Source organism: Aliiroseovarius crassostreae, from assembly GCF_049803815.1.
GTDB classification, from domain to species: domain Bacteria; phylum Pseudomonadota; class Alphaproteobacteria; order Rhodobacterales; family Rhodobacteraceae; genus Aliiroseovarius; species Aliiroseovarius crassostreae_A.
In genome coordinates, this window is the sequence record NZ_JBNAGI010000001.1 from 627,170 (window position 1) to 684,840 (window position 57,671).

The following is a 57,671-nucleotide window of genomic DNA, read 5'->3' on the forward strand; positions in this document are numbered from 1 at the left end:
GCCACCCATGTGCCGGTGGGCGAGGATCAGAAGCAGCATGTGGAACTGACCCGCGACATTGCGCAAAAGTTCAACCATGACTTCAAGGCGGGCGAGTTTTTCCCCTCGCCCGAACCGATCATCGACGGGCCGGCGACGCGGGTGATGAACCTGCGCGACGGGTCGAGGAAGATGTCGAAATCGGGTGAAAGCGACATGGAACGCATCAATATGACCGATGATGCGGACACGATCGCGAAGAAATTCAAGAAGGCCAAGACCGATCCCGAGCCGCTTCCGGAAACGCTGGACGGGTTGAAGGACCGCCCCGAGGCGAAGAACCTTGTGGATATCTACGCCGGTCTGTCGGGCCTGTCGGCAGAGGCCGTCATCACCGAATATGCCGGTGCGGGTTGGGGCAGGTTCAAACCTGCGCTGGCGGATCTGGCGGTCGAGAAGCTTGCGCCGATCTCGGCGGAAATGGCGCGGCTGATGAATGACAAGGCCGAGATTGACCGGATCCTGGGTGAAGGGGCCGACAAGGCCGATGCGATTGCCCAGCCGATCCTCGAGAAGGCTTATGACATCACCGGGTTCCTGCGCTCGCGCAAGCGGTGACAGCTGGGGGCGCTGCCCCCAGACCCCCGAGGTATTTCTGGCAAGAGGAAGAGGGCGCGGGGTTTTCCGTGCCCCTTTTTTTCTTTTTTTGTTTCGCTTTGGGCGCGGAGGATGGGTCGCCCGCCCTGGCTAAAAAGTGGTCTGCGGCCGATGGCACACACGCGGCCTGACGGTTTAGCCGCCAATCCCCAGCATTGTGGTGAGCGTTTTCAGAGCGGGACGTTCCGCCTCGCCCCAACGGGCTTTGCGTGACTTGAACAGCGTCGCCTGGCTTTTGTGTACCGGGCCGCCTGACAGGATTTTCAGGTGGTTCGCGCGGAGCGTTTCGCCGGTTGAGGTGATATCAGCAATCGCCTCGGCCGTTTCGTTTTTCACCGTGCCTTCGGTCGCGCCCTGGCTGTCGACCAGTTGGTAATCGGCCACGCCATGATCGCGCAGGTGATCGCGGATCAGGCGGTGATACTTGGTGGCGATGCGCAGGCGGAAACCGTGATTGGCGCGAAACTGTGCGCTCGCGGCATCAAGATCATCCAGCGTATTCACATCGACCCAGCATTTCGGCACCGCGATGATCAGATCGGCATGGCCAAACCCCATCGGCGCCAGTTCGGTGACCTTGTCCGCCCAACTGGGCAATTTCTCCCGCACCAGATCGGTGCCGGTCACCCCCAGATGAATGCGCCCAGCAGCCAGTTCGCGGGGGATTTCGCCCGCAGACAGCAGCACCAGTTCGACCCCGTCAATGCCGCGCACGGCGGCGGCATATTCGCGGTCCGACCCGGTCCGCGCCAGTTCCACGCCGCGCGCGCCAAACCAGTCAAAGGTCTTTTCCATCAACCGCCCCTTGGACGGCACACCCAGTTTGATCGTCATGACGCGGTCTCCAGCAACAGGGTAAGCTCGGGGCGGATCACGCCGCCAACGGCCGGAATGTCCCGCCGCTCGCCGTTTTGATGGCCCAGCACACGGGTCAGCGCATCATAGCGCCCCCCCGTGGCGACCGGTTGCAGATCGGGGCGGGTTTCAGCGTAAAAGCCAAACACGAACCCGTCGTAATATTCCATCGAGGTGCGGCCATAGCTGCCTTCGAAATCCAGGTGGTCCACATCGATCCCACGTTTCGCGAGCGCCTCTGTGCGCCGTTCCATCCGGTCCACCGCCTCGGCAATCGCGGGCATATCCACGGACAGGTCCCGCAGATGTTCCAGCACGTTGGTGGAGGTTTCACGCAGCGCGAGAAGATCGTCGAGCAATTCCACTTCGCTGGCGGATATTGGCGCGGCGTTTGCGTCTTCGCGCAGGGCCTCGACACGGGCGGCAATTTCGGACGCGGACCGCAACCCGATTTGCGGGGCATTCCCCTCCATCGGGTCGTCCTTGGCCAACAGCGCCGCGCGGCCCTCGGGCAACGGGGTGCGGCCCGCGAACCGATCCAGAAGCGCGCGGAAACGGCGCGGACGCCAGATGTGACGCTCCAGCGCAGCCTTGCGCCGGTCGGTGGTTTTCAACCCCCGAACGGCGGCGAGCAGCAGGCCAAGGTCGCCTGTGGCCGCGCGCAGGTTCAGGGGCGCAAGCACCTGTTGCAACAGGGCAAACACTTCGGCATCCGCCTCGACCGGGGCGTCGCGATCAAACACCTCGTACCCCACTTGGAATTGCTCGGGTGCACGGTTGGTGATGTCGTCCTGGGCGCGAAACACCTCGCCCATATAGGCATAGCGCGCGGGTTCCGCCCCCTCGGCCATATGCATCTGCACCACCGGGACGGTGAAGTCGGGGCGCATCATCACCTCGCCCATCACCGGGTCTTGCGTCACATAGGCGCGCGCGCGGATGTCTTCGCCGTAAAGATCCAGCAAGATCTCGGCAGGTTGCAAAATGTCTGCCTCGATGACCTGCGCGCCCTGGGCCTCGAAAAACCCTAGGATTCGGGACGCCTCGGCGCGAATAAGGGCCTTATCCATTGTCGGCCCCATCATCCGCCTCAAGGATCTCGCGCACCTTGGTGACCATATCGGCGCGGGCGCATTCAAACTGGCTCGGGCGTTCCTTCCATTCCTCAAGCGTGGCGCTTTCGGCAATCTTCGCGCCCAGCACCAGATCCTTGATCTGGATCTTGCCCGCCTCAAACTCGTCCGACCCGGCAATGATTGCGACCGGCGAATTGCGCTTGTCGGCATACTTCAACTGGTTGCCAAAGTTCTTCGGGTTGCCCAGGTAAACCTCGGCCCGGATCCCCGCCTGACGCAGCTCTCCCACCATGGCCTGATAATCTGCGAGCCGGGTTTTATCCATCACCGTGACCACCACCGGCCCCTGCCCGTCATTGGTCAGACGGCCCTTGGCTTCGAGCGCGGCAAGCAGGCGGTCCACGCCGATTGACACGCCCACGGCAGGCACTTTCTGCCCGGTGAAACGCGCAACAAGGTCATCGTAACGCCCGCCCCCGGCCACAGACCCAAACTGGCGCTTGCGGCCTTTCTCATCAAGGATTTCAAAGGTCAGTTCAGCTTCAAATACCGGCCCGGTGTAATAGCCAAGGCCGCGCACAACCGAGGGGTCGATCTCGATCCGGTCTGGGCCATAGCCTTGGGCGGCCAACAACTCGGCGATCTGTTCCAGTTCGGCAATGCCCTCGGCCCCAATGGCACTGTCGCCCACGGCGTTGCGCAGATTTGCGAGCGTCTCGGCGGCATCCGCGCCTTTGGAGGTGAGGAAGGCAATCACCGGTTCAATCTGTGCATCAGTTAATCCAACACCATCAATATAGGCTCCCGAGGCATCAAGCCGGCCTTTGCCGAGTAGCTCACGCACACCGGCCTCACCCACCTTGTCGAACTTGTCGATGGTGCGAAGGACTTGATCTTGAAGCGACTGATCAACGAAATGCTCAACTGCTTTCCGCGTTGTGTCGGATTCATCCAAAGGCCGAACAGGAGCAACATTTTCCAGCACGCCATTCATGACCTTGCGGTTGTTCACCCGCACCAGATAGTCGCCACGCGGAATGCCGACGGTTTCCAAAGTGTCCGCGAGCATCGCGCAGATCTCGGCATCTGCCGCCATGGACGAGGTGCCAACCGTATCCGCATCACATTGATAGAATTGACGGAACCGCCCCGGCCCCGGCTTTTCATTGCGCCACACCGGCCCCATCGCATAGCGGCGATACGGGGTGGGCAGGTCATTGCGATGCTGGGCATAGACCCGGGCCAAGGGCGCGGTCAGGTCATAGCGCAGCGCCATCCAATCCCCGTTGTCTTTCTCGTCAAACTCCTGCCAGGCAAAGACGCCTTCATTCGGGCGGTCCACGTCGGGCAGGAACTTGCCCAGCGCCTCAACCGTTTCCACGGCCGAACTTTCCAGCGCATCAAACCCATAGCGATGATAGACCGCCGCAATCTGATCCAGCATATGTTTGCGCCGCGTTACCTCGGTGCCGAAGTAATCACGAAACCCCTTGGGCGTCTCTGCCTTGGGGCGGGGCTGTTTCTTTTGCTTGGCCATCGCTCTGGTCCCATCATTTGCTTACGCGGGCGGTCTAGCCGATGGGGGGCGGTGGGGCAAGGTGGCGCAGGGCGAAAGCCTTTGGCAAGCGCGCCTTTTCGTCAGGCGCGCGCCCAATACGTCACGGTGCGTCACGTTGTGTCAGGGATAGTCGATCCGGCAGATATATTTCCCGTACACCCACCCCGACGGCCCGTCATAAGACCAATCCTGAATGCTGCGTTGCACGATCACTTCGCGCCAGCCCTTGGTGGCCGAAGGTTCCATCGTGATCAAAAACGTCCCTGGTCCCAATTTGTCCAACATCGCGCAATCAGACGAGCCGCAGGCGCGCAGGGCCAGGAAATTGTCGCCATCAGGGTTCAGGTTGCACACCACAAATTGCTCGCCATCATAGGCCGCCGCCGCCCCTGCCATCGACAGGCACACGCCCGCCGCGATCAAAGTTGCCGAAATCAGTTTTCTCATAACACCCCTCCTTTCCCCCACATCGAATGCTCGGCGGTGGTTTAGGTCTTTGATATGGGTCAGAAAGGGGCTATCAGGACATCATGTCACACGATCGCCTTACCCAGTTGGAAGAAACCGTCGCACACCTCACCAAACAGGTTGAGGAACTGTCGGATGTGATTGCCCGTCAGGACGTGGAACTGGCAAAAATGACCCATCGGGTGCAGATGCTCATGGAACGTGAAGCCCAACGCGAAGCGGGCGGCACCGGCGGCGTGATCTTAGGGGACGAACGCCCGCCGCATTATTAACGCCCGCGCAGACCTTCTCTCATTTTCTGGTCATAAATATCCCGGGGTGAGCACGTAGTGCGAGGGGCAGAGCCCCATCAGGCTCACGAAGTGAGCCACCAAAAGCGCCGAGCGACGCGAGGCCACCGCCAAGCCGGGGCGCCCCCTTGGGGCAATCCGGCGCGGCAGCTATACCTCTTCCACGTCAATCACGCCGTCTTGTGATTTCAACGCGCCCTTGATCTGCGGGTTCAACGGATAAGTCCGGCCAAGCGTCATTTCAACCTCGCCGGGCAGGGTCGGATCCATCAGGCACAGGCTCACCTCACCGGGTTTGACCCCCTTGGCCTTTTCAGCCGCGTCATTGAGCAGATTGGCCACACGCGACACCGCCTCTGCCTCCTCAAGATATATCTTCAACGCCATACCCCCGGCATCCGCGACCACCCCCTCAATCGGGGCCACGGATCGCGCAACCGGGTCAAACTGCCCTTCGTTGAACCGCCCTTCCAGTGTCATCACCACCTGCAGTGTTTCATCAAACACCTTGCGGCAGGCCTCAAAATCCTTCGGGAACAGAGCAATGCCCGACACCTGTCCGGTGGGGTCCGAAATGTTCATGCGGAAAAACTGCGTGCCGCGCCCGGATTTGCGCTGCTGCAAGCCCCCAACGATCACCGCGACCTTATCCACCACCGCCCCGTTGCGCTCGGCCTTTTCCTGCAATTCCTGCAGGGTAATCACCTTTTTGCGTTTCAGCGCGGGCAGGTAGTCATCCAGCGGATGACCCGACAGGTAAAACCCGATGGCCTTGTGTTCTTCGGCCAACCGCTCATTGGGCAGCCAGTCGTTCACCGGGGGCATTTTCGGTTCCGGCAGATCCTCGCCCGCCTCGCCAAACAGCGACACCTGGTTGGAATTGCGCTGCTCATGCACCGCGCCCGAATAGGCCACCAACCCGTCCAGCGCGTCAAACACGCGGCGGCGGTTCGGGTCGAGCTGATCAAAGGCGCCTGCCCGCGCCAGCATCTCCATCGGGCGTTTGCCGACCTTTTTCAGATCGACCCGGCGGGCGAAATCGTAGAGCGTGGCAAAGGGCTTATCGACCCCGTCCACCTTGCGCCCCTCGACCACCAGCTGCATCGCCTCGAGACCCACGTTTTTCAGCGCGCCCAGCGCGTAAACCACCGCGCCGTCCTTCACGCTGAACGTGGCAATCGAGCGGTTCACGCAGGGTGGAATGATCTCGATATCCAGCCCCCGGCGCACCTCTTCGGCGTAGATCGACAGCTTGTCGGTCAGGTGGATATCGCAGTTCATGACACCGGCCATGAATTCAACCGGGTGGTTCGCCTTGAGCCAGCCGGTCTGGTAACTCACCACCGCATAGGCGGCGGCGTGGGATTTGTTGAAGCCGTAGTTGGCAAACTTTTCGAGAAGGTCAAAAACCTCGGAGGCCTTCTTGGCATCCACCCCGTTTTCGGCGGCCCCCTTTTCGAACTTGGGCCGCTCGGCGTCCATCGCTTCTTTGATCTTCTTACCCATCGCGCGGCGCAACAAATCCGCGCCGCCAAGCGAGTAGCCCGCCATGACCTGGGCGATCTGCATCACCTGTTCCTGATAGACGATAATGCCTTGGGTTTCCTCAAGAATATGGTCAATCAGCGGGTGGACAGACGTGATTTCCTTCAGGCCGTTCTTGACCTCGCAATAGGTGGGGATGTTTTCCATCGGTCCGGGACGATAGAGCGCCACCAGCGCCACGATGTCTTCGATACAGGTGGGTTTCATGCGCCGCAGCGCATCCATCATGCCCGAGCTTTCCACCTGGAACACCGCAACCGTTTTGGCCGAGGCGTAGAGCTTATAGGTGACCTCGTCATCCAGCGGAATAGCGTTGATCTCATTCACCGCACCTTCGGGCGGATCGTAAAGCTGCGTGCCATCCGGGCCGATGTGAATGTCGCGCCCCTGCCCTTTAATGAGGTCCACGGCGTTTTGAATGACGGTCAGGGTTTTCAGACCCAGAAAGTCGAACTTCACCAGCCCGGCCTGCTCGACCCATTTCATGTTGAACTGGGTGGCCGGCATGTCAGAGCGCGGGTCTTGGTAAAGCGGCACCAGTTCGTCCAACGGCCGGTCGCCAATCACCACACCCGCTGCGTGGGTCGAGGCGTTTCGCAAGAGGCCCTCAACCTGCTGGCCGTAATCCAACAGGCGCTGCACCACCTCTTCTGATCGCGCCTCTTCGCGCAGGCGCGGCTCCTGCTCAATCGCTTCCTTGATCGACACGGGCTTTACGCCCTCAACCGGGATCAGTTTCGACAGGCGGTCCACCTGCCCATAGGGCATCTGCAGCACACGCCCCACGTCGCGCACGGCGGCCTTACTGAGAAGCGCACCGAAGGTGATGATCTGGCCCACCTTGTCGCGGCCATACTTCTCTTGCACATATTTGATCACCTCCTCCCGGCGATCCATGCAGAAGTCGATATCGAAGTCGGGCATCGACACCCGTTCGGGGTTCAAAAACCGCTCAAACAGCAGCGAATAGCGCAACGGATCAAGGTCGGTGATGGTCAGCGCATAGGCCACGAGGCTACCTGCACCGGACCCCCGCCCGGGCCCCACCGGGATGCCGTGATCCTTGCCCCATTGGATAAAGTCCGCCACGATCAGGAAGTAACCGGGAAAGCCCATGCCCTCGATGATGCCCAGCTCAAAATCCAGCCGTTTCTGATATTCTTCCACGCTGACCGCGTGCGGGATCACCGCAAGCCGTTTTTGCAGCCCCTCATTGGCGATGCGGCGCAGTTCGGCCACCTCGTCATCGGCAAATTTCGGCAGGATCGGCGCGCGTTTATAGGCCTTGAACGCGCAACGGCGTGCGATTTCCACGGTGTTTTCAACCGCTTCCGGAAGGTCCGCAAACAGGGTAACCATTTCCTGCGGGCTTTTGAAATAATGCTGCGGGGTCAGGCGGCGACGGCCATCGGCCTGATCCACATAGGCGCCTTCCTTAATGCAGATCAGCGCATCATGGGCTTCGTACAGCTCGGATTTCGGGAAATACACGTCATTGGTTGCCACCAGTGGGATGCCCATCGCATAAGCCATGTCCACAAAGCCGCGTTCGGTGGCCCGTTCGCCCACCGTGGGCTGGCCGCCTTCCCCGGGGTGGCGTTGCAGCTCGACATAAAGACGATCCTCGAAGGCGCGGTGCAGCCGGGCCATCAGCGCCTCGGCCTTGTCGCGATTGCCCGCTTGCAGCAACTGCCCCACCGGACCCTCCGCGCCGCCGGTCAGGCAAATCAACCCATCGGCATGCGCCTCCAGCTCGTCCAGTTGCACCTGTGGCAGCTCGCCATGCTTGTCCAGATACAGGCAGGAGTTCAGCTTCATCAGGTTTTCATACCCGCCCTCGTTTTGGGCCAGCAGCACAAGGGCCGCCGGGTCGCGGGGTTTTTCCCCCGGCACTGGGGGCGCGTAACACACATCCACCTGACAGCCGATGATCGGCTGAATGCCCGCACCCGCGGCGGTTTCGGAAAACTCCAGCGCGGCAAACAGGTTGTTGGTGTCGGTCACGGCAACAGCGGGCATGCCCATATCGGCGCACAGCCCGGGCAGTTTCTTGACCGGAACCGCGCCTTCGAGAAGCGAATATTGCGTATGGGTGCGAAGGTGGATGAATCGGGGTTGGCTGCTCATTTGGGCAGACTAACCTGCGGTCTGAGATTGCGAAAGACGATCGTTGCAGCATTTCCCCCGGTGCCCAGACTTATCCCCAGAAAACCACCTATCAGAAGAAATCCTTGCCAGATCAATTTTTCTGCGCTTACCTTGTTAACAATATCTCCCGCGCGCAATCTACGCCGCATCGAGGGCGCGCAGATCGGGATCACAACAGGGTAAGGCGGCAGGATTATTCCATGGATATCACCTTTCTTCTGAACGGAGAGAGTGTGCATGTGTCGGGTGTGGATCCGACGCAAACCGCGTTGGACTGGCTGCGCGACACCCGAAAGCTCACCGGTACCAAGGAAGGCTGCAACGAAGGCGATTGCGGGGCCTGCACCGTGATGCTGGCCGATGAAGAAGGCGCGCGGGCGGTCAATGCCTGCATCCTTTTCATGGGGCAGCTTGACGGCAAATCCCTGACCACGGTGGAAGGGCTGGCACGTGATGGCAGGCTGCATCCGGTGCAGCAGGCGATGGTGAATGAGCATGGCTCGCAATGCGGTTTCTGCACGCCGGGCATTGTCATGTCGCTTGTCACCGCGCACCTGACCGGGGATCGCAGTCATGACGATGTGCTGGCTGGCAACCTGTGCCGCTGCACAGGCTACGCGCCGATCATTCGCGCCGCAGAGAAAGCGTGGCAGGAGCCAATCCCCGAAGGGTTCGGCGTGCCGAACACCTGTTTGCCGGATCCGGGACATTCGGCCACCCGCCCCGCGGATATTGATGAACTGGCCGCGGCTTATGCCGCCCAGCCCGACGCCACCCTGATCGCCGGGGCGACCGATGTGGGGCTTTGGGCCACAAAACAACTGAAGGATCTGGACCCGGTGATCTTCCTGGGCGGCGTGAAAGAACTGCACAACCTTCACGTTGGCGACGAGGACATCACCATCGGCGCAGGCGTCACCATCGAACGCACCCGCGCCTTGATGGCCGATCACCACCCGCATTTTGCCGAAATGTTGCGCCGGTTTGCCTCGACCCAGGTCCGAAACACCGCGACCCTGGGCGGCAATATCGCCAATGGATCCCCCATTGGCGACGCCCCCCCGCCGCTGATCGCGCTGGGGGCGACGCTCACCCTGAACAAGGGCGGCACCCGGCGCACGCTACCGCTCGAAGATTTCTTTATCGCCTATGGCAAACAGGACCGCGCCCCGGGCGAGTTTGTTGAGGCGATCACCCTGCCCCGCAGCGCAGAGGGGCTTCGGGTCTACAAGCTTTCGAAACGGTTTGATCAGGATATTTCCGCCGTGTTGGGCGCGTTTAACCTGAGCGTAGAAGGCGGACAGATCACCGCCGCCCGCATCGCCTTTGGCGGCATGGCCGCCACCCCGAAACGCGCCGTGGCCGTGGAACAGGCGCTGATCAACCGGCCCTTCACCCGTGCCACAATCACCGCCGCGCTTCCCGCCTTCGGGCAGGATTTCACCCCGATGAGCGATATGCGGGCCAGCGCCGGCTATCGCCTGAAAACCGCGCAAAACATGCTGGTCCGCTACTACGAAGAGGCCACCGGCACCGCCACCAATGTGCTGGAGGTGACACCATGAGCATCGGCAAACCCCTTCCCCATGACGCGGCCCACCTGCATGTCACCGGGGCGGCACGCTACGTGGATGATATCCCGACGCCCAGCGGCACGTTGCACCTTTGCTTTGGGCTGTCGGATGTGGCGCGCGGCAAGATCACCGCAATGGATCTGTCTGCCGTGCGCGCCGCGCCGGGTGTGGTCGCCGTACTGACCGCCGACGATCTGCCCTTTGACAATGACGTCTCGCCGTCCATTCATGACGAGCCCCTGCTGGCCGTGGATGAGGTGTTTTACCTCGGCCAGCCGATCTTTCTGGTCATCGCCGACAGCCATCTGAGCGCCCGCAAAGCAGCCCGCCTTGGGCAGATCGACATAGATCCCCTGCCCGCGATCCTGAGTATTGATCAGGCGCTGGAGGCCAACAGCAGGTTCGAGGATGGCCCGGTGATCTGGTCGCGCGGCGACGCTGCAAAAGCAGTAACCAGCGCGCCCCATATCATCGAAGGCCAGTTCGAAATGGGCGGGCAAGAGCATTTCTATCTGGAAGGGCAAGCCGCCATGGCGCTGCCGGGTGAAGATGGCGATATGCTGGTGCATAGCTCGACCCAGCATCCAACCGAAATCCAGCACAAGGTGGCGCACGCGATTGGCGTTCCCATGCATGCCGTTCGGGTGGAAACCCGGCGCATGGGCGGGGGGTTTGGCGGCAAGGAAAGCCAGGGCAATGCACTGGCCGTGGCCTGCGCGATTGCCGCGCGTCACACGGGCCGCGCCTGCAAGATGCGCTATGACCGCGATGATGACATGATGATCACCGGCAAACGGCATGACTTCCGCATCGCCTATCGCGTCGGCGTGGATGAGGCAGGAAAAATGCTGGGGCTGGAGGTTACGCAGATGGCGCGCTGTGGCTGGGCGCAGGATCTGTCTTTGCCCGTGGCCGACCGGGCCATGCTGCACGCCGACAACGCCTATCACCTTGAAAACGTGGAGATCACCAGTCACCGCCTGAAAACCCACACCCAATCCGCCACCGCCTATCGCGGATTTGGCGGGCCGCAGGGCGTATTGGGGGTCGAGCGCATTCTGGACCATATTGCCCGCGCCCGGGGGCTTGACCCAATCGCGGTGCGGCAGGTGAATTTCTATGCCGAGGGGCAGACCACCCATTATGGGCAAGAGATCGAAGGCTTTCACGTGCCCGCCATGCTGGACGCGTTGCTGGAGCGGGCCGATTACGCCAAACGTCGCGCCGAGGTGGACGCGTTCAACGCGGAAAACACAGTGCTGAAAAAGGGGCTGGCGTTCTCGCCGGTCAAGTTTGGAATCAGCTTCACGCTGACGCACCTCAACCAGGCGGGCGCGCTGGTGCATGTCTATCAGGACGGGTCGATCCATCTCAATCATGGCGGCACGGAAATGGGGCAAGGCCTGTTTCAAAAAGTGGCCCAGGTGGCTGCGAGCGTGTTCGCCGTGGACATGTCAGCGATCAAGATCACCGCCACCGACACCGCCAAAGTGCCCAACACATCGGCCACGGCGGCCTCAAGCGGATCGGATCTGAACGGGATGGCCGTGCGCGCCGCCTGCCTGACCATCCGCGCCCGGATCAGCGCCCACCTGGCCGAATACTGGTCGGTCGCGCCCGGTGACGTGATTTTCACCGGCGGCAACGTACGGGCCGCCGGGCGCGCGCCGATCCCCTTCGCCGAGGCCGCACAAATGGCCTATCTCGCGCGGATCAGCCTGTCGGCCACCGGCTTTTACAAGACGCCCAAAATCACCTGGGATCGGGTGGAGGGACGCGGTCGGCCGTTCCTGTATTTTGCGCATGGGGCCGCGCTGAGCGAGGTGGTGATCGACACGCTGACCGGCGAAAACCGGCTGCTCCGCACGGACATCCTTCATGACGCCGGATCGAGCCTGAACCCGGCGATTGACATCGGCCAGATTGAAGGGGGCTTTGTGCAGGGGGTGGGGTGGCTGACCACCGAAGAACTGGTCTGGGACGACACAGGCCGCCTGCGCACCCACGCGCCGTCAACCTACAAGATCCCCGCCAGTTCCGACCGCCCGCGCGTCTTTAACGTGGACCTGTGGCACGCCCCCAACCCCGAGGACACGGTGGGCCGATCCAAAGCGGTGGGCGAGCCGCCCTTCATGCTGGGCATCTCGGCCTGGCTGGCCTTGGCGGACGCCATTTCGGCCTGCGGCCCCGCGACGGGGCACGCGTTTCACGACCTGAACGCCCCGGCAACCGCCGAAGAGGTTTTGGCCGCCATCGACCGGGTGCGCGGATGAGTTTTGATCTGTGCACCCTGCGCCAAGCCATTTGTGATCACGGCCCGGTGGTGCGCGTGGTGGTGGCCGAGGTCAAGGGCTCTGCCCCGCGCGACGTAGGGGCCTCGATGCTGGTTTGGGCAGATGGGCAATCCGGCACGATCGGCGGGGGTGAGTTGGAGTGGCGCGCCGCGAGAGAGGCCCGCGAGATGCTGTCGGGTGGACCACGGCTGGACCGTTACCCGCTTGGCCCTGCGCTGGGGCAATGCTGTGGGGGCGCGGTGACCTTGCTGACCGAAGCCTTTGACAAAGAGCGACTGACCTTATTGGAAAATCAACAGGTTTTCGCACGCAGCCTTGATCACAACGAACCTCCTCTCTCCGTGCGCCGGGCGTTGCAACACGCCCGGGACCGAGGAGAGCTGCCCACGCCCCAACTGGTGCAGGGCTGGATGATCGAGCCGATTTCCCCGACCCGCAAACCATTGTGGATCCACGGCGCGGGCCATGTCGGGCGCGCCTTGGTCGCGGTGCTTGCCCCCCTGCCGGACTTTGTGATCACATGGGTGGACACCGCGCCGGACCGCTTTCCTGATCAGATCCCGACGGGCGTCACGGCCCTGCCGGTCACCCATCCCGCAGAGGCGATCAAATACGCACCCAAGGATGCACAGCATCTGGTGCTGACCTATTCGCATACGCTGGATCTGGATCTGTGCCATGCGATTCTCTCGCATCGGCATACGGGGCTTGGGGTGATCGGATCCGCGACAAAATGGGCACGGTTTCAGGCGCGATTGGGGGCGCTGGGGCACACCCCAGAGAAAATCAACGAAATAACCTGCCCAATCGGCGACCCAGCCCTGGGCAAACACCCGCAAGCCATTGCGATTGGGGTGGCGACCGCGCTAGTTAAAGATGCGGCGAAAAAAACGAACCACGACAGGGGGATACCTACCGATGGAGGAGATACGCGCGCAGGACGCGCTGTTGACGCTTGACGGTCTGACCAAGGCCTATCCGGGTGTCATCGCCAATAACAATGTGTCCTTTTCCATTCTGCCGGGCGAAGTCCATGCCCTGCTGGGGGAAAACGGCGCGGGGAAGTCGACCCTGGTCAAGATGATCTATGGGCTTGTCAAACCCGACCAAGGCGAGATGCGCCTGAAGGGTGAGCTGTTTGAGCCATACAACCCCGCCGCAGCGCGCGCCGCCGGTGTGGCGATGGTGTTTCAGCATTTCTCGCTGTTTGATGCGCTGAGCGTGGCCGAAAACATCGCCCTTGGCATGGATAATCCGCCCAAGCCGCGCGCGCTGACCTCGCAGATCCGGCAGGTGAGCGAGGCTTACGGGCTGCCGCTGGACCCGAATCGTGTGGTCGGTGAATTGTCGGCGGGCGAGCGGCAGAGGGTTGAGATCATTCGCTGTCTTTTACAAAATCCCAAGCTCTTGATCATGGACGAACCCACCTCGGTTTTGACCCCGCAAGAGGTGGAGGTCCTGTTTGAAACCCTGCGCAAGCTGACCGCCGAGGGGACGGCGATCCTCTATATCTCGCACAAGCTCGAAGAAATCCGCGCGCTCTGTGAACATGCCACAATCCTGCGCCATGGCGAGGTGGTGGACACCTGCGATCCGCGTGAAAAATCCGCCCGCGAGTTGGCCGAAATGATGGTGGGCACCAGCCTGCATGTGCCTGAACGTGAACCTGCAGAGCCCGGCGATGTTGTGTTGGAAATGGATCATGTCAGCCTGCACACCCACACCGCCTTTGGCATTGACCTGAAGGACGTTTCGCTGACCGTGCGCGCGGGCGAGGTTGTGGGGATTGGTGGCGTGGCCGGCAATGGGCAGGATGAGTTTCTGTCGGCCCTGTCTGGGGAAGCGTGGCTGAGCCACGGCGAGGTCCGCCTGAACGGCACCTGCATTGCGAAACTGCGCCCAAATGAGCGCCGCGCTTTGGCGGTTCTGTCCGCCCCCGAAGAACGGCTGGGCCACTCCGCCGCGCCCGACATGAGCCTGACGGAAAACGCGCTTCTGACCGCCGCCGTGCGCCAGCGCCTGACCAAACGGGGGTTCCTGCGCTGGGGCAAAACCGAAAGCTTCGCCAAGGACGTGATCAAGGAATTTGACGTGCGCACCCCCGGCCCGGACAACGCGGCGCGCTCGCTGTCCGGTGGCAACCTACAGAAATTCGTGATTGGCCGCGAGGTTTTGCAAAAACCCGAAGTGTTGGTGGTGAACCAGCCCACTTGGGGGGTGGATGCCTCGGCCGCCGCTGCGATCCGGCAATCTCTGTTGGATCTGGCGGCGGAAGGCGCGGCTGTGATCGTAATCAGCCAGGATCTGGACGAGCTTTTGGAAATCTCGGACCGGTTCACCGCGCTTTACGATGGCACATTGGCGACCCCGGTGCCGACCAAGGGCCTGACCGTTGACACCATCGGGCTGATGATGGGCGGTGGGGATGACAGTGGCGAGAAGGAGACTGCCGCATGATCCGTTTGGAAAAACGCCCCTCGCCTTCGCGGGTCTGGGCGGCGATGACGCCTGTTCTGGCGGTTGTGGCAACGATGATCGCGGGCGGGGTGCTCTTCTGGATGTTGGGCAAGGACCCGTTGGAGAGCATACGCACCATTTTTTGGGACCCGTTGTTTCACGAGACTTTTGGCCCCTATTCGCGACCACAGCTGCTGGTGAAGGCCGCGCCGCTGATCCTGATCGCCATTGGCCTGTCGCTGGGCTTTCGCGCGGGCGTCTGGAACATTGGCGCTGAAGGGCAATACATCATGGGGGCGATTTGCGGTGCGGGCGTGGGGCTTGCCTTTTTCCCCACGACCAACCCGCTGATTTTCCCGACCATGATCATCGCAGGCGCGCTTGGCGGCTGGGCCTGGGCGATGATCCCCGGGCTTTTGAAGGTGCGATTTGGCACCAATGAAATCCTCGTCTCGCTAATGCTGGTTTACGTGGCCGAGGCGCTTTTGGCGTCGGTCAGTCAGGGGCTTTTGCAAAACCCGGACGGCATGGGCTTTCCCGGCTCGCGCAATTTCCGGGATTTCCCCGCCGCCCATAATGCCGAGCTGATCGCGGGCACCGGAATGCACTGGGGCGTGGTCTTTGCCTTCATCGCGGTGATCTTTGCCTATGTGCTGCTGACCCGCCACATGCTGGGCTTTCAGGTGCGCCTGACCGGCGAAGCCCCCCGCGCGGCGCGCTTTGCGGGCGTGAACCCAACCCGGCTGATCCTGTTTTGTCTTGGCACATCCGGCGCGCTGGCGGGCATGGCGGGTATGTTCGAAGTGTCAGGTCCGGCGGGGCAGATCTCGATCGACTTCAACTCGGGCTACGGGTTCACAGCGATCATCGTGGCATTTTTGGGCCGGTTGCACCCGGTTGGTATCCTGCTGGCGGGTCTTCTGATGGCATTGACTTATATCGGCGGAGAGCTCGCGCAGTTGATGCTGGGTCTGCCCGCCGCGGCGATCCAGATGTTTCAGGGGATGCTGATGTTTTTCCTGCTGGCGATGGACATGCTGACCAATTACCGCATCCGCTTTTCCACGAAAATGGCGTAAGGAGGACAGATCATGGACCTTTCACAGATCAACCCGATCCTGCTTTTGGCCTCGCTCATGGTGGCGGCGACACCGATCATGTTGGCGGCCATTGGCGAAGCGGTGGTGGAAAAGGCCGGGGTACTGAACCTTGGCGTCGAAGGCATGATGATCACCGGGGCCGTTGTGGGCTTTGCGGTGACAATCAACAGCGAAACCCCGGCGCTGGGGTTTGTGGCCGCGGCGCTCGCCGGGGCGGCGCTGTCGATGTTGTTTGGCTTTCTCACGCAATATTTGCTGTCAAACCAGGTGGCAACGGGGCTTGGGCTGACACTTTTCGGACTTGGCCTGTCATCCCTGATTGGCAAACCATACGAGGGGATGAAGGTCGAGACGCTGGCGAAATTCGAAATTCCGCTGCTCAGTGACATCCCGGTGCTTGGTCCGATCCTCTTCAAACATGACCCGATGGTTTACGTGAGCATCCTGATCATCGCGGCCACCTGGTATGTGCTGACCCATACACGCGCGGGGTTGATCCTGCGCGGCGTGGGCGAGAACCATGATGCGGCCCATGCGCTGGGATATAAGGTCATTCGCGTGCGCCTGATGGCGATTGCCTTTGGCGGGGCCTGCGCCGGGATGGGCGGGGCCTACATTTCGCTGGTGCGGGTGCCGCAATGGGTGGACGGGATGACCGCCGGGGCCGGCTGGATTGCCTTGGCGATTGTGGTCTTTGCGTCCTGGCGGCCCTGGCGGGTGCTGCTCGGGGCTTACCTCTTTGGTGGCATCACCGTGTTGCAGCTGAACCTTCAGGCGGCGGGTGTTCCGGTGCCGGTCGAGGTGCTGGCAAGTTCGCCATACATCATCACCATCCTCGTGCTGGTGGCCATTTCGATGAAGGGCAACCACGGGGCGCCCGGGGCCCTTGGCAAGATCTTCCATGCCACACATTAAAGGGACATCCACCGCGTGACACGACACGAGATCATCGACATCCTGGATGGCAGCCACCCGGTTTTTGGCGGGATCGTGGCGCGCGGCATGGATGCGTTGATCCTGTTGTCCGCGCTGGCGATTGCGCTGGAAACGGAACCCGGCCTGCCGCAGGGGCTGCGCCGCGTTCTGTTCGGGTTCGAGGTTCTGGTACTGGGCATTTTCACGCTGGAATACCTGCTGCGCCTGATCTGTTCCCCGCGCCCGCTGCGCTATGTCTTCAGCTTCTGGGGGCTGGTCGATCTTCTGACCATCCTGCCCGCCATTGCGCTGTTGACCCCGCAATTGCAGGCGGTGCGCATCTTCCGCCTGTTGCGGCTGGTGCGAATTGTGAAACTGTTTCGCGGCAGCCATGCGATGGAACGTCTGGTCACCGCCTTTCAACAGGTCCGGGGCGAGCTTGCGATCTTTGGCATTATCGCAGCCCTCATGCTTTATGTCGCCTCCGTGGGCATCTACATCTTTGAACATGACGCCCAACCCGAGGTGTTCACCTCGATCCCGCAAAGCCTGTGGTGGGCGGTCGCCAGCTTTACCACCGTGGGCTATGGCGACATGGTGCCGATCACCAATGGCGGGCGGATCTTCACCACCTTCGTGCTGTTTTTAGGCCTTGGCGTGATCGCCGTGCCCAGCGCGATCATCACCACTGCGCTTCTGGAAGCGGACACCAACATTCAGAAAAAACTTGCGAATTCTGCCCCTGAGGCGGAAAAAGAAACCCAAACAAAAACTGCTCAATCCACCAAGGGAGACTAATATGCGTGCATTGAAATCACTTCTGACCGGCGTGGCGCTGGTTGCTGGCCTGACCGGCGCCGCCCAGGCCGAAGACAAGACCAAGGTCGGTTTTGTCTATGTTGGCCCGATCACCGATGGCGGCTGGAGCCAGGCCCACCACCATTCCGCAACCGAGATGGCAGAACATTTCGGCGACAAGGTGGAACTGATCTATCAAGAAACCGTGCCGGAAGGGGCCGACGCGGAACGTGTGATGTCGCAGATGGCGCTGTCCGGTGCCGACATCATCTTCGCCACCTCGTTTGGCTATATGGAACCGGTGCTGAACGTTGCCCAGAAATTCCCGGACGTGAAGTTTGAACATGCAACCGGGTACAAGACCGCGCCGAATGCTGCCAATTATTCGGCCCGCTTCTATGAAGGTCGCGCCATTGAAGGCCACATCGCGGGCAAGATGACCAAGTCGAACATCATCGGTTACATCGCGTCATTCCCGATCCCGGAAGTGATCCGGGGCATCAACTCGGCCTATATCCACGCCAAGAAGGTGAACCCGGACGTGCAGTTCAAAATCATCTGGGCCTACACCTGGATGGACCCGGCAAAAGAGGCCGACAGTGCCAAGGCGCTGATTGAACAGGGCGCTGACGTGATCCTGCAGCACACCGACAGCACCGCACCTCATGCCGCCGCAAAAGAGGCTGGCAACGTTGTGACCTTTGGTCAGGCATCAGACATGATTGAATATGCCCCCTTCCCGCGCGTGACCTCGATCATCGATGATTGGGCGCCGTACTATATCGCCCGCGTTCAGGCCGTGATGGATGGCACCTGGGAAACCGGTTCCACCTGGGACGGCATTGGGCCGGGCATGGTGGGCATTGGCGAGATCACCGACGCTGTTCCCGCTGATGTGAAAGCCGAAGCCGAAGCCATGCGCGATGCGATTGCCGCGGGCGAATACCACCCGTTCACCGGCCCGCTGAACAAGCAGGACGGCTCGGTTTGGCTTGCGGAAGGCGAGGTCGCAGATGACGGCACGCTGGCCGGCATGAACTTCTACGTGGAAGGCATCGACAGCGAGATCCCGTCGAACTGATCCCCTTCACATGTGACACGAAAAGGCCCTGCCCCGCGCAGGGCCTTTTTCTTTGCCGCAGACCTGCCCCAAATCGCACTTTTCGAGCTCGACGCAAAAAAACAGCGGTATGCGCGACGGAAATCCGAACCCATTCCGTTTCATGAATAAGAGGACATGAAACGGAGTACACATCATGCGCGCCCCCATCATCACAACCGCCACCATCGCCCTTGTTGCCGCCCTGTCGGCCCCGGCCCTGGCGCAAAACCAACCCGGTGAACATTTCATGGAAATGTGGGATCTGAACGAAGACGGGCAGGTCACTCTGGACGAAGCCACCGAACGACGCAGTGACATCTTCTATATGTTCGACAGCGACGAAGACGGTGTTCTGACCGCCGAGGAATATGTGAATTTCGACGAGACCCGCGCCATCGACATGCAAGAACACGGCATTGGTCAGGGTATGGGGCAAGGCCAGGGTCAGGGCAAACGAAACGGTCAAGGCAATGGTCAAGGAAAAGGAATGGGCCAGGGGAATGGTCAGGGCAAAGGCATGGGCCAAGGTCAGGGCCAGGGTCAGGGCAAAATGCGCGGCAATGGGGCAGCCCCCGGAGAACATAGCGCAGCCCGTTCCATGGAACGGCAAAACGCCGATCTGAATGGTGACGGCAACGTATCGCGGGAAGAGTTCCTTGAGGGTGTCGCCCCCTGGTTCACCCGCCAGGACCGCGATGGTGACGGCGTCATCACCTCGGCCGATTTTGGCCGCGGCTGATCTAAAGCGTTTCCGCATCGTGTCGAAACAACGTGATGTGGAAACGCCATACCGCACGTCCAAAGCCCGGGTGCTTCCCTCACTGACCCCGATATTCCAGATTGGGGTCAGTTTTTTGTGACGGAAATTCGATCCTGATGCGTATCACCTTCAATGACCACGCAACACGGAGGATCGGATCATGAAAAAAGCATTGCAGCTTGTTGCCCTCATGCTCATTGCTGTCCCGTTCAAAGCCATGACGGAAACACCCCGTTCTGACACCTACGGATGCAGCCGGACCCAGGCTGCAGAATCTGAGGCCGCAGAAGGTGTGATGATCCAACCCTCATCCCCGGCATCCGCGCCCTTACAACGCCCCTATCGCTACGGCCCGGATCACAGAACCGACTTCCTGATCTGACCCCGGACCAAAGGTGGCGGCGCGTCATGTCCGTCTTGTTCCCTGCTCCGCCGCCTTCGCCTCCCCCGTGCTTTGCGCACAGGGGAGGATTTTTGCCTTTTCCTTCCCACCCCTCCTATGCAATCTCGCGCCATGACGGACTTGATTTCACAAAACGGAACCCCGGCCAGCCGCTTTGCCTTTGGCACGATGCAATTTGGCGGCACCGCCGATGAGGCCGCATCAGCAGCGATGTTCGAGGCTTGCCTGGACAGCGGGATCACCCATTTCGACACGGCGCATCTTTACACCGGTGGCGCGTCGGAACAGATCCTCGGGCGGCTGATCAAACCCCATCGCGACCGTTTGGTGATCGCCACCAAGATCGGCTATCGCGCGCCCGACACCCTGTCCGCCCTGCGTGACGAATTTGACCTGTCGCGCGAACGGCTGGATGAAGAGATGGTCGATATCCTCTACCTGCACCGCTTCAATCCGAACCTGTCGCTGGAGGCGCAAATCACCGCGCTGGCCGCGATGCAGGACGAGGGCGCGGTGCGCTATCTGGCGCTGTCCAATTGCGCGGCATGGCAGGTGATGAAGGCACAGGCCATCGCGCAGGGGATGGGCACAAAGATCGACGCGGTGCAGCCCATGTATTCGCTGGTGAAACGTCAGGCCGAGGTGGAAATCCTGCCGATGTGTCTGGCCGAGGGCATTCACCCCGTGCCGTATTCTCCGCTGGGCGGCGGGCTGTTGACCGGGAAATATACCGCTGGCGGCACCGGGCGCCTGACCGAGGATCCCCGCTACGGCGCGCGCTATGGTCAGGATTGGATGCACGCGGCGGCCATTGGCTTGGGTGACATTGCCGCCGAGCTTGGCACCCACCCGGCCACGCTGGCCGTGGCCTGGGCCGCACACCATCCGTCGCGCCCCTCGCCCATTCTGTCAGCGCGATCCGTTGACCAATTGCGCCCCTCATTGGACGGCATGAATTTCGCACTGGATGGTGCGCTTTATGACCGGATCACCGCCCTGACCCCAACACCCCCACCTGCTACGGATCGGATAGAAGAACATGTTTGATTTCATCGTCATCGGCGGCGGCATCGCCGGAATTTCCGCCGGCGCGCGGCTGTCGCACCTAGGCCGTGTGCTGGTCTTGGAAGCAGAAAACGCGCTGGCTTATCACGCCTCGGGCCGGTCAGCGGCGATGTTCGAACAGAACTACGGCGCGCCGCGGGTGATCGAACTGAACCGCGCCTCCTATGATTACCATGCCACGGAAAATGGCGGTGTGCTCAGCCCACGCGGCCTGATGTTGATCGGCGGAATAGGTCAGGAAGAGGTGTTGGCCCAAGATCTTGAGGCCATGAACCTGCCCCGGATCACCACCGAAGAAGCGCTGGATCTGGTGCCGATCCTGAACCCGGGCAGCATGGTCGGTGTGGGTTATCACCCGGATGCCTGGGACATCGACACCGACCGCCTGTTGATGAACTTCGCCCGCGAGATCCGCGCCAATGGTGAGATCCGCACCGGCGCATCCGTCACCGCCATCACCCGCACCCCGTCAGGGTGGCAGGTGCAGGTGGGCGAGGACAGCTTTGAAGCCAAATCCCTGGTCAATGCCGCAGGTCCCTGGGCGGATGAGATCGCCAAACTCGCTGGCGTGCCGCTGATTGGCCTGCAACCTTATCGCCGGTCGATGGCACGCATTCCGGCCCCCGGCGACCACGATGTTTCCAGCTGGCCCATGTTCATGGGCGCCGCCGAAAGCTGGTACGCCAAACCCGATGCAGGTGCCTTGATTGTCTCGCCAGAAGAAGAAGACCCGGTGCCGCCGCAGGATGCCTGGGCCGAGGATATGGTGCTGGCCGAGGGGTTGGCACGCTATGAAGACCACGTCACCGAACCGGTGACACGGATGCTGGCCAATTGGGCCGGGCTGCGCACCTTTGCGCCGGATCGCAATCTGGTGCTGGGCCGCGCACCGCAGGACGAGGACTTCATCTGGTGCGCGGGCCAAGGTGGCTATGGGTTCCAGACCTCACCGGCGGCCTCTCAGCTTCTGGCGGATGTGGTGGCCGGGCGCCCAAGCGTGCTGGGCGCGGCGGCCGAGGCAGATGTCTCACCCGCGCGGTTTTTCTGATCCCTCGTCAGGCCCGCCCAAGGCGACGCTTTCCCATAGGAACCGACCCGGCGCCTGCAGGGCCAGCCCGACGCACAGCTCAAACCGGCCGGTTTTGGGGTCGGGTTCCGTGGTGGTCACCCGATAAGCCTGCGAAGGGCTGCGCCCGCGCAGCGCACCATCCCGCCACAGCTGCACCATCAGCGCCTCGGCAATCAACCGTGCCTCGGACCGGCGCCCTTCGGGGGTGTCCTCATCCATAAGGCGGGCAAGCTCTGCGCGCAAAGTCAGCCGGGTTTTGCGCAGCACGCGCAGGAACCGCAGGCGCGGCGCATCCGGGCCCGCAAAGCTGAAAATCCCTTCGTCGCCGAACCGCGCACCACGGTCATGGTCAGTCAGGCAATTAAGATAGGTCGGGCATTCTGCATTTTCCTGATCGCAGGAGGAGGACGTCTGCAAACCAAATAAACACGCCTGACCGCCGGTGGGCGGGGTCCAGATCCCGCCGCTACAGGCCACACGGTCCAGCAACCCGGCCACCGGACCGGAAGGGGCGATGTCCTGCCCTTCCCCGTCCGCCGCAGTCAGGATCGGGGCCAGCGCCACCGCGTTCGGGCTGCTCTCAAGCCCCAGTGCGTCGAACCAACGCGGGATCCAGTCTTGCGGCGGCAAACCCTGCGGCGGATCGATCAGCAGAAACATGTCTTTGTCGACGGCGAGCCTGTGCAGCTTGCGATAAACGTCGCGCGCCTTTGGCATATCCAGCTGTGAAAGGATCGGGGCGACCAGCATTTCCACCCGGCCTTTGGACATATCGCGCAGCGGGGCCAGACCATCTTGCGGCCCAAACGCCGCGACAACCGCTTTGGCCCAGCCCGCATCCTTCGACGTGATCGGATCCGGACCGGGGTCAAATTCGCGCCCGGCCCCGGTTACCTCACATAGGGCTTCGGCATGCAGAAGGAGCGGGCGATTTTGCGACAACGGCGCATCCCGGCCAATCGCGATGCGAAGCACCATGGCGGTTTGCCCGCCCTGTTCAAAGAACTGCTGCAATGCCTCCGCCGTGACACATCCGGGAGCATCCGCCCCGAACACGTCGCGCGCCTGATCGCGTGATTTGACCAGCACCGGCACCCCGGCCGGACCTTGTTCAAACGCTCCGACAAACAGCATCACCCCTTTGGCCTGCCATTCCGGCGGGCGGCGGTGATCTTGCAAAAACACACCGGGAGAGATTGGAAAGGCCATATCTGTTGTCCTTCTGTTCAAGGCCCGTGAAGGCCGGTCAAATGCGCTTTACCCCAACAGCACATTCAAATGTTTGATCACGGATCGCGCCAGCACGTCGGGTTCATACCCCCCTTCGAGCATCGACAGGATCCGCCCCTCCGCATGGGTGTCCGCGACGTGTTTGAGCTTATGCGTGACCCATTCGTAATCGGCATCCACCAGGTTCACCGATGACATGTCATCTGCGGTATGGGCGTCGAACCCCGCCGAAATCAGCACCATTTGCGGCTTGAAGTCATTAAGGTGCGGCAACCAGTGATCGCTCACGGCCTCGCGAAACTCTTCGCTGCCCGCGCCTGCGGACAGGGGAATATCGACGAGGTTGTCGGTTTCCTTCTCATGGCCCGTAAAGGGATAAAACGGGTGCTGGAAGCTGGAGCAAAACAGAACGCGCGGCTCGTCCTTGAAGATCTCTTCGGTGCCATTGCCGTGGTGCACGTCGAAATCAATGATCGCGACACGCTCCAACCCATGCGCCTCGAGCGCGTGGGCGGCGGCGACCGCGATATTGTTAAAGAGGCAAAATCCCATCGCCTCGGCCCGTTCGGCATGATGCCCCGGCGGGCGCACGGCGCAGAAGATCGGGTTGGCTTCGCCCGACATGATCAGGTCGACCCCCATCACACCCGACCCGGCGGCGCGTTCCGCGGCCTTGAGCGTCCCCGGGCTCATCACCGTATCGCCATCCACCTCGATCGACTGCATCCCCTCCCCCGGTGCAATCGCATAGACGCGATCAAGATATTCAGCCGCATGGACCCGTTCCAATTGTTCCCGCGTCACCAGCGGCGCGTCGCGATGGCGGATCACGTAATCCAGCCCTGACATGATCAGCTGGTTCATGATCGCATCCAGCCGCTCTTTTGTTTCCGGGTGCAACGCCCCCGCGTCATGATCCCGGCATTCCGGGTGTGAAATCATTGACAGCATATGTCCTCCCTACCTCTCTATCCCTCTTGTCCCTACCGTTTGCCGTGCCTTCACAGCCACCGCTCCACGATCACCAATTCGCGGTCATCGGGGTCGGGGCGCTGGGTAAAGCCCAGCTCTTTCATCAGGCGCAGCATTGGCGCGTTCTTTTTCAGAACCGAACCTTCGATCACCTCCAGACCATGCTGTTCCTGGGCCGCGTGAAACAGGCCTTTCATCAGCTTGGTGCCCAGCCCCTGGTGCTGGATCCGGTCCGACACCACGATGGCAAATTCGCAGGATTTTTCGTCCGGGTTGATCACGTAGCGCGCCACGCCAACCTGCACCTCTTGCCCGTCCAATTCGGCCATCGCCACCAGCGCCATTTCGCGGCGATAATCGAGCTGGGTAAACTGCATCAGCATCTCGGGCGACAGTTCATTGACCTGCCCCATGAACCGCATCAGCCGCGCCTCTTCCGATAGGTTGCGGGTGAATTCCTGCACATGATCCGCGTCATCGGTACGGATCGGGCGGATGGTCAGCGGCGTGCCGTCCGACAGGTAGGTGGTGCGCATCAGGTGGCGAGGATAGGGATGGATCGCCATGTGGTCATAGAGGCCATCATCGGCCGGCGGGCGGGCCACTTCGATCCGCGCATCCACGGCAATCACCCCCTCGGGGCCGGCCATCAACGGGTTGATATCAAGCGACATAACCTCGGGCAGTTCGCTGACAATCTTCGAGACACGTTTCAGCACATCGACCACGGCGGCGCGATCTGCGGGCGCATAATCGCGAAACTTTTCCAACGCCTTTGACACCTTGGTGCGGTTGATCAGGCGGTTCGCCACGACCGAGTTGATCGGTGGCAGCGCCACGGCGCTGTCGCGCATCACCTCAACCATCGTGCCGCCTGCGCCAAAGAGGATGGTGGGTCCAAAGACCGGATCCCGGCTGGCGCCAATCACCAGCTCGCGGGTCTGTTTCAGCCGCGCCATGGGTTCGACCGTGACGCCGTGAATGGTTGCCTCGGGCAGCGCGCGTTTGGCATTGGCGACGATTTCATGAAAGGCGCGCTTCACGCTGGTGGCGTGGGCGATGTTGATCTTTACCCCGCCGACATCGGATTTGTGGCTCACGTCGGGCGAGTTGATTTTCATCGCGACCGGAAAGCCCACGGTTTCGGCAGCCACAAGGGCCGCGCGCGGGTCGGCGGCCTCGATCGTCATGTTCACCGGCACGTGGAACGCGCGCAGCAGCGCCTTGCTTTCGGTGTCCGACAACATGGTGCGTTTCTCGGCCAGGGCGCCTTCGATAATCATCCGCGCGCCGTCGTAATCAGGCTGTGCTTCGGGCGGCAGGGCGCGGGGCATTTCCAACGCCAGCTTGCGATTGCGGTGATGTTTCGCGAGATAACTGAACCCTTCGACCGCGCGTTCCGGGGTCTGGAAGTCCGGCACGGCGTTTTCGCTGAGCAGGCGGCGGGCCTCCATGACCGAGCTTTCGCCCATCCAGCACGCGAGAACCGGTTTCTTGCGACGTTTCGGCAGCGCATCAATCACCGCGCGTGCCACGGCGGTCGCGTCGGTCATCGCCTGCGGGGTGAGCAGCACCAGAACACCGTCATTGTCCGGGTCATTCACCGCCGCCTTCACCGCCATCGCGTAGGCATCCGGCGTGGCGTCGCCCAGAATATCAACCGGGTTGGCGTGGCTCCAGAAGGGCGGCAATTCCTTGTCGAGCGCGGCTTTGGTCTTGTCTGACAAGGGGGGCAGCTCCAGCCCCAGATCCGCTGCGCGGTCAGCCGCCAACACCCCGGCCCCGCCGCCATTGGTGACGATGCACAACCGCTTGCCGCTCGCCTTCTTGGTGGTGGCGAGGATCTCGGCCGCGGCAAAAAGCTGTCCCAGCGTATCAGCCCGCACCGCGCCCACCCGTTCAATCGCCGCATCAAACACGGCGTCCGATCCGATCAGCGCGCCGGTGTGGGTGTGCGCGGCTTCGGCGCTGGCCACGTGGCGGCCAGATTTCACCACGATCACCGGTTTCATCCGTGCCGCATGACGCAGGGCTGACAGAAAGCCGGGCGCATCGCGCACCCCTTCCACATACAGCAGGATCGCATCGGTTTTGGGGTCTGTGGCCAGAAACTCCACCACATCCCCGAAATCCACATTGATCGAATTGCCCAGCGAGACCATGGCGGAAAAGCCGGAATGATGCGGCCCGGCCCAGTCGGCGATGGCCGAGAGGAGCGCGCCCGATTGTGACACCAGGGCCAGACGCCCTTTCGGGGCCTGCGTGCGCAGGAAAGACGCGTTCAGCCCCAGCCACGGGCGGGTCAGCCCCACACAATTTGGCCCCATGAACCGGATGCCATATTTGCGCGCGGCGGCAAGGGCCTCAGCCTCCAGCCGTTTGCCGCGGGTCTCATCCGCCGCCCCTTCGCCAAAGCCCGCCGACAGGACAATCGCCTGTTTGATCCCGGCCTCGCCCAGGTCGCGCAGGATGCCGGGCACCACGCGGGCCGGTGTGGCGATCACGGCAAGGTCCACCCCGTCGGGCAGGTCGCTTGCGTGTTTGAAACAGGGGGTTGTGCCCAGCGTGTCATGCTTGGGGTTCACCGGATAGATCGCGCCTTCAAATCCCCCGTCCACAAGGTTCGCATAGGTCAGCGCACCGACAGAGCTTGAGGTCACGCTGGCGCCAAAAAGCGCAACGGAGCGCGGGTTGAACAGGCCGAAAAGCGGGTGGGCGTCCATGAGGGTCTCCTTGATCGACGCAGCTGAAAACTGCGCCGATAGTTGCCAACATGAACGTGATACCGCGGTGACAGGTTTCTGCTTTGATGTCTATCAACCGAAAAGCGTTTCCCCGGTTTTTTGGATCAAATCAGCGGCTTCACAAACCGCAGCCGCAGCGCGTTTGTCAGTACCATGACCGAACTGGCCGCCATCGCAAAAGCCCCCAGCATCGGCGACAGAAGCACACCCCAGAGCGGGTAGAGCAGCCCGGCCGCCACCGGGATCAGGATCACGTTATATCCAAACGCCCAGATCAGGTTCTGGCGGATGTTGGCCATGGTGCGGCGGCTGAGTTCAAACGCGTTGGCCACGCCCGACAGGCTGTCTGACGCCAACACCACATCCGCCGCCTCGATCGCCACATCGGTGCCGGTTCCGATGGCCAGCCCCACATCGGCTTCGGCCAGCGCGGGGGCGTCATTGATGCCGTCGCCCACAAAGGCCACCGCGCCATGGGTCGCGCGCAGGTCTTTGAGGGCGTCCACTTTGCCGCCAGGCAGGACACCCGCCACCACAATGTCAATATCAAGCTGGTCCGCAATCGCCGCCGCCGTGGCCGGATCATCCCCGGTAATCATCGCCAATTGCTTACCCTGAGCATGCAGGGCTTTCAGCGCGGATTTGGTATCCGGTTTGATCGGGTCCGAGACGCCCAGAAGCGCCACCATCTGCCCTTCGATCGCGGCGAAAAACACCCCATGGCCTTTCGCGCGCAGGGGATCTGCCTGATCGACCAGATCGGTCAGCTCCACGCCTTCGCGGGCCATGAACGTCTGCGATCCCACCAGCACGGTCTGACCGTCGACCTCGCCGCGCGCGCCCATGCCAATCACGGCCTCGAACCCGGTGACCTTGGCGGGCGTGATCCCCCGCGTATCCACCCCGCGCAGGATGGATTGCGCCAGCGGGTGTTCGCTTTCGGCCTCGACGGCGGCCACCTTGGCCAACACGTCGGCCTCGTTCTGGCCGTCGGTCAACAGCACCTCGGTCAGCTCCGGCCGGCCAGCGGTCAGTGTGCCGGTCTTGTCAAAGGCCACCACTTTGGCGTCCTGCAGGGTTTGCAGGGCATCGCCCCGGCGAAACAGCGCCCCCAATTGCGCGGCGCGTCCCGTGCCCACCATGATCGAGGTCGGCGTGGCCAGCCCCATCGCGCAGGGACAAGCGATGATCAGCACCGAGACGCCCGCCACCAGCGCAAGGCCAAGCGCCGGGCTGGGACCGATCAACAGCCATGTCAGCACGGTCAGCGCGGCGATGCCCATCACCACGGGCACAAACACGGCAGTTACCTTATCGACCAGCGCTTGAATGGGCAGCTTCGCGCCCTGCGCGTCTTCGACCATGCGGATGATCTGGGCCAGCATGGTGTCGGGCCCGGTATGGGTCACGCGGACGCGCAACACGCCCGCCCCATTGACAGTTCCGCCGACAACCGCGTCCCCGGGCGCTTTTGCCACCGGGTCCGGTTCGCCGGTGATCATCGCCTCGTCCACATGCGATGTGCCGTCGACCACCTCGCCATCCAGCGGGATCCGGCCACCGGGTTTGACCAGAAGAACTTCGCCCGTGACCACCTGCGCAATTGGGCGGGTGACGGGTTTGCCATTGGTTTCCACCACGGCCTCATTGGGTTGCAGGGCCACCAGAGCCCGGATCGCTTCGCCCGTGCGGCCCTTGGCGCGGGCTTCCAGGACGCGGCCCAGAAGGATCAGCACGACAATCACCGCCGCCGCTTCGAAATAGACATTTGCCGTGCCTGCGGGCAGCAAGCCGGGGGTCAGCGTGGCAATGACCGAATAGAGATAGGCCGCCAAGGTGCCCAATGCCACGAGCGCGTTCATGTCAGGCGCACCGCGCAAAAGTGCCGGGATGCCCTTGGTGAAGAACAGCCTGCCGGGGCCAAACAGCACCAGCGTGGTCAGCACCAGCTGGATCATCTGGCTGACACGGACGCCGATATTGGCCGCCACCCAATGGTGAAAGGCTGGGAAAAGATGCCCCCCCATTTCCAGAACAAAGACCGGAAGGGTGAGCAGCGCGGCCAGAAGGGCGGCGCGGGCCAATCGGCGGGCGTCATCCTCTTTCGTGTCCTTGCGCGGCGCATCTTCGCTGCGCGGGCGGGTGGGGAAGCCTGCCTTGGTGGGTTTTGCTGCCATTTCATCGGGCGTCACGGCACCGGGCAGATAGGTGACAAAGGCGCGTTCGGCTGCCAGGTTCACACGTGCCTCCAGCACGCCTGGGAGTGCGGCCAGCATCCGTTCGACCCGCCCAACACAAGCGGCACAGGACATGGCCTCGACGTCCAGAACCGCCGTGGCCCGGCGCGCCGGGTAGCCGGCCTGATCCAGTGCTTTGGCAAGCGCATTGGTGTTGGCGGGGGATGAGAACGCGACACGCGCGGTTTCCGTGGCAAGGTTGACCGTAGCGTCAGATACACCCTCGACTCCTGCCAGCGCCTTTTCCGCCCGTCCCACGCAAGAGGCGCAGGACAGGTTTTCAATCTCAAGCGACAGGTGTTTCAGCGCGGCCATTTTGGGGGTTCCTTTCGGCGCAAAGCGATGCTTCACATAAGGGCGCGATGTGACAAAAGGTCAAGGGGAAGCGGGGTCTGCTCCTTGCCATCCAACGCATAAGATTGTCACGCTTGCCGCAGCGCCTGAAGGAGAAAAACATGACCACATTCAACGTCCCTGACATGAGCTGCGGCCATTGCAAGGCGTCTATCACCGAAGCCCTCGACGCGGCGGGCGACGGGGTTGAGCTGAGCTTTGATATGGAGGCGCGGAAAGTGTCTGTGTCCGGGCTTGAGGCAGATCAGGTGATTGAGCTTCTAGATGAGATCGGGTTCCCCGCGTCTGTAGCGTGAGGGATCTCCGGGGGGCCTCAGCTGACGCTTCGGCCCGCTTATGGTGGCTCACGTTGTGAGCCTGTCAGGGGCGTTGCCCCTCGCGCGCAAGCTCGCTCACCCCAGGATATTTTCGACCAGAAAATGAAGAGCTGGCGTCGAATGAAAAAGGCCCCGACCGAATTGGTGGGGCCTTTCGAGTTAATGTTTCTTGCTCAAATCACGTGGCAGGCCACTTGCTGTCCGTTTCCGCGATCTGTGAGACGCGGTTTTTCCTGGCCGCAGATCTCTTTGGCGAGCGGGCAACGGGTGCGGAACACGCAGCCCGAGGGCGGGTTCAGCGGTGAGGGCAGATCGGCATCGAGGATGGTGACTTCCTTTGACGCCTCGGCCTTCGGGTCCGGGATTGGCACGGCCGAAATCAGCGCCTTGGTATAGGGGTGGCCGGGCGCGCGATAGAGCTGATTGGCCTCACTGATTTCCATCACATTGCCGAGATAGAGCACCATCACGCGGGTCGAGATGTGTTTCACCACGCTGAGGTCATGCGCGATGAAGATCAGCGACAGGCCCATCTCTTTTTGCAGATCCATCAGGAGGTTAATCACCTGCGCCTGGATCGACACATCGAGCGCGGAAACCGGTTCGTCACAGATGATCATCCGCGGTTTTACCACCAGCGCGCGGGCGATACCGATGCGCTGACATTGCCCGCCCGAGAACTCGTGCGGGTAGCGGTTGATCATGTTGGGCAGGATGCCGACGCGATCAAGCACTTCGCGCACACGCTGTTTGACCTCGGATCCGGACAGGTCCGGGAAGTGGGTTTTCAGCGGTTCCGCCACGATCTGACCGATGGTCATGCGTGGGTTCAGGGAGGCCAGCGGATCCTGGAAGATCATCTGCATCTCTTTGCGGCGTTTGTTCATGTCCCGCCGCGACATGGTCAGCAGGTCATCGCCCAGCCACAGAACGGTCCCGGCCTCGGCGGGCACCATGCGCATGATGGCCCGCGCCAGCGTGGATTTGCCACAGCCGCTTTCGCCCACAATGCCCAGGGTTTCGCCCGGCATCAGGTCAAAATCCACCCCATCCACGGCCTTGAGCGTATCAGACGGCGTCCAGGGCATGGCCCCGTCGCGCTTGATCGAGAACCAGACTTTCAGGTCACGCACGGTCAGGAGCGGGTCTTTGGCGTTCATATCCTTCATGCCAGTTCCTCCAGCGTTTTCAGGCAGGCGCGGCGGCGCACCTTGCGGCCCGCCACACCATCCAGGGTCGGGCGGGTGGTCGAACAGCGGTCATCGGCAAAATCGCAACGTGGCGAGAAGGGGCACCCTTTAGGCATGTTCATCATGTTGGGCGGGCTGCCCGGAATGGTGGCCAGTTGCGCGCTTTCCACATCCAGGCGTGGCACCGCCTTCAAAAGGCCCATCGTGTAGGGGTGGGTTGGCATCTCAAACAGGCCCTCGGTGGTGCCATATTCCATCTGCTGCCCGCCATACATGACCAGCGTTTCCTTACAGGATCCGGCGACAACCCCGAGGTCGTGGGTGATCAGGATGATCGCCATGTTAAAGTCGCGCTGCAGATCTGACAGCAGATCCATGATCTGTGCCTGCACCGTCACATCCAGCGCGGTGGTGGGTTCATCCGCCACCAACACGTCGGGTTTGCACAGAAGCGACATGGCGATCATCACCCGCTGGCGCATCCCGCCCGAAAACTCGTGCGGATACATGGTGATGCGCTTTTTCGCCTCGGGGATGCGCACAGCATCCAGCATTTCGACCGCGCGTTTGATCGCGTCTGATTTCGACAGGCCATGGTGATGGGTCAGCACTTCGGCCATTTGGTCAGAGACCCGTAGGAACGGGTTTAGACAGGTCATCGGATCCTGGAAGATCATGGCGATCTTTTCTGCCCGGATCTTGTTGAGTTTTGGAATGGGCAGGTTCAGGATTTCCTGTCCATCCAGTTTGACCGAGCCAGTTGCCCGGCCATTTTGTGCAAGCAATCCCATGATCGCGAAAACGGTCTGGGACTTGCCCGAGCCACTTTCGCCCACCACGCCAAGGGTTTCCCCCTTATTGAGGTCAAAGCTGATCCCGTCCACCGCGGTGACGGTGCCATCGGGGGTGTCGAACTGGACCCGCAGGTCACGTACTTCTAGTAGTGTCATATCGCGGCCCCCTTAGCGATCTTTCGGGTCCAGCGCATCGCGCAGACCGTCACCGATGAAGAAGAAACAGAAGATGGTGATCACGAAGAAGGACAGCGGGAAACCGAGTTGCCACAACGTGCCGTAGTTCATGCTTTTCACCCCTTCCGAGATCAGCGCACCCCAGCTTGTCAGCGGTTCTTGCACGCCAAGGCCAAGGAACGAAATGAAGCTTTCGGTCAGGATCATCTGCGGCACCAGCAGCGTGGCATAGACCACCACCACGCCCAGAAGGTTGGGCACGATATGGCGGAAAATGATCTGCCAGGTGGGCACGCCGATGGCCACGGCAGCCTCGACAAATTCCCGGTTCTTGATCGAGAGGGTCTGGCCGCGCACGATCCGGCTCATGTCGAGCCAGGCGGTCAGGCCGATGCCGACAAAGATCATGGTGATCGAGCGACCGGCAACAACCAAGAGCAGGATTAGCACGAACATGTAGGGGATCGACATGAAGATATCGACGAGGCGCATCATGATGCTGTCGGTGCGTCCGCCAATGAACCCGGCGGTGGCGCCGTAAATTGTGCCGACAATCACCGCCACAAGGGCGCCAACGACCCCCACGGCCAGCGAGATGCGCGAACCTTGCACCACGCGGTTATAGAGGTCACGACCGTTTTCATCAAAGCCGAAGAAGTGGCCGTTTTCGATCGAAGGCCGTCCGGCCTCTTTCACATTCCCCAGCACGTCCCAATCGATGGTTTCAATATCGAACTGGCTGAAGGAATGGCCGAAGACCGAAAACAGGAACACCAAAAGCAGCACAAGGACCGAGGTCATCGCGGCCTTGTTGGCCATGAAGCGGCGGCGCGCATCGGTCCAGGGCGAGCGGCCCTGCACGTCTTCTTGCGCCATGCGGTCGGCCATTTCTGCGGTTTTGGCTTGCGTAAAGGGTTGAACGAGCTTGTCTGTCATGTCTCGATCCTCACAACCGGATTTTCGGGTCGATCCAGGCGTACAGGATGTCGACCACCATATTGAACAGGATCGTCATAGACCCCAGAAGGATCGTCAGCCCCATCATCACCGCATAGTCGCGGTTGAAGGCCGAATTGACGTAGAAATAACCAATGCCGCCGGTCCCGAAGATCGCATCAATGATGAAGGACCCGGTGACCATGCCCACAAAGGCCGGCCCGAGATAGGAAATCACCGGCAGAAGCGCGGGTTTCAGCGCGTGACGGAAAATGATCGTACGATCCGGCAGGCCCTTGGCGCGGGCGGTACGGATGAAGTTCGATCGCAGCACCTCGAGCATGGACGAACGAGTCAGACGGGCAATCGACGCCATGTAAGAGGTCGACAGCGCAATCACCGGCATGATGATGTTTTCCCATTGGCCGCCATTCCAGCCACCCCCGGGCAACCAGCCCAGCCACAGCGTGAAGATCAGAATGAGGATCGGCGCCATCACGAAGTTCGGCAGCACCTGCGCGCCGATGGTCACGCCCACGGCGAAATAATCCAGCCAGCTGTTTTGCCGAATGGCCGCCGCCATGCCCAGAATGCCGCCCACAATGATCGCCAGCACAAACGAGATCACCCCATAGGTCAGCGTGACCGGGAAGCCCTGCGCGATGATGTCATTGACCGACCGGTCCTTGTATTTATAGCTCGGGCCAAAGTCGAACTGGGTCACGATGCCCACGACATAATCCCAAAGCTGTTTGTATATCGGTTGATCGAGCCCGTATTTGGCCTCGATATTGGCGAGCACCTGCGCGGGCAAGGGTCGTTCAGACGTGAACGGGCCACCCGGCGCGGTCTGCATCAGCCAGAAACTTGCGATCAAGAGAATGATCAGTGTTGGGATCGCGACGGCGACCCTGCGTAAGATGAAGTTGAACATCTTGTCCCCATGTAACAGTGGCGCACGACGTGCCTTGATGAAGGTCAAGCGCGGCCCAAACTGTCCCCAATTGTGAACGAAACGGCGCTGCCACACCGATACACCCACCAGAAATTTGCGGAAATTCCGCCATCTGACCCTATGATACCCCATGAATTGCTGGGATGTCGCGCGTCAGATCGCGGGCATTTGTCAGATTCTCAAGGATTGTTCAAGCTCTGATCCGCAAAGGGAGGGGGCACCGCAACCGCGATGCCCCCGTTTCGGTCAGAGGGTTACTCGGCCACCTTGTAAAGGTCTTTCGAGTACCAGTTCTGTTCCACGTTCTTCACCGGCCAGCTGCCAATGAGGTCCGGTTTGATCATGAAGCTGCCGGCATAGTGGTAGATCGGAATGATCGGCATGTCGGCGGCAATGATCTCCTCAACCTTGGTGTAGTTCGGTTGCGGGTTGTCCATGGTCTTGGCGTCTTTCAACAGGCCATCAACCATGTCGTTTGCGTATTTGGCGTCGTTGTAACCCGAGCCCGACTGAACCAGATCCAGGAAGGTCGAGGCTTCGTTATAGTCACCACACCAACCGGCACGCGCGATCTCATAGTTCTGCTCACCACGGGTGTTCAGGAAGGTCTTCCATTCCTGGTTTTCCAGGGTCACGTTCACGCCCAGCGCCTGTTTCCACATCTGCGACACGGCGATGGCCACTTTCTTGTGGGCCTCGGAGGTGTTGTAGATCAGGGTGATGTCCAGCGGGTTCGACTTGTCATACCCGGCTTCGGCCATCAGGGCGGCGGCCTTTTCGTTACGCTCGGCCTGGGTCCAGCCCGAGTAATCCACCGACGGCACTTCGAAGTTCGCAGTGGCAGCCGGAGTGAAGGTATAGGCCGGGGTCTGGCCGCCCTGCAGCACCTTGTCGACGATGATGTCGCGGTTGATCGCGTAAGACAGGGCCTGACGCACACGCACATCTTTCAGGAATTCCGGCGCGTTATCCGACACGTTCACAGTGTAGTAATACGAGCACAGACGCGGGAAGGCGGTGGCCTCGTCCGGGTTCGACTGCGACAGGGCCGGATATTGACCTGCCGGGATCTCGGTCCGGTCAAGTTCGCCCGCCTGATACCGGGTCAGGGCCACGTTTTCATCGTTGATCACCAGGGCAACGGTCTTGTCGATGATGGTGTTTTCATTGTCCCAATACATCTCGTTGCGCTCGCGCACCGACCGTTCGTTGGGCACGTGTTCGGTCAGCTTATAAGCGCCGTTCACCACGATGTTTTCCGGCTTGATCCAGTCGGCCCCATGTTCGTCAATCGCCCATTTCGGGGTCGGGAAGGTCGAGGTGTGGGTGGTGGTCAGCGCGAAATACGGCAGCGAGCTTTCCAGGGTCACTTCCAGCGTGTGGTCGTCGATGGCTTTCACACCCAGATCGGTCACCGGTGCGTCGCCTGCCATAACAGCCGAGGCGTTCTTGATGTTCATCACTTCCATGTACCACTGGTACTCGGACGCGGTTGCCGGATCGGCCAGACGCTGCCAGGCGTAGACGAAATCGCCCGCGGTCACAGGTTTGCCGTCAGACCACTTTGCGTTGTCGCGCAGCTTGAAGGTGTAGACAGTTTTGTCGTCATTGGTGGTGTGGCTTTCCGCAACACCCGGCACCAGGTTGCCATCCTTGTCCTGATTGTACAGACCTTCGAACAGGTCGCGCACAATTTCGGAACCCGTCACGTCTTCCACGATCTGCGGGTCGACCGAAGTGTGTTCATCCAGCACGCGATAGGTGAAGGTCTGCTCGTCGGCCAGTTTTTCGCCGGTCACCGGGTGGGTGCCAGCAGCAAGGGCCGGGCTGGCAAGCGCAAAGGCCGAGCCCAGTAGGGCAGCTTTGATCGTGAAGGTCATTTAGGGTCTCCCATTATCAGTTTCACTTGCGCACCCATCGGAAGATGTATCCGGGCTCCGGTCCTGCGGAACAACTCCCCAAACATCTCAACCGATCCGAGACTCAGTCTCAGGATGGTACGCAGATGGGGCATCCTAAGCGGACAATGTTATCGGAAACAACTCTTTCCCGCAGGGCAGGCACTCCGTCGCTCTGTTCGATCACAACGCGCGCATTGCACCATGATCCAGGTCAAATTCACGGAGCATTTCGCGAAAATGACTGCAGCAACCGGATGATTATTTTACCATCTGGTAAATCTTGCCATTTCTAATCGCCCATGCCACCCTTGCACGGCAAAAAAATCGACACGGTTTTTCTGCCCTGATTGACCAGACCAACCACAGGACAAATCACAGACAGATCACGCAAAGGGATCAACCGTGCTTAGTGAACAACGACACGACCAAAAACAGGGACACAGCGTGTCTCAGGGTCAGGCGCCAGCTCAGCTGCCCCAAATCGCCGACATTCGAAATCCCGGGATCCCCCTGGACATGGACTGGGTGCGTGCCGCCCAGGCCAACACATCGGCCATTGAACGACGCTGCGCCACCTTGCCCGGTCGACGTTCGGTGAAGAAAACCCATCAGGCCGCGTGGCTTTTGAAGGCGATCAGCATGATCGACCTGACCACGCTGTCGGGCGATGACACCCCCGGTCGCGTGCGCCGGTTGGTGGCAAAAGCCGTGCAACCGGTGCGCCCGGACCTGCTGCAAGCCCTTGATATGGAAGGGCTGACCACCGGGGCCGTCTGTGTCTATCATGACATGATCGAACCGGCCGTCGCGACGCTTGACCAATTGGGCGTCACCCTGCCCGTGGCCGCCGTGTCCACCGGCTTTCCGGCGGGCCTGTCGCCCTTTCACCTGCGGCTGGAAGAGATCCGCGAAAGCGTGAAGGCGGGCGCAACCGAGATCGACATCGTGATCTCGCGCCGCCATGTGCTAACCGGCGATTGGCAGGCGCTCTATGACGAAATGAAGGCCTTCCGCGAGGCCTGTGGCGACGCGCATGTCAAAGCCATCCTGGCAACCGGCGAGCTCGGCTCTTTGCGCAATGTCGCCCGCGCGTCGCTTGTCTGCATGATGGCGGGGGCCGATTTCATCAAGACCTCAACCGGCAAGGAAAGCGTGAACGCCACCCTGCCCGTGTCGCTGGTGATGATTCGCGCCATTCGTGACTATTTCGAGACGACCGGATACCGCGTGGGCTACAAACCTGCGGGCGGGATTTCCAAGGCCAAGGACGCGATCACCTATCTGGCTCTGATCAAGGAAGAGCTGGGCGATGATTGGCTCACCCCGCACCTGTTCCGCTTTGGCGCATCTTCCCTTCTGGGTGACATCGAACGCCAGCTTGAACACCATCTGACCGGCCACTACTCCGCCGGATACCGTCATCCGATTGGATAAGATCATGACCGTGAAAGAAATTTTCGACACCATGGACTACGGCACCGCGCCGGAAAGCGCCAAGGAAGCCCAAGCCTGGATCGCCGATAACGCACCCTTTGGCCTTTACATCAACGGCAAAATGAGTGCCGCAGGTGACACGTTTGCCGCCAGGAACCCCGCCAATGGCGAGGACCTGGCGCAGATCACGCAGGCCTCTGCCGATGATGTGGACGCCGCCGTGCGCGCCGCGCGCAAGGCCCAGGGCAAATGGGCTGGCCTGCCCGGCCATGCCCGCGCCAAATACCTTTATGCGCTGGCCCGTCTGGTGCAGAAACATTCCCGCCTGTTTGCCGTGTTGGAAACGCTCGACAATGGCAAACCGATCCGCGAAAGCCGCGATGTCGATATCCCCCTCGTCGCGCGCCACTTTTATTACCACGCGGGCATGGCGCAGCTGCAGGATGCCGAACTGCCGGATCGCGAGGCCCTTGGCGTTTGTGGCCAGATCATCCCGTGGAACTTCCCGCTGTTGATGCTCGCGTGGAAGGTCGCGCCTGCGATTGCCATGGGCAACACCGTGGTGCTGAAACCCGCCGAATACACCTCGCTGACCGCGCTTTTGTTCGCGCAAATCTGTGACGAGGCGGGTCTGCCCAAGGGCGTCGTGAACATTGTGACCGGCGACGGGCGCGTGGGCGAGGCGATCACCAGCCACGACGATATCGACAAGATCGCCTTTACCGGATCCACCGAGGTGGGCCGCTTGATCCGCCGCGCCACGGCAGGCACCGGCAAATCTCTGACACTCGAACTGGGTGGCAAGTCCCCCTACATCGTGTTTGACGACGCGGATATCGACAGTGCCGTCGAAGGGCTGGTCGATGCGATCTGGTTCAACCAGGGTCAGGTCTGCTGTGCGGGCTCGCGCCTGTTGGTGCAGGAAGGCATCGCAGATCGGTTTTACAAGAAGCTGAAGGCCCGCATGGCGAAACTGCGCGTGGGCGACCCGATGGACAAATCGATCGACGTGGGAGCGGTGGTCGATCCGGTGCAACTCAATACCGTGACCACTCTGGTTGAAGCGGGTAAACACCAAGGCGAGATTTATCAGGCGCCCTGCGATCTGCCCGCCAATGGTTGTTTCTACCCGCCCACGCTGATCACCGGCATGTCGCCCGCCGCGACACTGATGCAGGAAGAGATCTTCGGCCCGGTTCTGGTCGCCACCACCTTCCGCACCCCTGCTGAGGCTGTGGAGGTGGCAAACAACACCCGCTATGGGCTGGCCGCCACCCTTTGGACCGAGAACGTGAACCTCGCGCTGGACATCGCACCGAAACTGGTGGCCGGTGTGGTCTGGGTCAATGGCACCAACATGTTCGACGCGGCCGCCGGGTTTGGCGGGGTACGCGAAAGCGGCTTTGGCCGCGAAGGCGGTTGGGAAGGGCTGATGGCCTACACCAAGCCGAAGGGCGAGGCGAAACCGCTGAAACCCATCGCCGCCGTGCCCGCGCCCAAAGACGCCAAGGTAGACGCGCTGGATCGCACCGCGAAATTCTATGTCGGCGGCAAACAGGCCCGCCCGGATGGCGGATATTCGCAAGCGGTCTGGTCGCCGAAAGGCGCGCTTTTGGGCCATGTGGGCATCGCCAACCGCAAGGATGTGCGCAACGCGGTCGAGGCCGCCCATGCCGCCAAGGGCTGGGCCAGTGCGACCGCCCATCTGCGCGCACAGATCCTGTATTATATCGGCGAAAACCTCTCGGCCCGCGCGGATGAATTTGCGGCCCGTATTGACGCCATGATGGGCGGAAAATCCGGCGGAAAAGAAGTGGAGGTCGCGGTCAGCCGCCTCTTCACCTATGCCGCCTGGGCCGACAAATACGATGGGGCCGCGAAACCCGTGCCGATGCGTGGCGTCGCGCTGGCCATGCACGAACCGGCGGGTGTGATCGGCGGGTTTTGCCCGGATGAAGCACCGCTTCTGGGCCTCGTCTCGCTGATGGCGCCCGCCATTGCGATGGGCAACCGCGTGGTTCTGGTCGCATCCGAACCCTATCCGCTCGCCGCCACCGATTTCTATCAGGTGCTGGACACATCCGACCTGCCGGCCGGCGTGGTGAACATCCTGACCGGACCCCACGCCGACCTCGCAGCGCCGATGGCGGGTCACCTGAATCTGGATGCCGTCTGGGCCCAGTCGGGCGCGGACATCTCGGCCATCGTCGAGACAGAAAGCGCGGGCAATCTGAAGCGGACCTGGGTCAACAATGCCCGCGCCCGCGATTGGATGGGGGCCGAGGGCAAAGAGTTTCTCGCCCATGCGACCGAGGTGAAAACCGTCTGGGTGCCCTACGGCGAGGGCTGATCTGCAACGCTAAACCAGAAACAAAAAAAGCCCCGCTGACTGCGGGGCTTTTCATTTCCAGAGACGGGTTTACTTCCCCCCGAACCAGCGGCGGAACCGCCCGCGCGCCTGATCGGCGCGATCGTCAATCAGGTCCCATGTCTCGGACGCATCCTCCAGTGCCGGGTCAATTGACCGCTGCCGAAACTGCCGCCACAGCGCGCGCAGAAACAGCCAGCCAAGGATCAGGAAGGTGAAGAAGAAGATATTGAACCATGGGATGATCGTCACATCCGGGCCGCTGACCGGGCGAATTTTCACCGCGTTCGGAAAGGCAGAAAACAGCTCGTTGCGCCAGCCGTAATGGGTGATCACCGCCCATTTCGGGTTCTCCGGGGTCGAACGCAGATCGTCCACCTGGGTCTGCAACGTGGCGGTGTCAAATTTCAGGTAAGGCGGCCAGGACCAACCGGTGTCCTCGTTCCGGTATACCATCACGCCCTCGGCATCCCGCCGCCAGAACCCCAGCAGGAAGGTCTTTTTGCGCACGGTCTGAATGAACTGCACATCGCGGTTGATCAGCCCGGTCGACTGATCATCGGGTTTGGCCCAGAACATGCGGGTCCAGTCATCCAGATCCTGCCGTTCCTGATAGGTGTTCACCACCCGCACCACATCATGCTGCGGCAGCGTGTAATGCGCCCAAAGCCCCAGCACGATCAGCAGAAAGATCTTGAGTGTTCGTTTCACCATTTGCATCAAAAAAACCTCAATTCGTGTTGCGCACAAGCAGTGCGACGATGACCACAAGGGTCGGGATAACATAAACAAGCCCGATCAGTTTGGGCCGGAACGACGCGTGATAGGCCTTCATCCCGGCGTCCAGATAGGCCTGACGCACCGGGTTGTCCTCGTCATTGACACCATCAGGGGCGTCCTCGGGGTGCGCCTCGGCCCATTCGTTTTCCAGCCGTTCCAACCGGACCGACCGAGAATAGACCGAGATGATCCAGTACAGCACGGTCAGGCCCAGATAGCCGAAAATGACCAGTCGCAGAAATGCCATTACCTTCTCCTTCCCCCACCGCGCGTGGATCGCCCTGACACGCTGCCCCAGGGGCCAACCACGTCGATCAGATCTTCCCGGACCTTATCACGCGCGGATCTCTGCTGCGCCCACGGGTTGCGCGCCGCAGGTGTTGTGCGCTCCGGGATCGGGTCCTGGGTGCCGCCAAACAGCCGTTCGCGCGCGCCAGCCTTGTTTGCCATATAATCACGATGCAGGAACTCTGCCACAAACGCGCGTTTTTCATCAGGCCATGTGGCATATGCGTCATAAAAGGCCTGTTTGTGACAGATGAACAGCTGGCGCACATCCATCGGTGCAAGCTCTGCCAGAAGCTGGTTGATCAGGTCGCGATCCGGGTGATCGGGCCGTGCGCGCAGCGTGTAGAAATAGGACGGGTGGCGGCTGTCGATGCGCGGCCACCTGCCCCCGGCTTCGGCCCAGCGCACCATGGCCGCAAGCCCCCGGAACGCCTCGGGCAGGCGATCGCCCAGATGGGTTGCCACGCGCCGCAGCGCCCGGTCAGACATGTCGCCCAGATCGACCCCGGCGCTGGTCGCCGCATCCACCAGCATGAACTGCATTTTCTGCCGCAGGATCCGCGCGCCATCCACACCGCGTGCCTTAATCACCGGCTCCACCAGATCGTTTTTCTTCAGGAAAGACGCGATACCATTCACATCGCCCAGGTCATAGACCCGGTCAAATGGCGCGCCCTTGAGCAAGCCCCGGTCGCCCGCCGTGATGATCGCGGGGGTTTGCGCATCGCGAAACACGTAGACGCCGCCAAAATGGCTGGTCCAGAAATTGCCCTGCTCGTACGTGGGCGCGCCCAGATCCACCGGCACGCGGGTCACGTCACCGGTTTCGCGGGCCAGGTCAATCATCTCGTCAATCAGCTGATCATCATACCAAGCACCCTCGGCGGTCTGAAAATGATCAATCTTTTCCGCAAGCTTGCGCGCGTTGGCCACATGACTTTGCGTCGTATCCGCATTGATCCGGATCTTACGGATCGCCAGCACGTCACGCATGTCATCCACCGCATAGACCGAGTTCTCCAACTCGCCCGCAACCGCATCATGGGCGGTGAGCGCAAAAAGCTTCGCCTCGTTTTCCGCCATGAACTGTTTCAGAATGCCCCGTGAGGTGGAGAAAGACGCGTTCAAAAGCGGCGCCTTTTTCTGGTCGACGGTGAGGATGATAAACTGCCGATTGCAGCCCCCGGGGTTGAGGTAGGCGTCATCTTGGAATTCCTCGCCCACCTCCGGTGAAAACCCGGAAATGTCGATGTGAAACTCGGTCAGATCGGTGGTTTTGCCCGTGAGCTTCAAAAGCGCCCGATTGTACCGCGCAATCAACGCCGGACTGTCCACCCGGATCAGATTGCCAAACATCAGACCGCGTTTAATGAGGCGTTTCATTGCGAGACTTTCCTGAAAGCAACAAGTTTATCACGCAAATGACTAGCTCCGATCCTTCTAAGCCGATGACATTCAGCTCGAGAAAGCCGTTCTTTTAGTTTCTCAAGTTCTTGAAGGTCTTCCTCAAGATAATAAAAGCCGTGATAGGCTCGATCAATGTTTAGACCGGTGGGTTGCTTAGGAAACTGGAGATTGATGTCTTCATCGACAAAAAGTTCCAATCGAGAAGCAAATTCTTTGATCACACCTTCATCGTCCAAGGAGGTGATGTCGCGATATCTCTCATCCAAATAGCCTTCAGGAACTTTATAGACGTCTTCCTCATCAGAATTTCCCATCCACAACCAAAAACTGTACAAATACTGACTCCTAAAAACTGGGCTAGCATCCGTGTAACGCCTGATGGTTTTCCCAATTAGCTTGATCAGCTCATCCAGTTCTTCTTTTGCTGCAAGCTCATTTCTTTGCTTTTGCTCATCCTCAAAGATCTCTCTTTGCTTTTCGAGGACTTTGACTTGCTCTGCCTGAGCATCTGCCATCTTCTCAAATTCCAGACGCTGCTCCCTCAGCTCCTGTCCTTGCAAGACCACGGTCGCAATCAACCAGACAAAAGCAAGCGCCCCGGCAAACCCCGCGAGCGTATCCCCCACTTCATTTGGCGAAGCGGCGAGGAAAGCGGACCACTTGGTGCCGGAACAACTGCGATTGCCCCAGAAGTCAAAGCCACACACTTCCTGAGACCCAGCCCAAATGCCAAATGTTGCTACCAAACCTGTTGCCAAGATCGCCCAAGCAATTGGGTTCTTCCAAAGCGCACGTCTTGTTTTCGTTTCTTGACTCACGTTCGCACCAAACGACAAAGGTTCACGCCCGACCCCGAGGGCGGTTCAAATCTTGGCGACCGAGCCGATAGGCCCGCTACGCCGCTTCCGCAGGCATCCACAGAGTTTTCACGCCCGCCCTGGGGGGCGGGGTCGGGCGTGAACCGGGTCTGCGCCCCGGTGGGACAGCGCAAAATGCTCACCCTTTCCCCTCCAAATACCGCCGCTTCGCCTCTTCTTGGCGACCAAAGTCGCGCACCATATTTTCAATCGCCACCTCGTCCGATTTATCGGCGTAGCGGAACTCGCTGTCGGCGTAGCGGTTGATCTCCTGTATCACCATCTCCACGGTGATCGGCACCCGCAACTCGGCAATCATTGCTTTCTTCTCATCGTAGGATTTGAACAGGAACAGATCGGGGCTTTCCATCCACTCATCCGGCAGTTCAAAATCCATCGCGCGCACCTTCACCGCGTCGGTGATGTTCTTGATCGCGCGCCCGGTGAACCGCGGGTCAGCTTCCTGAATGGCCTTAAGATAGGTGCCCATCTTGGCAATGGTGTCCAACTCACCGATTTGCGCCTGTACCCGGTCAAACACGTTCAAAAGCGCCGCTTCTTTCGGGCGGCTATGCGCCTCGAAACTCGCCGCCACCGCGCGCTTGATTTCCTGCGCTGCAAAGGCCTCATGGTCCCCCAGCGGGATCGCGTGGTTCTTGCCCATCAGAAGGTTGAGGATGTCGACATAATCCTCGCGCGTTTGCGGCCCATCAACCAAAAACCGCGCCCCCGCCCGTTGGCGCAGCGCGTCGTCGACATTCTCGGGATAGTTCGAAAACATACCAAAGGTGCAATTGCCGCGCACCACGGTATTGGCCCCCGCAAAGGCCTCCATAAAGACCGCGGTGACCTCCTGCTGGCCTGCGCTCGATTGCCGGTCGCCACGCTTGCCCGCGATCTGGTCGATGTCATCGATTGTACCAAAGCCAATCACCTGCGGGTCGAGCACGTTTTGGATAAATGCCTTGGCGTTTTGCCCTGATTTGCCCTGATAGCTGTCGATATTATCGATGCCGAAATTCTGGTAGCGGAACGGATAGCCCACCACCTGACAATAGTCATTCACCAGCCCGGCCATCATCTGGATCAGAGTGGTTTTCCCGGTCCCCGGTGCGCCATCGCCCATGAAGGTGAAGATGAACCCGCCCAGTTCCGCAAAGGGGTTCAGCTTGCGCTCAAAATCATAAGCCATCAGCATTTTGCTGAGCTTCATCGCCTGATATTTCGCGATGTGGTTGCCCACCACCTCGTTCGGTTTCTTAAACGCCATGGTGAGCTTACTGCCCTTGGCCGCACGCGCAGGCGTGAAGCCGGAAATGGTCAGATCATCCGCCTCAACCCGGTAATTCACCCCGGTGAACGCGGCCAGATGCCCGGCGTTTTGCGCCCGCAACGCGACCTTCTCCATCAGTTGTTCGGCAAAGGCCAGGACGGTGGCGACCAGCTTTTCATCACTGTCCGCAAACACCGCCAGATCCTGATCCAGCTCCCACAGGGCACCATTCAAGGCCAGCGGCGCATTATCCGTCAGCACCTCATCCACCGTGCCCACCTCGACCGCCACCTCACTGCTGTGCGGAGCCAGCAAAAACGCGGTGGCATTGGCGAAGACATGTAGCACAGCAAGGCTTTCCGCGGCCAAAAGCTCGGCAAACGCCGCCTTCTTGTCCGCCCCCAACGCGCCCTGCAAATTGGCCCGCTTCAACCCGGCAAGCTCCGTCGCCTCGGCAAAGCCTTCCCCCACCGCCAGAGCAATCGCAATCGCCCGGCGCAAAACATACAACACCGTCGCCTGTTTGGGGGACACCAGTGGGTCGTCCCCGTCCGCGCCTTCGATCCGCGCCACCAGATGCACCCCTTCGGGCCGCGCCGTCGACCGCGTCACCAGACCGGGCGTGGTCGAGCGGAACCGCCGCCGCGTGCCAATCCCGCTGGATCGCTCCGGCGCTGATGACACCTCTTTCGGCTTGGCAATGCGCGGCGTGTGATCAAACCCATCCAAGAGCCCCGCCGCCGCGCCATAATGCGCCCGGACTTCCTCTTCGCGAAGCTCCATCAAATCAGCTGGCATCGACATTATTCACTCTCCCAAACCAGAGGTCACACCTCTTTTCCTCTTGCTACAAATACCTCAGGGGGTTTGGGGGACAGCGTCCCCCAGCCAACCTCACCGGTAACTCAACACCTGCCCCCCGGGGCGCACCACAAATTTCCGCACGTCCCGGAACCCCGGCGGGTTCTTCTCCGCCAGCACCTGAAAGGGCCGTTCCGGCAGGATAATCGACCGCTCCATCCGGGTCGCCCCAAGGTCCGCCCCGCGCCCGGCAAAGGGGTCAAGCTGAAACACCTCGCGTTCCACCGTGCCAAACCAGCCCGACCGCTCTTCCTTCACCTCGCGGCTTTCGAGCTCTTCCAACGTCCAGGCCAGCGCCCAGTCTTCACCGGCGGGCGATTTCGCCTCCTGAAGCACCTCGCGCAGCGGCCCGGTCTGTTGGGTGAAGGTGTGGCTGTACATCGGGCCAATGTGAAAGCGGCGCAGGCGTTTCGGGTGAAGATTGTCAAAGTCGCGGTCAAACCCAGTGGCAATGGTCACCAGCTTCAGCCCCGCCATCGATTGTGCCATCAGATGTGCCTGCACCTGCGGCCAGCGTTCGTCATCTTTCGGCAGCGCATATCTGCCGGTGTCTTCGACCTCCATCAGATAGATCGTCGGCAGGTTCACCTCGCTGTCATAAACCGCCCAATGCATCAGGTAATGGCGCCGTGTGTGCCGACCCTCGCCTTCATTGCGGCGCCAGATCACATCCGGGTGCATCTGCGGCCAGAAAAGATCGCCCTTGACCAGTTCTTCATAATAGAGCCGCTGTGACAGGCTGTATTGCAGTTTCACCGGCTTGCTCAGCTCGCCAACAATCTGGCTCACCATCTCGCTTTTGAGCTTGTCCGTAGACGGCATCCCGGCCAGATGCGCACCCGCCTGCGCCGCATCTGCCGCCATCTGCAAAAGCTCCGCCGCCACCGGAAACCCGCTTTCGCGCCGATCAAAGGTCAGCGTCTGCGCGGTCAGCCCATAGGCCCCGCCCGAGAAATGATACTTGTTTGCCAGCGTCTTAAAGGTGAAGCCCAGCTTGACGAGGTATTCTGCCAAGACCTGAACCTCATCCCGGCCCATCCGCCCCTCAGCCTCCATCTGGCCCGCCACACGGGCAAGATGGCCGGTGATGGCATCAAACTTGGCAAAGTAACGCCGGGTGATCGCCGTGTCGGTCAGTTCCGCATGGTCACGCGGCGCAAACCCCGCGCTGGCCTGTTCGGTGGGTTTGATATCGTCAGTCACGGATCACCTTTGCGTTTGATACCACCAACTTGCTTCGAATTTTATGCGCAAATGATCCTTCCCCACCACTCAGCATCCAAGTTGTATCACTAAGCAAACCTTGATGTATGGCGTCCCTTAAACGCTTGAGATGAGGCAACGGCGCCAAGCAAGTAACCACGAGGATATAGTGCCAGAATATCCAAATACATATTGGGAACCAGATCGTGAACATTAACCAAAACGAAAATGCTGTTCCAACGGGCATAACAACCACGGAATAGAATAGAAGCCCTATCAGTTCCCAATTTATTGCAGTCTCGCTAACAAAGCTGACACTGACTAAAACTGCGGAAACAAGAAAGAACAGTACAAGCAACGACAAAAGCGCCAAGAAGAGTACTCGCCAAGTCGCATTTGTCTGCACTTTGCGCTTATTGCCCATACGCGTTTTTGTCATGTTTCTCGACAATCGCCGCAAAGCGCCGGGCAAAGCGTTCGTCCGCCTTGGCCTTGGCCTCAAGCACCTCGCGGGCAAAGACCATCTGGTCTTCGTGGGCTTCCATCATGTCGGCCATACGCTGGTTGGTGGCCGTGCCAATCGCCGCCATCGCGGCCTGCGCTTCCTTGTCGGTCTCAACGCCAATTTCGTTGATCCGATGCGCGACGTCCTGCTGCTGCGCGGTTTTCAGCGATTTCGTCAGCGCATCGTAAAGCACCACCCGTTGCTTGGTGTCGGTCTGCAGCTTGTTGATCAGCACCATCTGCGTCGCTGCCTGGTTTTGCAGTGAATCGACCCAGGTTTTTCCCTTCTCGATATAGCGCTCCAGCGTCTGCGACTTCGCCACCTTCACCTGCTCGTCCTGAACCAAAGCGTTGTATTGCTTGTTCAAATCAGCGAGTTCCGTTTCCAGAGCGGTCCGTGCTGCGGCGTCGGTCTCATTGGCAATCTTGCCTTCAAGCTCGATAATCTTCGGATCCATGCCCAGGATTTCCGCGCGCACAGTTTCCAGCTCACCCACCGTAAACTCGCGCTCATCCAGCGTCTCGGTCAGATTGCCTTCCACCTTCTCCTTCTGCTCGTTCAGAACGTTCAGCTGCCCTTCCAGAAGGCGCACAATGGTGTCGGACTGGCCAATCAGCTCTTGCAACTTGTCATCAATGGATGCCGAGCGCAGACGTTCCTGTCGCATCGCTTCAGACCGGCCTTTGGCAAAGATCCCGATAAAGCCTTCCCAAGCGGTCTTTGATCTAAGCTGTTCAAATTCCGAACTAAATCCAGCGGTCACATCGTCCAGCCCCATGATCAGCTCGGCAATATTTGCGTTCATCGCCTCGGTATGGGCATGCACATCATCCAGCGTCGCGTTCTCGATATCAATCGATACATCCTCGCCCGATTTCATCTTGGCGCGTGCGGTTTCAATCCGCGTGGTCAGTTCGGAAATCTTCGATTGCGCCTCGGCCACCTGGGCCTGACTTTCGCGAAGCTGCGTTTCAAATTTGGACATGTGCCCTCCCGTAAATCTTTCCTGTCAGTCGCCTCATTTGAAATCCCGTGAAGCGAAAGTTAATCGGCATAACATTCAGTTGGGTCGAGTGTAGCGCGATTTCAAGATCGAACCTAGGCAAATTGCTCCGCTTCGGGTGGAAAATCACAAGAATACAATGCAGTGCCGTCCGACCGGAAGAGAGCATTGCCCGCGGGCCCATTCCCCCCTAACGTCTTGCCATGACCAACCCTGCCGACACCCCGCTTCTGACGGAAATCGCCGCCCGCCGGGACGGACTGATTTCGCTCACTCAGGACCTGATCCGCATCCCCACCCTGAACCCGCCGGGGCGGGATTATCGTATGATTTGCAGTTACTTGGCCGAACGCCTGGGCAAGCGCGGCTTTAAGGTCGACATGATCCGCGCCGAGGGCACACCGGGAGATTGCAGCGACTATCCCCGCTGGAATGTGATTGCCCGACATGAAGGGACTGCGCCCGGGGATTGCGTGCATTTCAACTCGCATCACGACGTGGTTGAGGTGGGCCATGGCTGGACCAAAGACCCGTTTGGGGGGGAGCTGGAAGACGGGCGAATTTATGGCCGTGGGGCCTGTGATATGAAGGGCGGATTGGCGGCGTCGATCATCGCGGCAGAGGTGTTTGTTGACCTTTACCCGGATCACAAGGGCACCGTCGAAATCTCGGCCACGGCGGATGAGGAAAGCGGCGGCTATGGCGGCGTGGCGTATTTGGCCGAGAAAGGGTATTTCGACCCGGATCGGGTGCAGCATGTGATCATCCCCGAACCCCTGAACAAAGACCGGATCTGCCTTGGCCATCGCGGCGTCTGGTGGGCTGAGATTGAAACCAAGGGGCGCATCGCCCATGGCTCCATGCCCTTCCTCGGTGACAGTGCGATCCGCCATATGGGGGCAGTGCTGGAAGAGATGGAACGCCACCTCTTCCCGCTTCTCGCCAGCAAACACACCCAGATGCCGGTGGTGCCGGAAGGGGCGAAGCAATCCACGCTCAACATCAACTCGATCCATGGTGGCGAACCGGAGCAAGACGCGGATTTCACTGGTTTTCCAGTGCCTTGCGTGGCCGACCGCTGCCGCATCGTGATCGACCGCCGCTTCCTGATCGAAGAAGACATTAGTGAGGTGAAAGCCGAAATTCACCGCATGCTCGCCAAGATCAAAGCGGAACGCCCCGATTTTGACTATGAGGTCACCGACCTGCATGAGGTGATCCCAACAATGACCGACCAGGACGCGCCGGTGGTCAGATCCACCGCCGCCGCGATCGAAAAAGTGCTGGGCGCAAGGCCCTCATACGTGGTCAGCCCGGGCACATACGACCAGAAACATATCGACCGGATCGGGCGGCTGAAAAACTGCATCGCCTATGGGCCAGGGATCCTCGATCTGGCGCACCAGCCAGACGAATGGGTGGGGGTGGATGACATGGTGGACAGCACAGGCGTCATGGCGCTGGTGCTGGCAGAACTGCTGCTGTGAAAGTTTAAAGTTTTCACCCACAGAAAATCGAAAGTTTAAAGTTTCACACGCCCGAAAGGTAAAAGTTTAAAGTTTTACAGCCCACAAATCCTGCCCCACACCGCCAAGATCCGCCGCTCTCCGACTTCATTTTCTGGTCAAAAATATCCCGGGGTGAGCGAGCTTGCCTCGCGAGGGGCAGAGCCCCTCATCGCGACGCGCAGCGGCGCAAACAACACTGACCGAGCGCAGCGAGGCCACCAGAAGCACCGAGCCGAAGGCGAGGCCCCCGGACCGACAAAAAACTTACACAGCGATGTTATCAATCAGCCGTACGTCACCGAGCATTGCGGCAGCAAGCAGACGGGTCGGACGCGTGAGGTCAGCAACCGGGGCCAGCGTTTCGGCATCGCGCAGCTCAAGATATTCCACCGCGCCGTAGCCCGCATTTTCGATCTGCTGTTTGGCACTGTCGAGCACCACGCGGATCTCGGCACCCTTACGAATGGCTTTTGCCGCCCGGTCCATCTCGCGTTTGAGCGCCGGCGCAATCGCGCGTTCCGTGGGCGACAGGCGCACATTGCGCGAGGACATGGCCAGCCCATCTTCTTCGCGCACGGTCGGGCAGCCGACCACCTCGGTCTCAATATCCAGATCGCGCGACAGGCGGGTGACCAGCAACAGCTGTTGATAATCCTTCTGCCCGAAATAGGCGATGTCCGCGCGTGACTGCAAAAACAGTTTCGACACCACGGTGGCCACCCCGTCGAAATGACCGGGGCGATGCGCGCCTTCCAGGTCTTCGGTCAGGCCGGACACCCGCACATTGGTGGAAAACCCGTCGGGGTAAATCTGGTCTGGCGTGGGCACATAAAGCGCGTCGATGCCGTAAGGGGCAAGCTTGGCCGCGTCTTCCATTTCGGTGCGCGGGTATTTGTCCAGATCATCGGGGTTGTTGAACTGTTTCGGGTTCACAAAGATCGTCACGATCACCCGGTCCGCGCCCTTCTTGGCGGCCTCGACCAGCGACAGGTGCCCCGCGTGCAGCGCGCCCATGGTCGGCACCACGGCCACTTTTTCGCCTGCGAAAATCCACTTGCGGCGCAGGGTGCGCAGCGCGTCCTTGGTGCGCACGAGGGTCACATTCGCCGCCGCCTCGCCCAAGTGTTCGCCGATCCGTTCGCCCGCCATTTCACCCGTGATGTCACCCGTCATTTCTGCGCCACCTCGTCAGCAAAGACATGTTCTGGCGCGGGGAAGGTCCGTGCGCGCACTTCGGCGGCGTATGCCTTGATCGCCGCTTCGCCGTCAACGCCCAATGTGCCGAAGCGCTTGACGAATTTTGGTTTGAACGCGGTGAACAGACCCAGCATATCATCCACCACCAGCACCTGCCCGTCGCAGCCTTCCGAGGCGCCGATGCCGATGGTCGGGATTTGCAGCACCTCGGTGATCTCATCCGACAGGCCCTTGGGGGTCTTTTCCAAAACGACCGCAAAGGCCCCGGCCTCTTCCACCGCGCGCGCATCCGCCATCACCCGGTCACGATCTTCGCCGCGCCCCTGCACCTTATAGCCGCCCAGCGTGTTGATCGCCTGGGGCGTCAGGCCGATATGCGCCATCACCGGGATCGAGCGTGAGGTCAAAAAGCGGATCGTGTCGGCCATGCTCACGCCACCCTCAAGCTTCACCGCGTCCGCGCCGGTTTCGCGCATGATGCGCGCCGCGTTGCGAAACGCCTGTTCCGGGCTTTCTTCGTAAGACCCAAACGGCATGTCGATCACCAGCATCGGGCGGGTCAGCCCCCGGCGCACGGCGGCACCGTGCAGGCACATCATCTCCATCGTGACGCCCAGCGTGTCGGGCAGCCCGTGCAGCACCATGCCCACGCTGTCGCCGACCAGCACCACATCGACGTGGTCATTCATCATCTGCGCGGTGGGCGTGGTGTAGGCAGTCAGGGTGACAATCGGCGTGCCCCCTTTCATCGCGCGGATGTCGGATGGTGTAAGCGCCTTTGACTGGCTTGTGGCTGACATGGTGGCCCCCTCCCCGGGTTCTCGTGTCCTGTGACCCCCGGTTATACATGCCGCAGCGCAGAAAATCAAAAGCGACGTTGGGGGATAGGCGCGCGCGCCGTTGGTTTGGCCTGTCGGTTGACCTGTGGGTTGACTTGCACAAGGCGGGCTGGGACAAGGCGGGGGCCCAACCGATAGCGATAACATGACCCAGGCGCACGCCCCTTTCCCCCCCCAAGACGGCCCCGGCGCAGGGCGCGACCGGCTGGCGGGCATCGGCTTGCGCCTGTCGGCGGTGTTTCTGATGACCGGCATGTCGGCGGCCATTCATGCGGTGGCGGATCGGATCCCGGTGGGGCAGATCATGTTCTGGCGCGCGGGGTTCGCCATCCTGCCGATCCTTCTTTACATGATCTGGCGGCGGGAGTTTCCACAGGCCCTGACCACGCGCCGCCCGATGCTGCACCTGACCCGCGGGATTTTCGGAGCCATTTCAATGGCCTTGTCCTTTGTGTCGCTGGCCTATCTGCCGGTGGCCAACGCGCAGGCGCTGGCCTATCTCGCGCCCATTCTGGCGCTGCCGCTGGCGGTCGTGCTGTTGCAAGAGGTCTTGGCGCGCGTGGTGTTGGTGGCGGTGGGGATGAGTTTCCTCGGCATGATCGCCCTGTTGTGGGAGGCCTTTGCCCTGCCCGGCGACGGTGCGTGGATCGGTGTGGCCGCCGGGGTGGGCTTTGCCCTGACCATGGCGTTCATGCGGGTCCATGTGCGGCGGATGACCTTTACCGAGCGCCCCTCGACCATCGCGCTGTCTTTTGCGTTGATTTCGGCGCTTGGGGGATTGGCCACGCTGCCCTTTGGCTGGGTGGCGCTGGATCCGGGGCTTTTGACGTGGCTGGCCCTGGCCGGGGCGGTTGGCGGAGTCGGGCATATTCTGGCGACCGAGGCGATGGCCCGCGCGCCGGTATCGGTGCTGGCCCCGTTTGAATATACCGGGCTGATCTGGGCGCTGGGTTTTGACGCGGTCTTTTTTGGGCACCTGCCGGGCCTGTGGGGGTGGATCGGCACGATCACCATCACGGTGGCGGCGCTTTTGGTGACGTTTTTCCCCACCGGCACGTCGCCGGGCCCGGGCCGCCTGCGCGGAAAATGACGGCACCTGCGCGGACTTCCCCTTGCTTTGCCTGCCCCCCTCACGTTTCATGAGGGCGACCCACGCGCCTTTGCGCCACAAGGAGGACCGTCATGATCAAACGCACCCACACCCTTCGCACCACCGCTTGCGCTTTTGCGTTGATGGCGGGGTCGGCCATGGCCGGTTCCGATGCCATCACCCTAGGCATGGTGCTGGAACCCCCCAATCTGGACCCGACCGGTGGCGCGGCTGCGGCGATTGACGAGGTGGTTTACGCCAATGTTTTTGAGGGGCTGACGCGCTTTGGACCTGATGGATCCGTGCAGCCCGCACTGGCGCAAAGCTGGGACGTGAGCGAGGATGGCACGGTCTATACGTTCAAACTGCGCGAAGGTGTCACCTTCCATGATGGCAGCGAGATGAACGCGGACGACGTGGTGTTTACGCTGGATCGCGCGCGGGCCGAAGACAGCACCAATGCGCAAAAGGCGCTGTTTTCCGGGATCGACACGGTGCGCGCCGTGGACCCGCTGACGGTCGAGGTCACACTGTCCAAACCCAACGGCAACTTCCCCTTCAACATGGCCTGGGGCGACGCGGTGATCCTGGCACCTGAAAGCGCAGATCAAGCGGCCACCGCCCCGGTGGGCACCGGGCCGTTTACCTTTGGCAACTGGGCCAAGGGCGATCATGTGACCCTGGCGCGCAACCCGAACTATTGGGGCACGCAACCCGCGTTGGCCAAGGCGACTTTCAAATTCATCTCGGACCCGAACGCCGCCTTTGCCGCGATGATGGCAGGGGATGTGGACGCGTTTCCAAACTTCCCCGCGCCAGAAACGCTGGCGCAGTTTGAGGCCGACCCACGGTTTAACGTGATTGTTGGGTCGACCGAGGGCGAAACGATCCTGGCGATCAACAATAAGGCGCCGATGCTTGATGATGTGCGCATCCGCAAGGCGATTTCCCATGCGATCAACCGGCAGGACATTATTGATGGGGCGATGTTTGGCTATGGCACACCGATTGGCACCCATTACGCCCCGCATCAACCCGCCTATATGGACCTGACCGCGAACTCGGCCCACGACCCGGACCAATCCCGCGCGCTGCTGGCCGAGGCGGCACCCGACGGGGTGAAACTGCGCCTGATGCTGCCGCCCCCCGCCTATGCGCGGCGTGGAGGTGAAATCATCGCCGCCCAACTGCGCGACGTGGGGATCGAGACCGAAATCACCAACCTGGAATGGGCGCAATGGATCGAACAGGTGTTCAAGGGCAAGGATTTTGACCTGACCATTGTCAGCCATACCGAACCCGCCGACATCAATATCTATGCCCGGCCCGACTATTATTTCCAATACGACCGGCCCGAGTTCCAGGAGCTGAACGCCACGCTGGAAGTGACATCGGACCCCGACCAGCGCGCAGGGCTGCTGGCTGAAATGCAGCAAATCATTTCTGAAGATTACGTGAACGGATACCTCTTTCAATTGGCGAAAACCGGTGTCGCCAATGCGAAAATTCAGGGGCTTTGGGAAAACGCACCCACCCAGGCCAATGACCTGACCGGGGTCAGTTGGGCGGAGTGATCCTCTCCCAAAAGCCATAAACGGGGCGGCATCTGCGGCCCCGTTTTTTTCATCCGGATCGTTCATTCGGCTCAAGGGCGCTTTCGCTCGTGCTCAAGCGCGCTCAAGGTGGCCTCGCTGCGCTTGGAAAAGGGGCGCTGCCCCTCGGACTTCGTCCCTGGGCTCCGCCCGTTCTTCGGGCGAATTGATCCTCCGGATCAATTCCTGAAAGCCCTCGAACCCCGGGATATTGCGGGACCAAAGATGCCCCATGCGGCTTGCCATCTTTGGTCTTAAAATATCCCCGCCGGAGGCATTCCCGAGCCAGCGGCGCAGCCGATGGGGAGATCACATGTGCGCCGCAGGCGCTCCGATGATCAGGTCTCAGGCGCCGGTGGCGTCGGCGGGGGCCGCGCGGCGTTTCAGCATCGCTTCGCGCCAGGTGATGTAGGACACGGCGGACATGATCATCGCCGCGCCAAAAATCACCCAACCATCCACCGGTTCGCCAAAAAGCGTGTAGCCCATGATCACCGCCCAGATGATCTGGGTGAACGCCACCGGTTGCGTCACCGACACCGGCGCTTCGGCAAAGGCGCGCGACATGGCGTAATGCCCGCCGGTGGCAAAGCCTGCCACCGCGAGGAGCCAGATGAGCTGGGTCCAGCTTGGGGGCACCCAGACCATCCATGCAAACGGGATCAAGGCGACGGTCACGGTGATCGACATCATCGCCACCACCACCGCAGCCGAGGTGATCGAGGACAGGCGTTTGGCGATCAGGTAGGATCCGCCCAGCGCGATCGCGGTAAAGATCATCGCCAAATGCCCGGGGCCGAGCTCTCTCACCCCCGGGCGCAAGATCACCACCACGCCAAGGAAGGCCACCACGACGGCGACCATGCGGCGCCAGGAAAAGGTCTCGCCCAAAAACAGCGCCGCGCCCAGCATGACGTAGATCGGGTTGAGGTAATTCATCGCCGTCACCTCGGCCACGGTGATCTGGGTCATCGCGTAGAACCAGCACAGCACCGCCACCGTATGCACCACGCCGCGTCCGGCAAACAACGCCCATGTGCGGCGGTCAAACCGGGTGCGCACGACTCGCCCCAGCACGGGGGCGACGAAGATCAGCCCGAAGAGAAAGCGCAGGAAAGCCGCCTGGGTGGACGGCAAGGACTGCCCCACATGCTTCACCATCGCGTTCATGGCGACAAACAAGAGGCCCGCAGAGATCATCCAGGCGATACCATGAAGGGGGCGATGATTTTGGGTCATCCCGCGACATGACCTGAAGGTCAGGCAAAGCGCAAGCCCCCGGGTCCAATCGTCGCCGCGCCCTGTGGCAAAATGCGGGCCCCTCGGCCTCGGCAAGATTTGCTATCGTTCCCTCATCCGGCACCCCTCTGCGTTGCCACTTTGTGATAAGGAAGCCCCATGCGCCAGATTTCCCTAGCCGCCGCCAGCCTGATTGCCAGCTTTGCCCTTGTGGGCCACGCGTTGGCAGATGCAGACGACATTGCCACGTTGATGCAGGACACCTGCGCGCATTGTCATGGCGAAACGGGGGATGCCTCAAGCCGAACCTACCCGCGTCTTGCCGCCCAAAACCGGGCCTATCTGGAAAAGCAGCTGCGCAACTTTCGCGATGGCACGCGGGTCAGCGACATTATGAACGGCATGGCGGAACCGCTGACGGACGGGCAGATCGTAGCGCTGGCCGAGTTTTTCAGCGCGCAACCTGCGCAGAAGCACCGGGTGCGCTCGTCAAAGCAATCGCTCGCTGCGGTGGGGGCGTATATTTATCACGAGGGCAATGAGTTCACGCAGATCCCGCCCTGCGCCGATTGCCATGGCGAATTTGCCGCGGGGGACGAAAACCTGCCCCGGCTGGCCGGCCAGCACCGCCATTATGTGCTGGAGCAATTGCAGGCCTTTGAAAGCGGCACCCGCACCAATGACCACGCGATCATGCATTCGATCGCCAAGAACCTGACCGAGTTGGAGATGAACGCGGTGGCGCTTTATGTGAGCGGGTTGGGGGAGGAGTGAGCGCGCAACCGCCCCGCGCGTGGATGGGAACGGGGATATTGACTTGCCGCCCGGTTCTTGGTTCTTTGGGGCCGCAACAGATTGGGCGCTGAGCGCGGTCCGCATTGGGCAACCGCAGCGCTTCGGCCCTTTCGTGTGACCTGTTGCCGCGATCTCTTTTGGGCCGATCATAGGAGCCCAGAGATGAAAACCATCATTGAACCCTTTCGCATCAAATCCGTCGAACCGATCCGCATGACCACGCGGGCCGAGCGCGAGGCCCTGATCCGCGACGCCCATTACAACCTGTTTGGGCTGCATTCGGACGACGTGTTGATCGACCTTCTGACCGACAGCGGCACGGGCGCGATGAGCACCGCGCAGTGGGCGGCGGTGATGCGCGGGGATGAAAGCTATGCCGGGTCGCCCTCGTTCTACCGGTTCGAGGCGGCGGTGAAGGACCTGACCGGGTTTGCAAATATCATCCCCACCCATCAGGGCCGCGCGGCCGAGGCGATCTTGTTTTCGATCTTCGGCGGCCCGGGCAAGAACATCCCCAACAACACCCATTTCGACACGACGCGCGGCAATATCGAGGCCTCAGGCGCGGCGGCGCATGATCTGGTGATTGCCGAGGGGCAGGACCCGTCGAACCTGCACCCGTTCAAGGGCAATATGGATCTTGGCAAGCTGAAAACCTTTCTTGAGGCGCATGGCGACAGCGTGCCCTGCGTGATGATCACGATCACCAACAATGCGGGCGGCGGGCAGCCGGTCAGCCTGGAAAACATCCGCGCCACCGCGGCGCTGGCCCATGAATTCGGCAAGCCGTTCATCATCGACGGTTGCCGGTTTGCCGAAAACGCATGGTTCATCAAGCAGCGCGAACCCGGTCAGGCGGGCCGCTCGATCCCCGACATTGTGCGCGATTGCTTTTCGGTGGCTGATGGCATGACCATGAGCGCCAAAAAGGACGGGTTTGGCAATATTGGGGGCTGGCTTGCGCTGAACGACGATGATCTGGCGTTAGAGGCGCGCAACCACCTGATCCGCACAGAGGGCTTTCCAACCTATGGCGGGCTGTCCGGGCGCGATCTGGACGCGCTGGCGCAGGGCCTGACTGAAATCGTCAACGAGGATTATCTGCAATATCGCATCCGCACCAATGAATATATCGTCGAGCGGTTAGACGCGATGGGCATCCCGGTGGTCAAACCCGCAGGCGGGCACGCGGTGTTCATCGACGCGCGCGCCTGGTTGTCGCATATCCCGCCGCTGGAATACCCCGGTCAGGCGCTGGCTGTGGCTCTTTATGAACTGGGCGGCATTCGCGGGTGCGAAATCGGCACGGTGATGTTTGGCAAGCACCCGGATGGCCACGAAGCCCCCGCACCGATGGATCTGGTGCGCCTGGCCATCCCGCGGCGCACCTATACGCAAAGCCACGCGGATTACATTGTCGAAGTGTTCGAAGAGCTTGCCACGATCAAAGACGATCTGAGAGGGTATCGCATCACCCGGCAGCCCGATCTGATGCGCCATTTTACCTGTCGG

General features: G+C 61.0%; 46 protein-coding genes (2 of these 46 running past the window's edge). 22 read left to right on the forward strand and 24 right to left on the reverse strand.

Annotation, left to right across the window (positions count from 1 at the left end):
- Window positions 1-597: the 3' portion of a tryptophan--tRNA ligase gene (gene trpS, locus ACP15V_RS03065; protein ID WP_424942208.1), read on the forward strand. It extends 429 nt beyond the left edge of the window; the window shows 597 of its 1,026 coding nt (coding positions 430-1,026); its start codon lies beyond the left edge, outside the window; the stop codon is at window positions 595-597.
- 174 nt (window positions 598-771) lie between these two features.
- Here trpS and hisG read toward each other — a convergent pair whose 3' ends face one another.
- The 4 genes from hisG to ACP15V_RS03085 form a co-directional block, all read right to left on the reverse strand.
- Window positions 772-1,470 carry an ATP phosphoribosyltransferase gene (gene hisG, locus ACP15V_RS03070; RefSeq protein ID WP_424942209.1) on the reverse strand — a complete coding sequence of 233 codons (699 nt, stop codon included), beginning with the start codon at window positions 1,468-1,470 and terminating at the stop codon, window positions 772-774.
- Window positions 1,467-2,561, reverse strand: a complete 1,095-nt coding sequence (locus ACP15V_RS03075; RefSeq protein WP_424942210.1) for an ATP phosphoribosyltransferase regulatory subunit — start codon at window positions 2,559-2,561, stop codon at window positions 1,467-1,469. Before ACP15V_RS03075 ends, hisG begins: the two co-directional genes overlap by 4 nt.
- Window positions 2,554-4,104 (reverse strand): histidine--tRNA ligase, encoded by a 1,551-nt coding sequence (gene hisS / locus ACP15V_RS03080; protein WP_424942211.1) that lies wholly within the window; start codon window positions 4,102-4,104, stop codon window positions 2,554-2,556. The genes ACP15V_RS03075 and hisS overlap by 8 nt, the downstream gene beginning before the upstream one ends.
- Window positions 4,105-4,245: 141 nt before the next feature.
- The gene (locus tag ACP15V_RS03085) at window positions 4,246-4,572 is read right to left on the reverse strand and encodes a hypothetical protein (protein WP_424942212.1); all 327 of its coding nucleotides are present in this window, start codon (window positions 4,570-4,572) and stop codon (window positions 4,246-4,248) included.
- An 83-nt stretch (window positions 4,573-4,655) separates the two neighbouring features.
- On the opposite strand from ACP15V_RS03085, the gene ACP15V_RS03090 reads away from it, so the two are divergent.
- Window positions 4,656-4,865 carry a SlyX family protein gene (locus tag ACP15V_RS03090; protein ID WP_424942213.1) on the forward strand — a complete coding sequence of 70 codons (210 nt, stop codon included), beginning with the start codon at window positions 4,656-4,658 and terminating at the stop codon, window positions 4,863-4,865.
- A 168-nt stretch (window positions 4,866-5,033) separates the two neighbouring features.
- Here ACP15V_RS03090 and dnaE read toward each other — a convergent pair whose 3' ends face one another.
- A complete protein-coding gene (dnaE, locus tag ACP15V_RS03095; protein ID WP_424942214.1) occupies window positions 5,034-8,555 on the reverse strand; it encodes a DNA polymerase III subunit alpha in 3,522 nt (1,173 codons plus the stop codon).
- A gap of 221 nt (window positions 8,556-8,776) precedes the next feature.
- On the opposite strand from dnaE, the gene xdhA reads away from it, so the two are divergent.
- From xdhA to ACP15V_RS03155, 12 genes are all read left to right on the forward strand, one after another.
- Window positions 8,777-10,141, forward strand: a complete 1,365-nt coding sequence (gene xdhA, locus ACP15V_RS03100) for a xanthine dehydrogenase small subunit (protein WP_424942215.1) — start codon at window positions 8,777-8,779, stop codon at window positions 10,139-10,141.
- On the forward strand, window positions 10,138-12,423 hold the full coding sequence (gene xdhB, locus ACP15V_RS03105; protein WP_424942216.1) for a xanthine dehydrogenase molybdopterin binding subunit: 2,286 nt from the start codon (window positions 10,138-10,140) through the stop codon (window positions 12,421-12,423). Before xdhA ends, xdhB begins: the two co-directional genes overlap by 4 nt.
- On the forward strand, window positions 12,420-13,403 hold the full coding sequence (gene xdhC, locus ACP15V_RS03110) for a xanthine dehydrogenase accessory protein XdhC (RefSeq protein ID WP_424942217.1): 984 nt from the start codon (window positions 12,420-12,422) through the stop codon (window positions 13,401-13,403). Before xdhB ends, xdhC begins: the two co-directional genes overlap by 4 nt.
- Window positions 13,363-14,901 carry an ABC transporter ATP-binding protein gene (locus ACP15V_RS03115; protein WP_424942218.1) on the forward strand — a complete coding sequence of 513 codons (1,539 nt, stop codon included), beginning with the start codon at window positions 13,363-13,365 and terminating at the stop codon, window positions 14,899-14,901. Before xdhC ends, ACP15V_RS03115 begins: the two co-directional genes overlap by 41 nt.
- The gene (locus ACP15V_RS03120) at window positions 14,898-15,980 is read left to right on the forward strand and encodes an ABC transporter permease (RefSeq protein ID WP_424942219.1); all 1,083 of its coding nucleotides are present in this window, start codon (window positions 14,898-14,900) and stop codon (window positions 15,978-15,980) included. Before ACP15V_RS03115 ends, ACP15V_RS03120 begins: the two co-directional genes overlap by 4 nt.
- Before the next feature lie 12 nt (window positions 15,981-15,992).
- A complete protein-coding gene (locus ACP15V_RS03125) occupies window positions 15,993-16,916 on the forward strand; it encodes an ABC transporter permease (RefSeq protein ID WP_424942220.1) in 924 nt (307 codons plus the stop codon).
- Between the two features lie 15 nt (window positions 16,917-16,931).
- Window positions 16,932-17,714 carry an ion transporter gene (locus ACP15V_RS03130; RefSeq protein ID WP_424942221.1) on the forward strand — a complete coding sequence of 261 codons (783 nt, stop codon included), beginning with the start codon at window positions 16,932-16,934 and terminating at the stop codon, window positions 17,712-17,714.
- Between the two features lies 1 nt (window position 17,715).
- Window positions 17,716-18,795: a BMP family ABC transporter substrate-binding protein gene (locus tag ACP15V_RS03135; RefSeq protein WP_424942222.1), complete on the forward strand. Its 1,080-nt coding sequence runs from the start codon at window positions 17,716-17,718 to the stop codon at window positions 18,793-18,795.
- A gap of 175 nt (window positions 18,796-18,970) precedes the next feature.
- A complete protein-coding gene (locus tag ACP15V_RS03140; protein WP_424942223.1) occupies window positions 18,971-19,555 on the forward strand; it encodes an EF-hand domain-containing protein in 585 nt (194 codons plus the stop codon).
- A 181-nt stretch (window positions 19,556-19,736) separates the two neighbouring features.
- Window positions 19,737-19,958, forward strand: coding sequence for a hypothetical protein (locus ACP15V_RS03145; protein WP_424942224.1), 222 nt, complete (start codon window positions 19,737-19,739; stop codon window positions 19,956-19,958).
- A 132-nt stretch (window positions 19,959-20,090) separates the two neighbouring features.
- On the forward strand, window positions 20,091-21,026 hold the full coding sequence (locus tag ACP15V_RS03150; protein ID WP_424942225.1) for an aldo/keto reductase: 936 nt from the start codon (window positions 20,091-20,093) through the stop codon (window positions 21,024-21,026).
- A complete protein-coding gene (locus ACP15V_RS03155) occupies window positions 21,019-22,092 on the forward strand; it encodes an NAD(P)/FAD-dependent oxidoreductase (protein WP_424942226.1) in 1,074 nt (357 codons plus the stop codon). The genes ACP15V_RS03150 and ACP15V_RS03155 overlap by 8 nt, the downstream gene beginning before the upstream one ends.
- On the opposite strand, the gene ACP15V_RS03160 is transcribed toward ACP15V_RS03155, so the two are convergent.
- From ACP15V_RS03160 to ACP15V_RS03175, 4 genes are all read right to left on the reverse strand, one after another.
- Window positions 22,072-23,322: a hypothetical protein gene (locus ACP15V_RS03160; RefSeq protein ID WP_424942227.1), complete on the reverse strand. Its 1,251-nt coding sequence runs from the start codon at window positions 23,320-23,322 to the stop codon at window positions 22,072-22,074. The genes ACP15V_RS03155 and ACP15V_RS03160 overlap by 21 nt on opposite strands.
- A 48-nt stretch (window positions 23,323-23,370) precedes the next feature.
- Window positions 23,371-24,294: a histone deacetylase family protein gene (locus ACP15V_RS03165; RefSeq protein WP_424942228.1), complete on the reverse strand. Its 924-nt coding sequence runs from the start codon at window positions 24,292-24,294 to the stop codon at window positions 23,371-23,373.
- Between the two features lie 50 nt (window positions 24,295-24,344).
- Complete coding sequence (locus tag ACP15V_RS03170) at window positions 24,345-27,038, reverse strand: bifunctional acetate--CoA ligase family protein/GNAT family N-acetyltransferase (RefSeq protein WP_424942229.1); 2,694 nt, start codon at window positions 27,036-27,038, stop codon at window positions 24,345-24,347.
- Between the two features lie 125 nt (window positions 27,039-27,163).
- Window positions 27,164-29,611: a heavy metal translocating P-type ATPase gene (locus ACP15V_RS03175; RefSeq protein WP_424942230.1), complete on the reverse strand. Its 2,448-nt coding sequence runs from the start codon at window positions 29,609-29,611 to the stop codon at window positions 27,164-27,166.
- A 140-nt stretch (window positions 29,612-29,751) separates the two neighbouring features.
- Between ACP15V_RS03175 and ACP15V_RS03180 the strand changes: the two genes are divergently transcribed.
- On the forward strand, window positions 29,752-29,946 hold the full coding sequence (locus ACP15V_RS03180) for a heavy-metal-associated domain-containing protein (protein ID WP_424942231.1): 195 nt from the start codon (window positions 29,752-29,754) through the stop codon (window positions 29,944-29,946).
- A gap of 194 nt (window positions 29,947-30,140) precedes the next feature.
- On the opposite strand, the gene oppF is transcribed toward ACP15V_RS03180, so the two are convergent.
- The 5 genes from oppF to ACP15V_RS03205 all read right to left on the reverse strand — a co-directional run bounded on the left by oppF (window position 30,141) and on the right by ACP15V_RS03205 (window position 35,899).
- Window positions 30,141-31,127, reverse strand: a complete 987-nt coding sequence (gene oppF, locus ACP15V_RS03185; protein ID WP_424942715.1) for a murein tripeptide/oligopeptide ABC transporter ATP binding protein OppF — start codon at window positions 31,125-31,127, stop codon at window positions 30,141-30,143.
- A 5-nt stretch (window positions 31,128-31,132) separates the two neighbouring features.
- Window positions 31,133-32,107 (reverse strand): oligopeptide/dipeptide ABC transporter ATP-binding protein, encoded by a 975-nt coding sequence (locus ACP15V_RS03190; RefSeq protein WP_424942232.1) that lies wholly within the window; start codon window positions 32,105-32,107, stop codon window positions 31,133-31,135.
- Window positions 32,108-32,119: 12 nt separating this feature from the next.
- On the reverse strand, window positions 32,120-33,064 hold the full coding sequence (locus ACP15V_RS03195; RefSeq protein WP_424942233.1) for an ABC transporter permease subunit: 945 nt from the start codon (window positions 33,062-33,064) through the stop codon (window positions 32,120-32,122).
- Window positions 33,065-33,074: 10 nt separating this feature from the next.
- Window positions 33,075-33,998 (reverse strand): oligopeptide ABC transporter permease OppB, encoded by a 924-nt coding sequence (oppB, locus tag ACP15V_RS03200; RefSeq protein ID WP_424942234.1) that lies wholly within the window; start codon window positions 33,996-33,998, stop codon window positions 33,075-33,077.
- Window positions 33,999-34,273: 275 nt separating this feature from the next.
- Window positions 34,274-35,899 carry a peptide ABC transporter substrate-binding protein gene (locus ACP15V_RS03205; RefSeq protein WP_424942235.1) on the reverse strand — a complete coding sequence of 542 codons (1,626 nt, stop codon included), beginning with the start codon at window positions 35,897-35,899 and terminating at the stop codon, window positions 34,274-34,276.
- A gap of 537 nt (window positions 35,900-36,436) precedes the next feature.
- On the opposite strand from ACP15V_RS03205, the gene deoC reads away from it, so the two are divergent.
- Window positions 36,437-37,354, forward strand: a complete 918-nt coding sequence (gene deoC / locus ACP15V_RS03210) for a deoxyribose-phosphate aldolase (RefSeq protein ID WP_424942236.1) — start codon at window positions 36,437-36,439, stop codon at window positions 37,352-37,354.
- A gap of 4 nt (window positions 37,355-37,358) precedes the next feature.
- Window positions 37,359-39,704, forward strand: a complete 2,346-nt coding sequence (locus ACP15V_RS03215) for an aldehyde dehydrogenase family protein (protein WP_424942237.1) — start codon at window positions 37,359-37,361, stop codon at window positions 39,702-39,704.
- Between the two features lie 69 nt (window positions 39,705-39,773).
- On the opposite strand, the gene ACP15V_RS03220 is transcribed toward ACP15V_RS03215, so the two are convergent.
- The 7 genes from ACP15V_RS03220 to ACP15V_RS03250 all read right to left on the reverse strand — a co-directional run bounded on the left by ACP15V_RS03220 (window position 39,774) and on the right by ACP15V_RS03250 (window position 47,881).
- Window positions 39,774-40,442: a DUF1523 family protein gene (locus tag ACP15V_RS03220; RefSeq protein ID WP_424942238.1), complete on the reverse strand. Its 669-nt coding sequence runs from the start codon at window positions 40,440-40,442 to the stop codon at window positions 39,774-39,776.
- Window positions 40,443-40,452: 10 nt separating this feature from the next.
- Window positions 40,453-40,749 carry a hypothetical protein gene (locus ACP15V_RS03225; RefSeq protein ID WP_424942239.1) on the reverse strand — a complete coding sequence of 99 codons (297 nt, stop codon included), beginning with the start codon at window positions 40,747-40,749 and terminating at the stop codon, window positions 40,453-40,455.
- Window positions 40,749-42,173 carry a DUF6638 family protein gene (locus tag ACP15V_RS03230; protein WP_424942240.1) on the reverse strand — a complete coding sequence of 475 codons (1,425 nt, stop codon included), beginning with the start codon at window positions 42,171-42,173 and terminating at the stop codon, window positions 40,749-40,751. Before ACP15V_RS03230 ends, ACP15V_RS03225 begins: the two co-directional genes overlap by 1 nt.
- On the reverse strand, window positions 42,170-43,015 hold the full coding sequence (locus tag ACP15V_RS03235) for a hypothetical protein (RefSeq protein WP_424942241.1): 846 nt from the start codon (window positions 43,013-43,015) through the stop codon (window positions 42,170-42,172). The genes ACP15V_RS03230 and ACP15V_RS03235 overlap by 4 nt, the downstream gene beginning before the upstream one ends.
- 178 nt (window positions 43,016-43,193) lie before the next feature.
- Complete coding sequence (locus ACP15V_RS03240; RefSeq protein WP_424942242.1) at window positions 43,194-45,131, reverse strand: ATP-binding protein; 1,938 nt, start codon at window positions 45,129-45,131, stop codon at window positions 43,194-43,196.
- A gap of 90 nt (window positions 45,132-45,221) precedes the next feature.
- Window positions 45,222-46,391: a hypothetical protein gene (locus ACP15V_RS03245; protein ID WP_424942243.1), complete on the reverse strand. Its 1,170-nt coding sequence runs from the start codon at window positions 46,389-46,391 to the stop codon at window positions 45,222-45,224.
- Window positions 46,392-46,804: 413 nt separating this feature from the next.
- Complete coding sequence (locus ACP15V_RS03250) at window positions 46,805-47,881, reverse strand: hypothetical protein (protein WP_424942244.1); 1,077 nt, start codon at window positions 47,879-47,881, stop codon at window positions 46,805-46,807.
- Window positions 47,882-48,102: 221 nt separating this feature from the next.
- On the opposite strand from ACP15V_RS03250, the gene ACP15V_RS03255 reads away from it, so the two are divergent.
- Complete coding sequence (locus tag ACP15V_RS03255) at window positions 48,103-49,386, forward strand: acetylornithine deacetylase/succinyl-diaminopimelate desuccinylase family protein (protein WP_424942245.1); 1,284 nt, start codon at window positions 48,103-48,105, stop codon at window positions 49,384-49,386.
- Between the two features lie 285 nt (window positions 49,387-49,671).
- Here the strand turns inward: ACP15V_RS03255 and panC are convergent, their stop codons facing one another.
- Both panC and panB read right to left on the reverse strand, forming a co-directional pair.
- Window positions 49,672-50,556 (reverse strand): pantoate--beta-alanine ligase, encoded by an 885-nt coding sequence (panC, locus tag ACP15V_RS03260; RefSeq protein ID WP_424942716.1) that lies wholly within the window; start codon window positions 50,554-50,556, stop codon window positions 49,672-49,674.
- Between the two features lie 20 nt (window positions 50,557-50,576).
- Complete coding sequence (gene panB / locus ACP15V_RS03265; protein ID WP_424942246.1) at window positions 50,577-51,404, reverse strand: 3-methyl-2-oxobutanoate hydroxymethyltransferase; 828 nt, start codon at window positions 51,402-51,404, stop codon at window positions 50,577-50,579.
- A 184-nt stretch (window positions 51,405-51,588) separates the two neighbouring features.
- On the opposite strand from panB, the gene ACP15V_RS03270 reads away from it, so the two are divergent.
- Entirely contained in the window at window positions 51,589-52,533 is a 945-nt protein-coding gene (locus tag ACP15V_RS03270; RefSeq protein ID WP_424942247.1) for a DMT family transporter, read from the forward strand.
- A 92-nt stretch (window positions 52,534-52,625) separates the two neighbouring features.
- Window positions 52,626-54,107 (forward strand): ABC transporter substrate-binding protein, encoded by a 1,482-nt coding sequence (locus tag ACP15V_RS03275; RefSeq protein WP_424942248.1) that lies wholly within the window; start codon window positions 52,626-52,628, stop codon window positions 54,105-54,107.
- Between the two features lie 363 nt (window positions 54,108-54,470).
- Here the strand turns inward: ACP15V_RS03275 and ACP15V_RS03280 are convergent, their stop codons facing one another.
- Window positions 54,471-55,364 carry a DMT family transporter gene (locus ACP15V_RS03280; RefSeq protein WP_424942249.1) on the reverse strand — a complete coding sequence of 298 codons (894 nt, stop codon included), beginning with the start codon at window positions 55,362-55,364 and terminating at the stop codon, window positions 54,471-54,473.
- 159 nt (window positions 55,365-55,523) lie between these two features.
- Between ACP15V_RS03280 and ACP15V_RS03285 the strand changes: the two genes are divergently transcribed.
- Window positions 55,524-56,138, forward strand: coding sequence for a c-type cytochrome (locus ACP15V_RS03285; protein WP_424942250.1), 615 nt, complete (start codon window positions 55,524-55,526; stop codon window positions 56,136-56,138).
- Window positions 56,139-56,321: 183 nt separating this feature from the next.
- Window positions 56,322-57,671: the 5' portion of a tryptophanase gene (locus ACP15V_RS03290; protein ID WP_424942251.1), read on the forward strand. It continues 18 nt past the right edge of the window; 1,350 of the gene's 1,368 nt are visible here — the first part of the coding sequence; its start codon is at window positions 56,322-56,324; its stop codon lies off the right edge, out of view.

Excerpts from the sequence above, each read along its gene's own strand:
- ACP15V_RS03280 (WP_424942249.1), bottom strand. The coding sequence starts at position 55,364 with ATGACCCAAAATCATCGCCCCCTTCATGGTATCGCCTGGATGATCTCT.
- ACP15V_RS03170 (WP_424942229.1), bottom strand. The coding sequence starts at position 27,038 with ATGGACGCCCACCCGCTTTTCGGCCTGTTCAACCCGCGCTCCGTTGCG.
- ACP15V_RS03195 (WP_424942233.1), bottom strand. The coding sequence starts at position 33,064 with ATGACAGACAAGCTCGTTCAACCCTTTACGCAAGCCAAAACCGCAGAA.
- ACP15V_RS03270 (WP_424942247.1), top strand. The coding sequence starts at position 51,589 with ATGACCCAGGCGCACGCCCCTTTCCCCCCCCAAGACGGCCCCGGCGCA.
- deoC (WP_424942236.1), top strand. The coding sequence starts at position 36,437 with ATGGACTGGGTGCGTGCCGCCCAGGCCAACACATCGGCCATTGAACGA.
- ACP15V_RS03255 (WP_424942245.1), top strand. The coding sequence starts at position 48,103 with ATGACCAACCCTGCCGACACCCCGCTTCTGACGGAAATCGCCGCCCGC.
- ACP15V_RS03090 (WP_424942213.1), top strand. The coding sequence starts at position 4,656 with ATGTCACACGATCGCCTTACCCAGTTGGAAGAAACCGTCGCACACCTC.
- ACP15V_RS03220 (WP_424942238.1), bottom strand. The coding sequence starts at position 40,442 with ATGCAAATGGTGAAACGAACACTCAAGATCTTTCTGCTGATCGTGCTG.
- panC (WP_424942716.1), bottom strand. The coding sequence starts at position 50,556 with ATGGCGGGCGAACGGATCGGCGAACACTTGGGCGAGGCGGCGGCGAAT.
- hisG (WP_424942209.1), bottom strand. The coding sequence starts at position 1,470 with ATGACGATCAAACTGGGTGTGCCGTCCAAGGGGCGGTTGATGGAAAAG.
- ACP15V_RS03205 (WP_424942235.1), bottom strand. The coding sequence starts at position 35,899 with ATGACCTTCACGATCAAAGCTGCCCTACTGGGCTCGGCCTTTGCGCTT.
- dnaE (WP_424942214.1), bottom strand. The coding sequence starts at position 8,555 with ATGAGCAGCCAACCCCGATTCATCCACCTTCGCACCCATACGCAATAT.
- ACP15V_RS03225 (WP_424942239.1), bottom strand. The coding sequence starts at position 40,749 with ATGGCATTTCTGCGACTGGTCATTTTCGGCTATCTGGGCCTGACCGTG.
- ACP15V_RS03165 (WP_424942228.1), bottom strand. The coding sequence starts at position 24,294 with ATGCTGTCAATGATTTCACACCCGGAATGCCGGGATCATGACGCGGGG.
- ACP15V_RS03215 (WP_424942237.1), top strand. The coding sequence starts at position 37,359 with ATGACCGTGAAAGAAATTTTCGACACCATGGACTACGGCACCGCGCCG.
- ACP15V_RS03175 (WP_424942230.1), bottom strand. The coding sequence starts at position 29,611 with ATGGCCGCGCTGAAACACCTGTCGCTTGAGATTGAAAACCTGTCCTGC.
- oppF (WP_424942715.1), bottom strand. The coding sequence starts at position 31,127 with ATGAACGCCAAAGACCCGCTCCTGACCGTGCGTGACCTGAAAGTCTGG.
- ACP15V_RS03140 (WP_424942223.1), top strand. The coding sequence starts at position 18,971 with ATGCGCGCCCCCATCATCACAACCGCCACCATCGCCCTTGTTGCCGCC.
- ACP15V_RS03125 (WP_424942220.1), top strand. The coding sequence starts at position 15,993 with ATGGACCTTTCACAGATCAACCCGATCCTGCTTTTGGCCTCGCTCATG.
- panB (WP_424942246.1), bottom strand. The coding sequence starts at position 51,404 with ATGTCAGCCACAAGCCAGTCAAAGGCGCTTACACCATCCGACATCCGC.
- ACP15V_RS03085 (WP_424942212.1), bottom strand. The coding sequence starts at position 4,572 with ATGAGAAAACTGATTTCGGCAACTTTGATCGCGGCGGGCGTGTGCCTG.
- ACP15V_RS03120 (WP_424942219.1), top strand. The coding sequence starts at position 14,898 with ATGATCCGTTTGGAAAAACGCCCCTCGCCTTCGCGGGTCTGGGCGGCG.
- ACP15V_RS03285 (WP_424942250.1), top strand. The coding sequence starts at position 55,524 with ATGCGCCAGATTTCCCTAGCCGCCGCCAGCCTGATTGCCAGCTTTGCC.
- oppB (WP_424942234.1), bottom strand. The coding sequence starts at position 33,998 with ATGTTCAACTTCATCTTACGCAGGGTCGCCGTCGCGATCCCAACACTG.
- xdhC (WP_424942217.1), top strand. The coding sequence starts at position 12,420 with ATGAGTTTTGATCTGTGCACCCTGCGCCAAGCCATTTGTGATCACGGC.
- hisS (WP_424942211.1), bottom strand. The coding sequence starts at position 4,104 with ATGGCCAAGCAAAAGAAACAGCCCCGCCCCAAGGCAGAGACGCCCAAG.
- ACP15V_RS03230 (WP_424942240.1), bottom strand. The coding sequence starts at position 42,173 with ATGAAACGCCTCATTAAACGCGGTCTGATGTTTGGCAATCTGATCCGG.
- xdhA (WP_424942215.1), top strand. The coding sequence starts at position 8,777 with ATGGATATCACCTTTCTTCTGAACGGAGAGAGTGTGCATGTGTCGGGT.
- ACP15V_RS03160 (WP_424942227.1), bottom strand. The coding sequence starts at position 23,322 with ATGGCCTTTCCAATCTCTCCCGGTGTGTTTTTGCAAGATCACCGCCGC.
- ACP15V_RS03190 (WP_424942232.1), bottom strand. The coding sequence starts at position 32,107 with ATGACACTACTAGAAGTACGTGACCTGCGGGTCCAGTTCGACACCCCC.
- ACP15V_RS03240 (WP_424942242.1), bottom strand. The coding sequence starts at position 45,131 with ATGTCGATGCCAGCTGATTTGATGGAGCTTCGCGAAGAGGAAGTCCGG.
- ACP15V_RS03135 (WP_424942222.1), top strand. The coding sequence starts at position 17,716 with ATGCGTGCATTGAAATCACTTCTGACCGGCGTGGCGCTGGTTGCTGGC.
- ACP15V_RS03145 (WP_424942224.1), top strand. The coding sequence starts at position 19,737 with ATGAAAAAAGCATTGCAGCTTGTTGCCCTCATGCTCATTGCTGTCCCG.
- ACP15V_RS03275 (WP_424942248.1), top strand. The coding sequence starts at position 52,626 with ATGATCAAACGCACCCACACCCTTCGCACCACCGCTTGCGCTTTTGCG.
- ACP15V_RS03180 (WP_424942231.1), top strand. The coding sequence starts at position 29,752 with ATGACCACATTCAACGTCCCTGACATGAGCTGCGGCCATTGCAAGGCG.
- ACP15V_RS03150 (WP_424942225.1), top strand. The coding sequence starts at position 20,091 with ATGACGGACTTGATTTCACAAAACGGAACCCCGGCCAGCCGCTTTGCC.
- ACP15V_RS03250 (WP_424942244.1), bottom strand. The coding sequence starts at position 47,881 with ATGTCCAAATTTGAAACGCAGCTTCGCGAAAGTCAGGCCCAGGTGGCC.
- xdhB (WP_424942216.1), top strand. The coding sequence starts at position 10,138 with ATGAGCATCGGCAAACCCCTTCCCCATGACGCGGCCCACCTGCATGTC.
- ACP15V_RS03115 (WP_424942218.1), top strand. The coding sequence starts at position 13,363 with ATGGAGGAGATACGCGCGCAGGACGCGCTGTTGACGCTTGACGGTCTG.
- ACP15V_RS03155 (WP_424942226.1), top strand. The coding sequence starts at position 21,019 with ATGTTTGATTTCATCGTCATCGGCGGCGGCATCGCCGGAATTTCCGCC.
- ACP15V_RS03075 (WP_424942210.1), bottom strand. The coding sequence starts at position 2,561 with ATGGATAAGGCCCTTATTCGCGCCGAGGCGTCCCGAATCCTAGGGTTT.